This window comes from Falsibacillus albus (assembly GCF_003668575.1).
Classification (GTDB): domain Bacteria; phylum Bacillota; class Bacilli; order Bacillales; family DSM-25281; genus Falsibacillus; species Falsibacillus albus.
This window is the reverse complement of record NZ_RCVZ01000018.1, coordinates 1-57,671: the sequence shown is the minus strand read 5'-3', so window position 1 is coordinate 57,671 and position 57,671 is coordinate 1. Positions and strand designations below refer to the sequence as shown.

Here is a 57,671-nt window from a genome sequence, read left to right as displayed (position 1 = left end):
GACAGCTCATTTACAGCATTGTCCACTATTTTCTCAAAATCCTCAATGATATTCAGCGGCCCATCCATCGTGGCCCATTCCACATGTGCCCAGGAACGAAATGAGATTTTATTTTCTATGTAAGGCTGTACTGTTTTTTTGAAGTATTCATAGATCGCAGGAGGATGATAACTGCCGCTTGAATAATAGAAGTCAAAGTTATTGATGCGATGAACATATGCCATTTGCTTTCTCAAAATCCGCTTACTTAGTTCTTTTTCAATCATCGGATAAACATGATCGTTTTCAATCACGATCACGTAATCTCCAGCCCTGATGCCTTCATAAATAAAATTTACAACCTGTTTAATATAATCATCGATATCCTGATAAGCATACAGGACGTGAACACTCCTATGTTCATTAAACAACTTGGTCATATTATTTTTCATCCATTCCCCTCCTTTTCAATATTATATTTTATTGACTGATAATTCTCAAAAGAAAAAATATATTTTTGATAAACTTGTAGAATATGATTCCATTTGGAATAATTGGAATAAAGTGTTTTCGGTATTAAAATAGGCTCATTTCGTAAAGTTCGTTGCTATTAATCAAAAGTTTCATATGGTTGATTTCCGCTGAAGGAAGCTCGCTTTCCGAGGGGCCTCACACGAAGAGAGGTCGTTCGATGTTGGCACACGGATGTGCCGAACTTAATCGAACATCCGCCCAACCTCTCCTCGCTCTGCGCTGCTCCGCTGCGGAGTCTCACCTGGCCCGCTGTTCCCTCCGGAGTCTCGCACCTTCCGCTCCAATCAACATCATATGATGAATTATTTTAAAGAACAATCTTTGAGAAAACAGACTTAAAAAAGAATCGGAGTGAAGAAAAGTGTCAACAGAAATCATACCATCATGGTGGGAAACGAATAGGCTCATCATAGAAGACATGAAGAAGAACGAAATTCAAACCGTTCAGCAGTTATATGAACAAGGGAGCTATATAAACAAGTGGGACGGAAAGAGTGTAGATCATGAGTATGCACACCGTTGTTTCAGTGAGGGGGACTTGCCGCCTGATGGAATCAAAGAGCAATATAAAATTCAGGTGATGTGTCTGAAGGAAACTGATCGCATTGTCGGATTGCTCACCAGCTACCACGGTTATCCAGAGCCTGATACTTTTTATATCAATTATTTATACATAGACAAAGAGCTCCACAAGCAGGGAATTGGACAGGAAGTTGTCAACCGATTGATAGGTTTATTGAAGGAAATGAATTATTGTGAAGTTCGCGCCAATGTAGCGATAAAAAATTGGCCAGCTATCAGGTTTTGGTCAAAACTGGGGCTTAATACGATTAATGGGGTATTTGGGGATCGGCAACATGGAGATGAAAACTTCGCTGATATTGAACTGATAAGACAGTTGTGATGTTTTGATTTTTTATCAGGGCTGTTTTCATGAAAATTTTCGTTGAAATCTTACTGCCTAATTTAACGCGAAGATAGATGTTTGGCAGAATTCCTATTTTAAAGGAGTGGCCATGTTGATAGAGTCCATTTATGATCAAATGAATGAATGGGGAAAAGATGATGATTTTTTTGTTGAATTGGTCAACAAAATAAAGCCTGAATCGATCGCTGACCTAGGATGCGGGACAGGAAGGCTCACTTTGCACTTAGCCGGCCTTGGGTTTGAAATATTGGGGATTGACCCGGATGAGAAAGCCATCGAAACTGCGATTAAAAAGGATCGAAAGCATATGGTCCAATGGGAAATTGGCACTTCTGAAGATTTAACCGAAACCACCTTTGATTTAGTGATGATGACATCGAATGTAGCGCAGGTGTTTTTAAAAGAAGCATGCTGGAATCAAGTATTATCAGATATTTATCATTCATTAAATGGTGGGGGATATCTACTATTCGATGCACGCAATCCCCTTCAGAAACCGTGGGAGAATTGGACAAAATATAAAACCAAAAAACGGATTATCGACCTGAGTGGAAAGCCAATGATGGTGTGGTATGAGTTCCTGGAGATAAACAGCTCTCTCGTTGCCTATCAAACTGTTTATCAAGCCGATAATTCTATCATTGATAGAGAAGAAAATACATTAGCATTTAGGACAAAGGAACAAATCGAATCCGCATTAAAGATTGCCGGTTTTACAGATATCAACGTATATGGTGATTGGGAGTTCAAACAAGCTGCTGAACATGCAAACTCCTTTATCTTTGCCGCGAAAAAATAGCAGAAGGAGATTAACACGATGAAATTTTATGTCGCATCCAGTTTTAGCAATATTGCCAATGTCAGGTGCGTGAGTCAAATGCTGATAGACAATGGCTGGATCCACACTTATGATTGGACAAAGAATGAACGGGCCGTAACGGTGAATGATTTGAAGCAAATCGGTGAAAAAGAAAAAGAGGCAATCAGCGAATCGGATTTGGTCATTGTCATGCTGCCGGCAGGGAAAGGCAGTCATATTGAGTTAGGCATTGCGCTTGGCTTGAATAAAAGGATCATTCTTCATTCTCCCACAAATGAAGTGAACGATTTCGAGAATACGACTACCTTTTACCATTTAACAGAAGTTGAGAAGTTCTACGGAACAGTTGATGAGCTGGTTGAGTTTGTGGTTGGAACGGAACAAAAGATACTGAATTAAGTTGGAGGTGGTGAAGTGGAACGCTGGCAAAGAAAGATGGTACATACTGACCGCGGGGATTTTGAGGTTTTTATGAAAGGCCAAGGGGAGCCAATATGTATTGCACATCACTACTCAGAATTTAATGAAACAGGCGACTACTTTGCGGAAACCTTTACTGGGACACATCAAGTATACCTCGTGAATTTAAGAGAGGCGGGGAATTCGGCAAAAGCTATAGAACCTTTTCAGTTAAGCATGCTGGAAACGATTTTTGATTTAGAGGCGATCCGGGAAGAGTTCGGATTTCAAAAGTGGGGATTTGCAGGTCATTCAACCGGCGGGATGCTTGGGGTTATTTACGGCATCTACTTCTCTGAAAAACTCACATACACTATCATCGTCGGCGCCGCTGCAAGGGAGTATATGACCTTTTCCCCTGAATGCATCTACAATAAAAAACACCCTCAATTCATGATCATGCAAGAATTCAATGAAACGCTTAAGAGTCCAGAATTGCCACCCCTTGAACGAAAAAGAATGGCTGCCGAAAGAATTAAACTTTCACTGCATAAGCCTGAAAGGTATGACGAATTATTTTCTTTAAATATCAATAAAAGAATCTCTGCCCCGAGAATGAATTTCTTCAGTCGTGAATTGCAAATTTTTGATGTAACCAGGAAACTCAGCTTGATCTCAACGCCAACTTTGATCCTTTGCGGAAGGCATGATGTACAATGTCCAGTTGAATATTCAATAGAGATGAATGAATTAATCCCCGGCTCTACATTGAAAATCTTTGATGACAGCAATCATTATCCATTCTTAGAGGAAAGAGGATTATTTAATAAAGTGATGGATGAGTTTTTACAAGAAAAAATTCATAAAATAGCCCAGCACTAAAAAAGGGGGATTCAATGGACATATATGAGAAGTTTAACGAATTAATTGCAAGTGAACGGAATGAAGAAATATTAAATTTATTAATGGAATTTGAATACTCAAAAAAACTGACTATAGAAGAAAAAGCATGGGTGTTTTGGAATGTCTCAGATATTTTGGCAATGATGCGCAAACCGCATCAACAATACAAGAATCACAGTGAGTTTGTTAAATGGGGGAAAAAAGAGCTTCCCTCTGAAAAGCTTCATTGGTTTGCATCGGATGCTACTCAAGCTTTGACATTATCATTAGGCAATTATTTCGAGGAATGGTATGACTGGTATTTATATGCTTGTAAGCACTCCTCAATAACGGAACAAAATCGAGGAGCAAGATTTGAAAGTCACCGAACCGCAATCGCTGCACTTTTGAAAATGAACCGGTTAGATGCATTGGATTTTCCTCTTAATCAGTTATTTGAGTTAATTCAAGAAGATAAATACTGGGAAAACAATATTTTTGCAAGATTATCCTATAATATATTTCTGTTAGAAAAAGCTAAAAAGTTGCAAGAAGAAAAAATGTTAACTAAGACACTAGAAGTAATCAAGTCTTTAATAGATGACGATATCGATGCAATACTCAATGATGAGACTATTAAAGAAGAACAAGATCCTTGTCTGTTGGGAAGTTGGGAACAGTTAAACTCTTCACGCCTCACCAAACGGTCTATGACCATTGCATTAAATAACCTTGGCTGCACTTTGTCCAGGCTGGGGATGTATGCAGAAAGTGTTAAGGCATTCCACCTCGCTTTACAGCATAATTTTAGATTTAACGAATACGGCCTCTCTCTTTACCTACTCTCTATTTGGAGCTGCTGTAAAAATAGTCAAAAGGTAGTCGAGGAATGGAATAGATATGGGACGAAGTTTTTGAGCAGAAAAAACATAATTCGAATCTCGCCTGAATTGCAAAATGTAGAATGGGGAAGCGGAGCATAAATGAAATATAACGCAAAATGCTGTGGACCAAGTGGAGATGACCGTTTTGTTCCTCTCCAAATGCTCCCTTCCTGTTTAGTGCAAATTACCTTATACACGCTTTACGCGCAAAAAATCGGAGAAAAGCGCAAAAATCCCTAGAATCGCGCATAAAATCAAATTTACGCGCAAAAAACGATCACAAACACGCAAAAATCCTGATTTCCGCGCAATCCCCGCGTGCTCACCCAATTTCTATTTGTTTTCCTCCATATAAGCGGTACCCCACTCTTTCATATAGTCAATGATTGGGGATAGCCGCTTCCCTTGTTCCGACAATGAATATTCCACCTTCATTGGAACAGAATCTTCAATTTGCCTCTCAATAATTCCATCACCCTCCAGATCTCTCAGCTGCAAGGTTAGCATCCGTTGAGATATGCCCGGAATGAGCCTTCTCAGTTCATTAAATCGTACAGGCTTTTCGGATAATATCGATATGATGATCCCTTTCCATTTCCCTCCGATGACGTGCAAGGTCATTTCAACAGGACAGGCATTTCTTACCTCCGCACTGCAGGCGCCAAATCCATTTAATCGATTGCCCATTTCATCACCTCATCCATGTAGTTACAAAAATGTGCGTACTTTCGCCAGGTTGAATTTCATACTATATTATCTTTATCATCCCGAATTAATCGAGGAAGGAGTTATCTTATGAATCTTATTCAGCTATCGAACAGCATTTATAAATGTGAGTTTTCCATCACCGTTCCCTTTCATAATAGCATAATCAAAAACGATGCTGTTTCTGTCCCGGTGAACGTTTGGCTCATCAAGCATGATGAAAATGTCTATATCATCGACACGGGAATAGAAAAGTTAGTAGACGAACAAATGAAAGCTGCTGCCATCCTTGGAACTCCAAAAGCTATCTTTCTTACTCATGGACACAGCGATCATATTCAAGGTGCAGCAAAGTGGCTGGAGCATTTTGATATCTCCGTTTATGCACACGAGAAAGAACTCAAATATATAAATGGAGAAGTACCTTACCCAAACAAAAACATCTTAGAAAAAAATGGCGTCGCCAATAGGGTAAAACCATTGAACCAGCAACTATTTGACCAGCTGCCCATCAGCTATCATCTCACTCCGGGACATTCACCGGGGCATGTCGTCTACCATCATGAAGAAGACAACGTGCTATTATCGGGAGATCTCTTTATTACAGCCAAAGACAAACTCCATCCCCCGATCAGAAAATTCAGCGTGAATATGGATGAAAACATTGACAGCGGTGCGATTGTTGAGAAGCTGAAACCCGCAGTCATCAGCTCCTCGCATGGAACAGACCTGAGGTATCAAGAAGAACTATATAAGAACTATGTGTTCACCTATAGAGATTAGAAGAATGAAAAGGGCGATCCCTTTTCATTTTTTTATTGAGTTAACTGGTTGCTTTTGGAATAATTAGGTATAGGGTGGAAAGTGAAATAGTCTCTGAAAAATTAGATGATGAAGGAAAGGTTTTGGACACCACAAAAATCCAAAGATAGGGTGGGATATAGATGAAAATACTATTAGCGCTGCTAGTCCCGGTTCTGACCATCATTTCATGGCTGGCGATCGGCTCATGGTCCCATGCCAGTGAGAAATTAGAAAAGGAAATCGAAAAAAATAAAAGATAAGGCTATTTGATGATAGATGAGGTGAATCATGAAAGAATTCGCAATAGTTTCAGAAACAGAAAGATTGGTCATAAGACCGTTGAAAAGAGAAGATTATGAGAATTGGCTCGCTGGATTCGAAGGTAGGTCTCCTTCCCTTCATCGGCATGATCAAGGGAAAATCGATATGAGTGAATGCACGAAAGAATGGTTTGGCGGATTGGTCGAAAAGCATCAAGAATTAGCGGTTGATGACATCGCCCATGTGTTTGCCGTTTTCCGGAAGGAGGATACTCAACACGTGGGGATGGTTGATTTTTCGACCTTATCCAGGAATGAGTTTCAATGGGGGCGGCTCGGCTATACGATCCACAATCAATTTTGGAACAAAGGATACGGCAAAGAAGCGGTGAAGGAAGCTTTGTCGATTGCCTTTCGTGAATTGAACTTTCATCGCATCGAAGCCCATATCAACCTGGATAATACCCCTTCCATTAAATTAGCTGAAAGTGTCGGAATGGAATTTGAATGCATCCGCAAAGGCTTTATTTATGAGTTTGGTGAATGGACCGATCATTTGATTTATTATTGCAATGCCAAAGATGAATGATAAAACTTGGATCCCTGATGAAGAAGCGTTCCTGCATGAAATAAATTTAGATGGGTATGCACATGATGTGAAGAAAAAATATGGAGGGAGGTTGATTCCTTGAAAACCATACGACAAGCCCGAAAAGAAGATATCAACCAAATCGCCAAAATCGATAGCGGAGTAATCGGAAATGACAGCAGGCGGGAATATATTTTTAACGCGATACATAAAGGACAGTGCCTCGTCGCCAAAGAAGGGGATGCAATCGCTGGTTTTCTACTCTATGATACTAGATTCTTTGATTGTACGTTTATCTCATTGATCATCGTGGCGGAGGATGCCAGGCGAAAAGGCCATGCCAGTGCGTTGATGGATGAGCTGGTAAGCACCGCCCCAACCGAAAAAGTCTTTTCATCTACCAATCAATCGAATGTAGAAATGCAAAAGGTCTTTGCAGCCAATGGATTCGTTCAAAGTGGAATGGTCGAAAACTTGGATGAAGGAGATCCGGAACTGATCTACTTCCGTACGAAGGGGGAAGGCGTTTGACCTATCAACTGATCGATGCCGTTGTCATGGCCTATATGGTTCTGCATATGGCGATAGCGGTTTTTGCATTGATTATTTCGAATGTAAAAGAATTTTCTATTATCACTGATCGGATTAATAAGTATCTCTTTATGGGAGCCAGTGTAGTATACAGCTTCTTGGCACCCCAGTTGTTCAAAGCTGTATGTCATCCATATGATATCAATTATCATAAGATTTCAATCATTGCGCTTTTGGGTTTTGTATTGATCCAAACATTGGTGTACCGATTGCTTAACCGTGTAGAAATTGCTGATTAAAAGATTTAAAGTGTTAGCGATGTTTTCAAAACAGATCGATTTTGGTGCAAATAAATTGGGTCGATTTTAAGATGCGGGTAAAATCAATATATGAAATGGTTGATTGAAATCCTTTCGGAGACAGGAGAGACATAAACTTCATGGAGATAAAACTAGACGACTTAACAGGCCCTGAAATTGCAGCATTAATCGGAGAACACCTGCATAGCATGACCCTTCATTCACCGCCGGAAAGCATCCATGCACTGGATCTAACCAAATTGCAGCAGCCTAATATCACATTCTGGACTGCTTGGGAAGAAGGGGAGCTGCTTGGCTGTGGGGCAATAAAAGAGTTGGATGCGGAACATGGTGAAATTAAATCGATGAAAACTGCTTCAAATCATGTGAGAAAAGGCGTCGCCAAGCGTCTGCTAAAGCACATCATGGCAGAAGCAAAGCTGCGGGGATACAAACGGCTGAGTCTGGAAACAGGTTCGATGGAGGCTTTTGAGCCCGCGAAAAAACTATATGCCAGCATGGGGTTCGAATACTGCGGGCCGTTTGCGGATTATATGGAGGACCCGTATAGTGTGTTTATGATGAAGGAACTTTGATATAGGAAACTAAAAACCGCTTGTACTGGCAAGCGGTTTTTAGTTTGAAATTTTAAAATGGGTTCGTGGCCCACTGGAGGGACTGTTTGATAAAGATGCGCGGATGAAGTTTCAGCTGGGAAACCATGTGTTCCGCCAAATCCTCCGGCTGCATATATTTCTCTGTATCGACTTGATCCAATTCATCCCCAAAAACGAGTTCGGTAGCGACAAGACTTGGATTCAATGTCATCACGCGGATGTTATGTTGGCGAACTTCCTGCATCAAGGCTTCCGTCATGCCCTGGACAGCAAATTTAGAACCGCAGTATGCAGTGGAATTCGCCGTACCCTTCAGCCCACTGCTGGATGAAATATTGATGATATCCCCACGGTTTTTCTTGATCAACTGCGGCAGGACTGCCCGTGTCACATAGTACGTCCCGAACACATTCACTTCGAATGTCCGCTTCCAATCTTCTGGATCGATTTCCAAAAATGGTCCGTACGTACCGATGCCAGCGTTGTTAATGAGAATATCCGCCCCACCCAAATCATCATCCAACTTCGAAATGGCGGCATTCACTTGTTCCATATCTGAGATGTCCGCTGCAGCAACACTCGCTTTGACCCCATGCGACATCACTTCCTCAGCCACCCTTTCCAAACTGCTCTCCGTCCGGGCGATCAATCCGACATGCACCCCTTCACGCGCAAGCTCCAATGCTACCGCTTTTCCGATGCCGCGGCCAGCGCCGGTGATATAAGCTGTTTTGCCTTTAATCGATTGTGCCAAATGAATCATCCTTTCTATTTGGAAAACCTACCGTAAGTGTAAGGTTTAGGAGAGTCAGGAAGCAAATGATTTGCCAGGGCAATAATGCAATTTCACAGACAACATCCTAAATTTAGTTCAATTGTATGTGAAAAAATGTTCCTTAATAAAAAATAATTCATCCTATGTTGTTGATTAGAGCGGAAGGTGCGAGACTCCGAAGGAATCAGCGGGAATTAATATTTGAATTTTTTTACTATTTCACATAAAATAAAGAAGATTAAAAATTTTTAGATATAAAAAATATTTTTTTGATATTTAAGTGTGGGGTGATGTTTTGCTGTCGATTGATTCCTCTGAAGTACATACTCTATTAACCATGCAATCTTGCATTGAAGCAATGAGAAAAGCACTGGCCGAACTAGCGAGTGGAAAAGCAGTGCAGGAGCTGAGATCCGTAGTTCCGATAGAAGAGGGAAAATTGCTTGGACAGATGCCTGGCTTCTTAAAACATAGCGAGATCCTTGGGACAAAAGTGATTACAATTTTTCAAAACAATCACGAGAAAGGACTTCCCTCCCATCAAGGTGTAGTGCTGCTCTTCGATTCGAAAGATGGGAGCTTGAAGGCAGCTGTGGATGGGAATGCCATTACGGCCATTCGAACCGCTGCTGTGAGTGCAGTCGCCACGGACCTGTTGGCAAGGAAAAACGCACAAACATTATGTGTGCTTGGTTCAGGCGAACAGGCAAGGAGCCATATTGAAGCGATGGTATTAGTTCGGCAGATCAAATTAATTAAAGTATGGAGCAGACGAAGAGAAAAAGCTGAACGTTTAAAAGCTGAGATGGAGAAGGCGTTCAATATTTCCATACAAGTTTGCGATACAGCTGAAGAAGCAGCTGCGGACGCTGAAATCATTTGCACGGTTACAGCTTCCAAAGAACCTGTGCTGCTGGGTGAATGGGTGGCAAAAGGTGTCCATGTGAATGCGGTCGGGGCTTGTAAAGCAAGTGACCGTGAGCTGGATTCCGAACTTGTAAAGCAATCGGAGTTCTTTGTAGATCGCAGGGAATCCGCCGTTCATGAGTCAGGTGATTATTTGATTCCATTAATGGAGGGGGTCATTGATGAATCCCACATCGCGGGTGAAATCGGTGATCTGCTCGTCGGGAAATTGCGCGGGAGATCTTCTGAAGAATTGATCACGGTATTTGAATCGTTGGGGCTGGCGATTGAAGATTTGGCAGCTGCCAATTTCGTTTATGAAGAAGCTGTTAAACGAGATTTGAACAGGGGTGGAGAGAATGATCAACAAAACGGTAGGATTATATGATTTTCAGTTAACGGAGCAAGAAGAAGAGCGTGCGCAGCGGCTTCATGATGACAGCATCATTATCGACCTTTTATTTCAAGGGCCGCTTTCACCTGCAGCCATCCCGGTAGACATATCAGAAAGGGTCCGTGAATGGTGTGAGCCATATCGAGACGAACCCATGACATACAGTCGGATGCCGAGCAAGTTCATATTAAGGATGTCAGCAAGGGGAGAAATTCCACAGTTCAAGGAAGAATGGTTCCAATCGGGGATTACGGCCGCCAATCGGCAGTTGAGCTTGGTGAGTCAGGAAAGCATCATTTCCAGTATGGCTGAAGTCCAGCAGCAATTCGATTCCTTTGAATGGCTCGTGAAAGCAGTGCGTGTCGATGACATTAAGGAAGCAAAGCAAAAGAATTTAAAAGCAGGAATCGTCACTTCGCAGGAAACGAATGGACTCGGGACAAATCTTGAAATGCTTGAATCGCTTTATGATTTTGGTCTGCGCATCCTTCAATTGACGTACAATACCCAAAACTATATTGGTGCTGGATGTGCGGAACAATCGAACGCCGGCCTCACCAACTTTGGGGTTCGATTTGTGGATAAGCTTAACGAACTTGGCATTGTCGTGGATACGGGGCATTGTGGAAAGCAGACCACCTTGGATGCATGCCGCCATTCTAAGGCTCCCGTCATCGCTTCTCATACGGGGGCGGAAGCGATATTCGAGCATATGCGATGTAAAAGCGATGAAGAGATAAAGGCCATCGCAGCCACTGGCGGAGTCATCGGTGTCTTTGCGATGCCATGGTTCATCCATGATGATCCGAATCAGTCGACGATCAATCATGTGATCGATCATATCGACCACATTGTAAATTTGGTGGGTATTAATCACGTTGGGATCGGGACGGATTGGCCGATGAGTGATGTCGAGTGGTCCTTGGTTTATTTCAAGGAGCATGTAGCACCGAAATTAGGGTTTGCGAAAGGGAATGGACCTTCGACCGAAACGATCATCGGGCTTGAAAGATACAGCTATTTTATCAACTTTACGAGAGGTTTGGTGAAGCGGGGATATACCGATGAAGAAATCGGGAAAATCCTTGGTGGAAACTGGCTGCGGGTATTTGCGGAAGTTTGGAAATAGAGGGGAGGAGAGGTTAAATGAGCACATATTTGAATGAAACCATCTTTCATTATTACTGTGCAGGTGTCTATGAGGGGAAAATTCAATTTTTAGAAAATGGTGTCATGCATGCACGGGTCGATTTGAGACGAAGGACGCAGATGCAGGAGGACAAGCTGTCAGATGCATGGAAAGCCAATTTGCCTTTTGAGCAGCTTCATCAGAGCTTGCTTGCCTATGCCAAGGCTGAGTGGACGGGAGATGAGGTACAGCTGGAAAATAAGTGTCTATACCAGAAACATACGACGTTTACAGGATCGATAGAAGGCAAGGAACTTACTTCACAAGTTTGGGCCCATCGCCACGACACCGCCATCGATGTAGTCACGGTGGAGGGGAAGGTGATCGCTTTTGTCTGCCCGAATCGCAATGGCATGGAAATCCTGGTGAAAGCCGGATATGAAAAACTGACCCCGCTCGTTGTCTATGAAGAACCCAACCTATCAAAAGCGAAATATGGCATCAATGATTTAGGGACCTATTTGGTGTCGATGCGAGATGGCGTCAAATTGGCGACGGATGTCTATTTGCCAGAGGGAGTGGCGAAAGATGCCAAATGGCCGACGATCCTGATCCGTACTTGCTACGATAGAAATGGTAAGAAAGAATTCCTGAGAAGGTGGGCCAATAAAGGCTATGCCGTGGTCAATCAGGATGTGCGCGGCCGGGCTGACTCCGAGGGGGAGCTTGTCCCATTCTATTACGAACGGGAAGACGGGAGCGATACGATCGATTGGATCATTGAACAGGAATGGTCGGACAAGAATGTCGGGATGTGGGGGGCATCGTATTTGGGCTATGTCGTCGTAGCTGCTGCGACAAGCGGCCATCCTAATTTGAAGGCGGCCGTCAACGAAGTGAACGTCGGGTCTCCATTTATTGATACGGTCAGAAGGGGCGGAACCGTCTGCTCTTGGCCGCTTTTGAGCTGGACGCTCGGGCAATCGGTCGGGACACGGACAGATTTCAGCATTTTCTCCGGAGAAACGGTCAATGTCGAGGATGTCGTGGATTCAAGACCAATCAAGGAAATTCCGCAGCAGGTGATCGGGAAAAATTCGGGTCCTTGGGATCTTTGGAGTGAGCATCCCGAGTATGATGAATTCTGGAAAAACTGTACATTTAGTGAACGTGGTAATCAAGTAAAAGCACCGATGTTTGTGATTTCGGGCTGGTATGACGGCGACAGTCCAGGTGTCTCCGAAACATGGAGGATGCTGACGGAGCACGATGTACCGAACCGAAAAATATGGCTCGGTCCATGGGAGCACAATCCGAACCGGGCAAGGGACTACCAAGGGGAAAGCTTCAGTAATGATGCTGTCGTATATGATTATGATGTGAATGTCCTGCGCTGGTTTGACCGCTTTTTGAAAGGCGTGGAGAATGGGATCGATCAAGAGCCGCGGGCTGCCTATTATGTAGTCGGTGAAAATGAGTGGAGAACCTCCGATGATTGGACACCGGTTGAAGCAGTGGTCAAGGAATTTTATTTAAGCAGCGGCGGAAGCGCTAATTCGCGAAATGGCGATGGCAGGCTTCAAATGACGCTTGCGGACGATCTTCAAGGGGACGCTTATGTATATGATCCCCAGCACCCTTTTGCTTTCAGCGGAAACAGGGAACCAGAGAATTTGAATCCTTTTGAACTGCGAAATGATATCCTTGTGTATACGAGTGAAGCCTTGAAAGAGAATGTCACGGTGGCAGGGGAGTTGTCTGCCGTCATTTATGCCTCCAGCACCGGGCAGGATACGGATTGGGTTGTGACCTTGAGTGATGTCGACGAACTTGGCCATTCAAGAAAGCTATCAAACTATATTTTCAGGGCGAAATATCGAAACGGCTATGATCAGCCGGAATTACTGACGCCTGGAAAGGTTGAAAAATATGATATCTTCCTGCAAAATATCGCCCATACATTCAAGGAAGGCCATCAAATTAGATTTTCCATTACATCCTCTAGTAAATTTGTGGCGTTTCCAAACACGAATACCGGGGAAAATCCATATGAAGAGCCTGTTCCTACCCCAGTAGTGCAGCAAGTCTACCATAATGAAAAATTCCCAAGCCACATTAAGCTGCCTGTTCTAAAGGGGAGTATGTGAAAGAGGGGCCTGCAGCGAAATCTGATAAGAAAGTAGAGCATCGATTTATGAAGAATATCAATGAACAGAAGGATAATCTATTATCAATCATGAAGAGTATTTCCAACCAATTCGGCGACAAATGCGAAGTGGTCCTCCATGACTTTTCCAAAGGCTATGAAAATAGTGTGACTGCCATTGAAAATGGGCATGTCACCAATCGGAAAGTGGGTTCAAGCATCACGAACCTGGGATTGGAGTATAGTGAACACGATGGGGATGAAATGGGAATCTATAACTATACTTCCACCACAAAGGACGGGAAAATCCTCCGTTCCTCTACAGCGCTCCTTCGGGACGATGAAGGAAAATTAATCGGATCGCTTTGCATCAATTTCGATATCACTGATTTTGTGCTTGCTGAAAATGCAATACGGAGTATGACAAGGAGCCAGGACAACCGGCAGATGAATGAAGTGTTTGTCCAGGATGTGAATGAACTCTTTGAGCATTACATAGAAGAGTGCATCCAGTTGATTGGAAAGCCGATCACCCTCATGACGAAAGATGAAAAAATCAAGGCGATCAAATATTTGGATTCAAAAGGGGTCTTTTCCATCACGAAATCGGGTGACCGCATCTGCGACCTGTTCGGCATCTCAAAATTCACACTATACAAGTATTTAGATGAGATCAGAAAATAAATGAGCCCGGCATTGGCGCCGGGCTTTTTAGTATTGTGTCGGTGCTGCTCAAATTTGATGGAGATAATAATCCTGTGCATGGAGGGCCTGGAATCCGACTGAAGTATACAAGCCAAGGGCATGGTCATTTTTCGCTTCGACTTCAAGGTGGATGGAATGCCCTTTACCGCTCTCTTCTTTGATGACCTTGCTCAGTACTTTGCGCCCGATTCCTTTGCCGCGTTGATCGGCACTTATGACAAATCCGTAGATCCATACTTCGCCGTCTTCTAGGCTGAGACGGATTTTCCCGACTGGCTGTCCGTCGGCCTCAACCATAAACATTGTGTTCTTATCATACTCTTCTACTCTTGTTTCTGATTCTCTTGCATCCTCTTCACTCATTCCGAATCCATCGACGGATAATTGGATCCTGAGGGCTAAATCTTCAGGTGCTGCAGGCCGGAGCGTGATGCTGTCGTCGATCTGCAGGTCGCCTTTCTGCCACTTCATCTGATGCTCCGAAAAAGCATACTCGGCTCCGTTCTTTTTCAAGAAGGATTTCGCCTCCTGAGAACTGGCCGGTGCATTCAAGAGTATCTTTTTGAATGGTCTTTCGTTTATCGTTTCCATGGCTTGGTTGAACAAGCGCTGGAAATGTCCCTTTCTTCTTTCTTGCGGCTTAACCATCCCGCAAACTTCGACAGTCGATCCAAATGGATATAATGCCAAATAGGCAGCCAGCTCATTATTTTCATAATGAAAGAAATCCAAGTGATCCGATTCCCTGTTACGAAGCATTTCCCAATTCAGCTTCAACTGGAAATCTCCAGCAGCTTCGCATTCCTTCTGCAGCAGTTCAATATCCTGTAATTGTATTGTAGATAGCATGTAGTTCTCCTTTTGTCCGATGATTATTTCACACAATAAAAATTCGATGCAGGCTGGGCGTATTCCTTTTTTAAAGGGTGACTTTAGATGGTGCCTGTCACCCTCTGTCACCGAATAGCACAAAAAGACAGGATGATTGCATTTATGAGGTTTATATTGAGAGTTAATAGAGGAGGAAACTAAAAATGGCAGATTTTAAGGTGGAGATTGTCCAGCTGAGAAGTGATCCGTTTCATATTGGGTTTGAGTTAGGGAGATTTTTGAAAGGGAAGTCCACACAAAATCATTGGATGAATTTGACGAAGCAGCAGATCAATCTTGAAAATATGAGAAGTGTGTTTTTAGCTTATTCACCCCATTTGCTTGACGAATTGCATGGGCTGGCAGAGGGAATTGAGCTGACATTTGAAAGTGCCGCATCCTTATTTAGCGGCTATGGTGTTCCGAGGTTCGAAGCAATGGGTTGCTCCGCGTTTATGACTAGGGATGGATATATAAGAAACTATGATTTTTCCCCGGAATATTATGACGGTATTTTTTCGCTTGTCCAAAGTCGTGACCATTATGCATCTGCAGGCTATAACCTGCAAATCCTCGGGAGGCATGATGGAGTGAATGAAAAAGGATTGGCCATAGGTCTGCACTTTGTCAATAATGAGGGTCATCGTGAAGGGGTATCTGCCTGGACTGTCGTTCGGATGGTACTGGATATGTGTGCAAATGTGGATGAAGCTGCCCAGTTGATTAAGGAGCTGCCTCATGCATGCTGCTATAACTTTTCATTGGCTGATGCAAGCGGAAAGAACCTCGTGGTGGAAGCCGGTCCAGCGAAGACTGTGGTCAGGGGGCGAGAAGTCAATTCATCCTGTGTAAATCATTTTAATACAGAAGAGATGAAAAGGATGAATCGCGATGGAATTGAAGGCTCCATCAAAAGGGAAAAATTCTTAAGTCACTATGGTGATGGGAAAACGGTGACTACTGAAGAAATGTTCAATTTATTTCGGGATCCCGAGTCTCCGATGTTTTTTACAGACTATGAACAATTTTTCGGTACCCTGCACACGATAGCTTATTCAAGGAAAGATGCTCGATTAATGACAGCGGCTGCTAGAGGAAAGGTCTTGGATATCAATTTTCAGGACTGGGTGAATGGTGAAAATTTAAACGAAGTGGAATTGGTGGGTGAGATAACTTCAAAAGATGATGGGAGAAATGCATAGCATGACGGAATGATATCAACTCTTGATTGAAGGTCGACAATTGCTCTAAGTACCATAGTTCTAGAAAGTGGAAAATATGAGTATTTCCCCGGCAATTTGACAAAATGAAGAGTCGAATAGCTATTTATTTGGAATTAATTGGTCAAGTCGATGATGTCGAATAACGTTTTTCGACAAATACATTTCCCTTACCCAAAGACGTCTTAACGCACTATAGCAGTCCAATTCAATTAAAAACAATTGCAATCTGAGCTCCACGCAATGACAAAAACAAGCCCCCCTCCACGGTGCCTGTCACCAAAGGAGGGGGGCTTACTTTCATCCTACTTTTAATCCACGTATACACCCAAGTGTTTTTTTGCGCATTTGCGGCAGTGGGTTTTATTGTAGAATTGGCTGTCGTGAAGTTTGTTCTCGCATTTTTTGCATTTGCGGTATTCACGCTTTTTCGCGTTGACGGCTTTCATCATTTCTTCGATGATCTTATCGATTTTTTCTTCGGCGGACAAGACATTGAGGTCTTTCCATGCAAGAAAGTGAAGTGCTTTCTTCATTGGGAGTGGAACGCCCATGTTGTCCCATTTGAACACGGTGTACCCCCATTCCAACCCCTCTTCATTTGCAACGAGGTAGATCTCTGGTTCGTCGCAGAATCCCTCCAGCTTGAAGTGAAGGTAGTGTCTCTTTAAAGAATCCTTCTCCGAATCTATATAACTTCCGCTTATTTGATCATATACCCACAGTGATGCTCGTCTTTTCATTGATTTCGCCATGATCAACTCTCCTTTCAAACCATGTCTACCTCCATTATAACAAACTTGTCCCGATTTCAATCTAACAAGAGCTGGAATATTCTCTGTTGAGTGTGAAAGGCGGCATTTTCAAAGAAATGATCTTCGTCTATCAGTCAGTAAAAAAAAATTTTTATTGTAAAAAATGCATAAATAAAGACAAGGTGAAACCTATTTATGTAAGCGATTTCTTTGCCTTCATGAAAGGGTTTTTGAATTTCATCGCTCCTAAAAGATAAGGTTTGAAAGGAATGAAAAACGGGTTTAAACCATGTTATGAAAGGGTTTTCAATTTGTCAAAATTTTTCGTATATTTCAGAATTCGTGATATACTATAAAAAATTAAAACAATTTCGTGAATTGAATTTTTATTCATAAATTTTCATAAAAAGTAGAGGAGGATACAAGTATGATGAGAAATAACTTTCCTGCTGCTCAAGGATTGTACGATCCAGCCCATGAGCATGAGGCGTGCGGGATCGGCATGATTGCCAATATTGATGGGACAAAGACGCATAACATTGTCCAGAATGCCATCAATATCTTATGCAATCTTGAGCATCGCGGCGGCCAATCCGCGGATACAAGTACAGGTGATGGCGCCGGGATCCTTACGCAGATTCCTCATCGTTTTTTCCTGAAGCAATGTGAGAAGGAGGATATTTATCTTCCGGGAGAAGGCGAATACGGGGTTGGAATGGTATTTCTGCCGGTCGATTATGACAAGCGCATGAAGAGCCGCGAAATCTTTGAAAAGATCATTGAAGAGGAAGGACAGAAGGTTCTTGGCTGGCGTCCAGTACCGATCAATGACTCCTTTGTCGGAAGGGTCGCTTCGAAATCAAAACCGGTCATCCGCCAGGTGTTTATCGGGGCAGCCGATGATATCCATACGCATCTTGATTTTGAGCGTAAGCTTTACGTGATCCGCAAAAGGATGGAAAGGGAGATCTGTGAGATCGAAGGTCATGAAGATGTGTACATTTGCAGTCTTTCCAGCACCACCATTGTATACAAAGGAATGCTCATACCTGAACAGCTCGACTCCTTTTATATCGATTTAAACCATCCTGAGTTTCAATCCGCATTGGCACTTGTCCACTCACGCTTCAGCACGAATACATTTCCTAGCTGGCAGCGGGCGCATCCGAACCGCTATACGATCCATAATGGGGAATTCAATACATTGCGGGGGAATGTCAATTGGATGAGGGCGCGTGAACAGCTTTGCCATTCCGAATTTTTTAATGAAGAGGATCTTGAAAAGGTTTTACCGGTCATCGATGAGACAGGCAGTGATTCCTCGATGTTCGATAATTGCTTTGAATTTCTTCACCTATCCGGAAGGTCGCTTGCGCATACAGCGATGATGATGGTGCCTGAACCTTGGGAAAATGATGAAACCATCCATCCAAGGAAAAAGGATTTTTATGAATATCACAGCTGTTTGATGGAGCCTTGGGACGGACCGGCTGCACTCGTTTTCACGGATGGGAAGCAGATCGGGGCATGTCTGGACAGAAACGGTTTAAGGCCTGCAAGATACTATGTGACGAAGAGCGGAATGATTGTCCTCGGCTCAGAGGTAGGGGCACTCGATATTTTCGCAGATGACATCATTTACAAAGACCGCCTTCAGCCTGGAAAGATGCTTTTGATCGATATTGAAAAAGGAAAGATCATCCCTGATGAGGAAATCAAACTTCAAGTGGCAGCCGAACAGCCGTATCGATATTGGCTGACGGAAAATAAAGTGGAGCTGGATGAGATCCCGGAATCCGGCATCTATCATTACTTGGAGCAGCTCGATCCAGAGCAGGTGCTTCTGCAGCAGAAAGCGTTCGGATACACAACTGAGGAATTGAATAAAATCATCAAGCCTTTGGTCACAGATGGGAAAGACCCTGTTGGCTCCATGGGATACGATTCGCCTCTCGCCATTTTATCGAAAAAGCCTCAGCTTCTATACAACTACTTCAAACAATTATTTGCCCAAGTTACAAACCCGCCGATCGATGCCATTCGTGAACAAATCATCACATCCGTTGGAACGACGATTGGGGCGGAAGGAAATCTGGTCAGCCCGGGTCCGTATAGCTGCAGGCATATCCAGTTGAAAACACCGGTCTTGACGAATGCCCAATTAGACAAACTGCGCCATCAGGAATTGGATGGATTCAAGACGGCCACACTATCGATTTTGTTCAATGTAACCGAGGAAGGGGACCAGCTCGAGAAGACATTGGATGCCCTTTTTGCAAAAGCGGACAAAGCTGTTGAAGATGGTGCCACCCTATTGATCTTATCAGACCGCGGAGTAGTGAGGGAAAGGGCTGCGATCCCGGCATTGCTTGCCGTATCCGGTCTGCACCATCATCTGATCCGAAAAGGGACGCGCACAAAGCTCAGCATCATCCTGGAATCCGGTGAGCCGAGGGAGGTTCACCATGTTGCCGCACTCCTTGGTTATGGGGCGGAAGCGATCAATCCGTATTTGGCATATGAATCAATCCGTGATTTGATTGCCCGAGGGCAGATCAGCGGCCCTTCTTATGAAGAAGCCGTGCAGTCCTACATCAAATCCGTGACAGACGGTGTTGTCAAAGTACTATCCAAAATGGGGATCTCCACTATCCAAAGCTATCGAGGCGCGCAAATCTTCGAAGCGGTCGGGATCCACAAATCGGTCATCGATAAATATTTCACCCGCACTGCCTCAAGGCTTGGCGGAATTGGAATCGACATCATTGAAAAAGAGGCATTGTTAAGACATCAAAATGCCTTCAGTACAAGGCAGGATCAGAATCGCACGTTGGAAACAGGAGATGAGTACCAATACCGCAAAAACGGGGAGGATCATCAATACAACCCGAGTACCATCCATACGCTACAGCATGCTTGCCGAACGAACAATTACAGCTTGTTCAAAAAGTATTCGCAGATGCTGACGGATGAAAAACAAAATCTTCAGTCACTCCGCGGCCTGCTTTCTTTTAAAGAGCGCAGCAGTATTCCGATCGAAGAGGTGGAATCAGTCGAGGAGATTTGCAAACGATTCAAGACTGGTGCAATGTCGTTTGGCTCAATCAGTCAGGAGGCACACGAAGCGCTGGCGATCGCCATGAATCGCATCGGTGGACGAAGCAATACCGGAGAAGGCGGGGAGGATCCGGATCGATTCACTCCTGACGAAAATGGGGATTCCCGTCGAAGCTCAATCAAGCAGGTAGCTTCCGGTCGATTTGGCGTGACGAGCCATTACTTGGTGAATGCCGATGAAATCCAAATCAAGATTGCCCAAGGTGCGAAGCCGGGTGAAGGCGGACACCTTCCTGGCAAAAAGGTATACCCTTGGGTTGCCGAGGTCCGTGGATCTACACCAGGAGTTGAATTGATTTCACCACCCCCACATCATGATATTTATTCAATCGAGGATTTGGCAGAACTCATCCACAACTTGAAAAATGCCAATCCGAAAGCACGCATCAGCGTCAAGCTCGTTTCTGCCGTAGGGGTGGGAACGATCGCTGCCGGAGTGGCAAAAGGAAGAGCTGACCTTGTACTCATCAGCGGATATGACGGCGGAACCGGTGCTGCACCGCGAACAAGCTTGAAGCACACCGGACTGCCTTGGGAGATCGGTCTGGCTGAAACGCATCAGACATTATTGCTGAACCGTCTGCGTGATCGGATTGTCGTCGAAACGGACGGCAAGATGATGACTGGCCGTGATGTGGTCGTGGCAACGTTGCTCGGTGCAGAGGAATATGGTTTCTCAACAGCACCGCTTGTTGTTCTTGGATGTGTCATGATGCGCGTCTGCCATATGAATACATGCCCTGTAGGGATTGCTACACAGGATCCCGAGCTCCGCAAAAAATATATGGGCGACCCTGAGCACGTCGCCAACTTCATGCGCTTTGTCGCACAGGAAACGAGGGAATTGATGGCTGAACTAGGATTCAGCACAATCAATGAAATGATCGGGCGTACGGATGTACTTGAACCGAATCAAGCCATCGACCATTGGAAGGCGAAGGGAATCGACTTGTCAGCCCTGCTCCATCAGCCGGATGTACCGATCAAAGTCGGCCGATATGCAACGCGTGAACAGGATCACGATCTTGAGAAAACACTCGATTATCAAGAATTGATCCCAAGATGCCGCAAAGCGATCGAAAACAAAGAGCCGATTCAATTGACGACGGCCATTCGAAACATCCATCGTGTAACCGGCACGATGCTTGGAAGCGAAATAACGAAACGGTACGGAGCGGAAGGGCTTCCTGAAGATACGATTCAGCTTACTTTCAAAGGTTCGGCCGGGCAAAGCTTCGGCGCATTTATTCCAAAAGGTTTGACGTTGAAGCTTGTAGGAGATGCAAATGACTTTGTTGGAAAGGGCTTATCTGGTGGAAAAATCATCGTCCATCCATTCAGGGACGCTACTTTCATCCCAGAACAGAACACCATTGTCGGGAACGTGTCGTTCTACGGTGCTTCATCCGGTGAAGCGTATGTATACGGGGTAGCCGGTGAACGTTTCTGTGTCCGGAACAGCGGTGCGAATGTCGTCGTTGAAGGCGTCGGCGATCATGGTTGTGAATATATGACCGGCGGAAAGGTGATTGTACTTGGCCAGACAGGACGGAATTTCGCAGCAGGGATGTCCGGCGGAACCGCCTATGTGCTCGATGAGGATGAAACCTTCGAATTGAAGTGCAATAAGGAACTTGTTGAATTGCAGCCGCTCTTCGATCCTGATGAAATCAAGGAAGTCTACAGCATGATTGAAAAATACGTGAAATATACAGACAGTGCGAACGGCAGAAGGATCATCAATGATTGGGCTGCGTTTGAATCTAAATTTGTCCGTGTCATCCCAAAATCATATTTAAAAATGACAAAGAGGATCAGCGAGCTCGAAAAAGACGGACTAAGCAAATTCGATGCGGAAATGACAGCGTTCCAAGAAAGCACAAAAGTTTTGGAAACATCAAAATAAATCAGGAGCTGTTTTCTATATCTGTTTAAGTGTCAATCAACAATAGGATTAATCGTGGCTTGCGAGCTAGCGCACTAAATTTTAAATTATGGCAGGTGAAGCGGCAAGACTTCAGCGGAAAAACGAGCCAGCCGACCCCCACAGCGAAGCGAGGAGGCTCGGTGGTTCATCCGCGCAAAGCGAGCCGGTTCCTCTGCCATACAACCTATCATGATTCATTTGAGTTTTTGAAATGAAATATTAATGTATCCAATACAAATATAACCGCTGACAGACAACGAGGAGGGTGATTGAATGGGAAAACCGACTGGATTCATGGAATATGAACGAAAATCCCAGAGTGAGCGGGATCCTGCAGTCCGTGTCAAGGATTGGCAGGATTATACGGTCAAGATGCCGGAGGAAGAAATTCAGAAGCAGGGAGCTCGCTGTATGGACTGCGGCGTACCGACATGCCACACAGGGATGGAAATCGAAGGAGTGACGACAGGCTGTCCTGTCTACCACCTCATCCCTGAATGGAATGACCTTGTCTATCAAGGTCAGTGGAAGGAAGCACTGGCGAGGGAGCATGAAATGAACAACTTCCCAGAGTTCACTGGATTTGCATGTCCTGCCCCATGTGAAGGCGCATGTGTGCTTGGGATCAATGAGCCGCCTGTGGCCATCAGGACTGTTGAACGCGCCATCATCGAAAAGGGCTTTGAGGAAGGCTGGGTTAAGCCGATGCCCCCATTGAAGCGGACAGGTAAAAAAGTGGCGGTCGTAGGCTCAGGTCCTGCAGGCTTGGCAGCTGCCGCACAGCTGAATAAAGCCGGTCATCTCGTCACGGTTTTTGAACGCAGCGATCGTGTCGGCGGTCTATTGACGTACGGAATCCCTGAAATGAAGCTTCCTTATTCCGTTGTGAAGCGCAGGGTCGACATTTTGGAGCAGGAGGGTATTGATTTTGTCACCAATACGGAAGTAGGGAAGGACTACCCCGTTGCTGACCTTCGCAAGGAATATGATGCGGTCATCCTTTGCGGAGGTGCGGCCGTTCACCGCGACCTGAATGTTGAGGGAAGTGAATTGAAGGGCGTCCATAAAGCGATGGATTTTCTTCATTCGAATACAAAAAGCCTATTGGATTCCAACTTGGAGGACGGAAGCTACATTTCCGCAAAAGGAAAGGATGTCATCGTCATCGGGGGCGGTGACACCGGAACGGATTGCCTGGCCACTTCCTTGCGGCACAATTGCAAGAGCCTCACGCAATTTGATATTTATGACCAAAAAGGTGCGATTCGTGATGAGCTGGGCAATCCATGGCCTCAATATCCAAAAATCCATCGCGTCGAGTATGGCCAAAAGGAAGCTACCGATGTTTTCGGCAACGACCCGCGTGCATTTGCGGTCATGACGAAAAAAATCGTCGGTGATGAAAACGGGCAAGTGAAAGAGGTCCACACTGTAAATGTGAAGCTCCGCATTGATGAGGAAGGAAATCGGATTCGAGATGAAATTCCTGGTACAGAAAAGGTTTGGCCGGCAGACCTTGTCTTGGTTGCAATAGGCTTCAGCGGACCTGAACAGGGATTGATCTCCCAGCTCAACGTAGAAACCGAATCGAATTCAACTGTGAAAGCTGAGTATGACCAATACAATACCAATGTTGAAGGCATTTTTGCAGCTGGAGATATGAGAAGGGGGCAAAGCCTCATCGTCTGGGCCATCAATGAAGGCAGGGGAGCTGCCCGCGAATGCGACCGTTATTTGATGGGAACGACTGAATTGCCTTAATTATGGGCAGCATGGAGACTATATCGATAGCTTGTGTAGAGGCAGAGGAAAAATCGGAGACGATTCCTTTGCCTTTTTTGTCTTCAAGAATGTTTTAGCTGCAATAATAAAGAATGACTGTTTCGCAAATATTGTTGTTTTTAATAGCAACATACTTTACGAGAAGAGCAAAAAAAATAAAATAGACCCGGACCCAGGTGTTGAAAACATGAATACAACACGGTCCGCGCCTTCTCTATATGACGTTTATCATATATGTCACATGACGGGTATGTCTGCATAATTTATAGGCATTTTTCTATAATAAGTGTACGACAGATCAAGGGATTGATATATGTGACTAAAACAAAACAAACGATGTTAAGGAAGCAAGTTGCTCCTTATGAAAAAGCAGATACACAAAACAGTATTGTACAATTATTAAACACCATTTTGCCATTTATATTATTGTGGATCCTCGCCTATGAAAGCCTCTCGGTATCCTACTTCTTGACGTTGGGTATTTCAGTGGTTGCAGCGGGATTTTTAACAAGGATTTTTATCATATTTCATGACTGCACACATGGGTCATTTTTTAAAAGTAAAAAAGCGAACAAAATTCTCGGTACGATCACAGGTGTTCTCACAATGCACCCGTTCAGTCAATGGAAGCACGAGCACTCTGTCCATCACGCGACAAGCAGCAACCTGGATAAGCGTGGAACAGGAGACATTTGGGTGATGACCATTGAGGAATATAAAGCGGCCTCCATCTGGCAGAAGATTTCATACCGGCTTTACCGAAATCCAATCGTGATGTTTGGTTTGGGTCCGATTTATGTTTTCCTTCTGAAGAACCGTTTTAATCGCAAGGACGCAAGAAAAAAAGAGCGCATGAACACGTATTTAACCAATGCATTGATCGCAGCAGCGGTGTCCTTGCTTTGCTGGACGCTTGGATGGCAATCCTTCCTGCTTGTTCAATTTCCGATTTTCTTCATCTCCGGCTCAATGGGAATTTGGCTGTTTTACGTGCAGCATACTTTTGAGGATTCCTATTTCGAGGGTAATGACGACTGGGAATATGTGAAGGCGGCCGTTGAGGGCAGCTCTTACTATAAGCTGCCGAAGCCCATTCAATGGTTGACAGGAAACATCGGTTATCACCATGTTCACCATTTAAGTCCAAGGGTGCCCAATTATAAACTGGAAGCGTGCCATGAAAATACCGAGCCTTTGCAAAACGTTCCGACCATCACTTTGGCAACGAGCCTGAAATCCCTCAAGTTCCGCTTATGGGATGAGAAGGAGAAAAAGTTCGTCACGTTTAAAGAAGCAAAGCCTGTCAAACAGCCCAGCATCAAACGTGTAACCGCAACGACTAAATCATGAATGAATGGAAGGCTCCATAGATTCTCTTTTAGGGAGAGTTATGGAGCCTTCTTTAGTGGTAGAATAAACGTAAGGATTCAATTACGAAAATGAGGTTGCCTTTATGATCAAAAAGTATTTTACATTCCAAAGGGGAAATGGAATTGCCCCCTATATATGGACCATTCTTTGTATATTGCCTTTTTATTTCATCTTTCAATTATCGTCCACCATTGAAATTGTGGTCGGAATTTTTCTGACGTTCCTCTTTTTTATCCTGTACCGGATCGCTCTATTTGCGACGGGCTGGCCGGTTTATGTATGGGGAATCATTCTGATGGGGATATCGATTACGTCTACAAGCCTATTCAGCTATGTATATTTTGCCTTTTTTCTAGCTTATTTTATTGGAAACATCAACAATCGAATTCCGTTCTTAACGTTGTATTTCGTTCATTTAATCAGCACGTCGGTGTCAATCAATTTCAATATCGTGAAGCATGAGGAATTATTTGTCGCTCAGCTTCCATTTGTCATCATTGTATGGATCAGCGTCATTCTTCTACCTTTCAGCATCCATAATCGAAAGGAACGGGGACAGCTGGAAGAAAAACTGGAAGACGCAAATAAAAAAATATCTGAACTGGTTAAATTAGAGGAAAGGCAGCGAATCGCGAGAGACCTGCATGATACATTGGGACAAAAGCTTTCGTTAATCGGCCTGAAAACCGACCTTGCAAGGAAATTGGTCTACAAAAACCCCGAGCAGGCAAGGGAAGAGCTGAAGGATGTGCAGCAAACATCGAGGACGGCCTTGAACGAAGTCAGAAAGATGGTATCTTCGATGCGCGGCATCCGCATCCACGATGAAATTGTCCGGATCACGCAAATATTGGAGGCGGCGCAAATCCGGTTTGAAGGAGTTAAGGACTTCACCTTGACCAACGTCTCGCTCTTGACGGAAAATATCGTCAGCATGTGTCTGAAAGAAGCGGTCACCAATATCGTGAAGCATAGCGGAGCGGATGTCTGCTCGATCTCGATCGTCCAGACGTGGAAAGAGCTTGTCATTGTCATCAAGGACAACGGCACCTTCAAGTCCCAAGAAAAAGGAAAGCCAAAAGGACATGGTCTCGTCGGAATGAAGGAGCGGCTCGAGTTTGTCAACGGAACAATGGATATTTCAACGGACAGCGGCACGACCCTCACCATCAGGGTGCCGAATGATGTCAAACAAGTCGACAAGGAGGTATGAGTATGATTAGCATCGTCATAGCAGAAGATCAGCAAATGCTGCTCGGGGCTTTTGGTTCGTTATTGGACTTGGAAGATGATATGGAAGTCGTCGGCAAGGCATCGAACGGAGAAGAAGCGATTGAACTTGTCCGAAAACACACCCCTGACATTTGCATCATGGACATTGAAATGCCGGGAAAAAGCGGCCTGGAAGCAGCAGAGGAGCTAAAGGGGTCTGGTTGCAAAGTCATCGTGCTGACCACATTTGCCCGGACCGGATATTTCCAGCGGGCATTGAAGGCGGGGGTAAGAGGTTACCTTCTCAAGGACAGTCCCAGCGAAGAACTTGCCAGCTCCATCCGCATGGTGATGGCAGGCAAAAAAATCTACGCACCTGAATTGATCGAGGGCGTATACGGAAACGAAAACCCACTGACAGAACGGGAAAAAGAAGTGCTTGAACTCGTGGCAGATGGCAAAAACACAAAAGAAATAGCCGATGAACTCAGCATTAAAACGGGTACCGTGCGCAACTACATTTCCACCATCCTCGATAAATTAGAGGTGCAAAACCGGATCGAAGCGATTACCCATTTTAGGGAAAAGGGATGGTTTAAGTAAAAAGCTTTTTGCTTGTACCCGTTTTATTAAAGTGAGCTGATGGTGCAAAACCCCTGAGGGAACAACCGTATAATGAACGGTGGGACTGTGCCTTGGGCAGAAAAGCGACCGTTAAGGCGGACGTGCGATGGAAACGGGATCGAATCAGGCAGAAAAGCGACCATTTGGGTGGAAGCAAAAGAAAAACTGGAACAATACGTCATCCTTTCGGAGGAGGCTTACCGCCCCCAGAAAGCGGTCAGCTTGCAAAGGAAATCATACGTACACATTTGGCAGCAGCGACAGGAATCCTTCGCTGTTTTTTTGTTGATTTTTGATAAGTAGATAAAAATCGACTCTTAGAGTCAATCTCATCAAGAATCGGCTGGTAGTGATCTGTCAAAATTTACACACACTTTTATCCACAAAAAAGATCTTAATTTAGCAAATATTCACACACTTATCCACATTACCCACATAGAAGTTGTGCACAAGTATTTGTGCCTTGCAAAAGAACTTCATAAATAGAAAAGGCTGCCCACTTAAATGGACAGCCTTTTCGATCGGAATCAGCCCTTGCTTATATCCCATCGCGAGTCGAATAAACAACGCGGTAATGGATTTAAACAATCTATGGGCTGAAATATAAACTTGAGGAGATTCATAAACCACTTGGACGCGGCGATATCGAATGAATCGATCGGATCTCCATTTCGTTTCCCGACCATGTTACTTTTATCGATTGTTCTCTTTTTGCTTTACGCGCTGATTTGCAGCGTTAGCACGAGCTTGTGCTTCTAAGTCAGCCTGGTCAGCCAATTCGCGGGAATATTCAACATCCTGAGCACTCGAAGTTTTCGAGTTCTTCGGAACTTGTGGAAGCTTACCTTTGTTTTTATCTCGCGTTTTCTGATTATGAGCACGACCCACTACACAAAACCCCTCTCAATGATAAAAGTACGGAAGCTTTATTGCCTCCGTACTTATAGAATGTCCAATATCATCAAAAATCTAGCAGGTAATTATTTGATTCTTTTGCTGTTATAGCCAGCGACGCGGTCAGCAGCTTTGAACTCGCGATTGTACGTCACTTCTTGAGCGCTAGTCAATGTGTTTTTCATTTTTTCCTGTTTCCGTTTATCCATGAATGCCACACCCTTTCTCCAGAAGATTTAGTTCTATTTTTTCCAATCCTTGGAGGCGGTATACAAATTATTGATAAATATCACGTAGTGCAGCATCCAATGTCGAATATTCAAAGGAATACCCGGCTTTCATCAGCTTCTCCGGCAGCACCTTTTGACCATCGAGGACGAGGATGCTCATTTCTCCGAGAACCGCCTTCAGTGCAAACGCCGGAGCGGGAAGCCAGTGAGGTCGATGCAGCACCTTGCCGAGTATCTTTCCGAACGTATTCATGGTCACCGGTTCAGGTGCGGTAAAATTGATCGGACCAGAGAGTGTGGGATGCTCTAATAAAAAGGTGATTCCTTTAACTACATCGTCAATATGAATCCAGGACATCCATTGTTCCCCAGAGCCGACTCGCCCTCCGGCAAATAATTGATATGGCATTGCGATTTTCGGAAGTGCCCCCTGATCCTTTGCGAGGATGATGCCAAACCTCGAAAATATGACCCTGACGTCAAATTCTTCAGCTTGCTTCGCTTTTCTTTCCCATTCATAGACGGTTTCCGCTAAAAAGTCATCACCAGTTTCTTTTGACCGTTCTGTGTAGACATGACTTTTGGATGGGGGATAGATGCCAATGGCGCTTGCATTGATCAAGACAGTTGGTTTTTGCGGCATTTCCGCTACAATATTCAAAACTTCATCCGTCCCCTGCATCCTGCTCTCCAATATTCGTCTCTTTCTTTCATCCGTCCATCGACCGCTGTTGATCGACTCCCCGGCCAAATTGATGAATGCGTCCAACTTGCCAAGCTCAGATGCTGGTTCCGCCCCAGAGTCCAGCCATTTGATATATTGAATACGCGTCGTATTCGTATGCTTTTCGGGATTCCGCGTCAAAATTAAAACTTCATGATTCTGTTTCACGAGCTCTTTTGTCAGTGCCCGGCCGATAAACCCCGTTCCTCCGGTAATCGCAATTCTCATCATCAAACCCTCCCGTCTTTATTTTCTATTTTACCTGTTTCCTTTATAAAAAAACGTATTCAATGTGTTACATTTCAGACTGTTGACAATCGCTCGCTTTCTTTGTTGCTCGTCCTCTTCGGATGCTCATTATCCGGGTGCTTTTGAACTTAAAAGCGCCTTAAAGGCAACATTCGCTAGAGCGAATGTGCCTAGATAACTCCGCTCCTCATCGGACACTAGCCTCGAATGACAAGCGTTTTCATTCAGTCTGAATCCTGCTTACATAGATGTGTTTATAAGATAAAACGTATTCAATGTGTTACATTTATAGAAGAGGTGATGGAGCGATGCCAGTCATTACAAAAATTTCAAAGCAAGTGAAAAATGACGAAAGATATAATATTTTCTTGGATGAGAAATATGCTTTCAGCGTTGATGAGGAAGTGTTGGCCCGTCTTCAGCTGCAAAAAGGGAAGGAGCTGGAAGATGAGGATTTAGCTGAAATCCAGTTTCAGGATGATATCCGCAAAGGGTTCAATCTAGCCTTGCATTACCTTTCCCATCGGATGAGGTCGGAAAAAGAAATTGAAACGTTTTTAAAAGGAAAGGAAATCGAAGAAACGATCATTCCGGAAATCCTTTTTAAATTGAAGGAGTACAAATACATCAATGATCTCGAATTTGCCATCGCCTATGTACGGACACAAATGGCGACGACGAAAAAAGGACCGGTCATCATTCGCAAGGAATTGCATGAAAAAGGAATCCAAGATCACTTCATAGAAGAGAGCTTAAAGGAGTTTTTATTTGACCATCAGTTGGAGAACGGGGTGGCATTAGGCGAGAAGGTCGCACGCCAAAACAAGAAATTGTCGGAGGTCCAAGTCAAGCAGAAAATTGAGCAGACTTTGATCCGGAAAGGTTTTGGATGGGATATCATTCAGGAAGTTCTTGACGCGGTTTCCTATGAAAAGGAAGAGGATGAAGAGTGGGATGCTGTCGTCCATCAAGGTGAAAAAGCTCACCGCAAATATGCCAAGTTCGACGATTTTGAATACCGCCAAAAAATGAAGCAAGCCTTATACAGGAAGGGCTTCAGCATGGATTTGATCGAGCGGTTTATAGATTATATAAACGAAGAAGAAAGCGAATGAGCAGAACGCTCATTCGCTTATGTTCAATAAAGGATGGTTTGGTTCGGAGAGCCTAAAATGGACTTAAAGACTCGGTAAGAGCCCTAAAATCAGTCCTAAGCGCCCAAATTGTGTTCCATACATTCAAAATGTTTCCGAAGTTGGTGGTAAAGGCCTGTCCGCAAATCCTGCAGCGTAAATCAGCCACGTCAATCGAAATTATTTTTTCGATTCAATGATGATTTCCGTCTTCTCGCGGCTTTCACTGACGATGATTTCTGCGATTTCCTGTGGTGAACGCAGGCGGCTTTTGTCCTTGATATGATCGGTGTCATCCCAAAATGGGGTATTCATGCCACCCATATAGGCACCGACGATGCGGATGCCGGTTTCTTCGTATTCTTTCTGCAGGCTTTCCGTGAAGCCCCTTAATGCAAATTTACTTGAGACATATAATGCCTCGTTTTTCTTTCCGCGAAGTCCGGCTGTGGAAATGATATTGATGATCGTGCCATGATCTTTTTCTTTGAAGATTGGAAGAACTGCCCTGCTTGTATAGATCGGGGCAAAGCTGTTGATTTCGAACATCTTGTCCATTTCATCCGTTGTTGATTCCAGAAATTCCCCAAAATAGCCTATACCTGCGTTGTTGATCAAAATATCAAGTGAACCTATAGTAGTAAATACGTTATGTACTTCAGCTTCGGAAGTAAGGTCGGCGATGTGGATATTCGCTTCTGCACCTTTTTCCCTTATATCGTTTGCAGTCTTCTCGAGGCTGCTTTGCGTGCGGCCGATGAGATGAAGCTCATTTCCACTTTGTGCATATTGAAGGGCCAGTTCTTTTCCTAATCCAGTACCGGCACCGGTGATTGCAATTTTTGTCATGATGTCCCTCCTAGAAAGATTATAGCTTTATTGTAGCCTAATTTTTCTCTATACTAAATAATGAAATTGAGGTGATACTGATGGAACAGGAAAAAAGATACAGTCAAATGACTCAGCATGAGCTTAACCAGGAGATTGCTCAATTGCGTGAAAAAGCCAGGAAAGCCGAGCAGCTTGGCATGGTCAATGAATTTGCCGTCCTCGAGCGCAAGTCGACAATGGCACAGGCTTATCTGCTCAATCCGGAAGATTTTGAACCAGGCAAGATTTATGCCATTATAGGCGATCCGGGCAGTCATTTTAAAATAGATTATTTAAACGGTGTTTTTGCATGGGGATACCGTCTGAATGGCGACGGAAAAGAAGAAGCGTTGCCGATTTCTCTTTTGCAAAATAATAAAAAGTAGGCTGGTATCATGAGGCGATTTCGCCTCATGACCAGCCCGGCTTTACTATGAGCGCTTTCGTGTTTCGTGTTCAAGGATGATGTGCTTTTGGGTAAGCTTCGTTTCGCCATTCACCTGGGCGTACGAGTGCTTCGGGTTATACCAGCCTTTCGCAAATGGGCTGGAGTATTTGTTGTCGCTGAAGTTATTTTTCATATTTGCCATTACAAAGCCCCCTTCAAAATTTCCAATGCTCAATAGGTTTCAAATGAATCCTGTTCTCGCTGATTGGAAGCCCTCATTCGTTCTTGAGGATGAGTATTGATGGTCCCGTTGGCTCTTTTAGAAGAATATTCGGCTTTTGCCCGTGGTTCGCCTTCGAACTTATTGTCATTTCCATATGGAAATCCATTCTTTTTGTTTCGCATAAAATAGCCTCCTGCAAGCATGTCTTGAACACTCATGAAAAAGCAAAGATCTGAATGCAATGCTTTCCCACGTAACTTTAGTATGAATGATTTAATGAAGGACTATGTTATTTCAAAGGGATATTTTAATGGGAATAGAGGTGTAAATTATGAATGAATACATTGATAAATTAACCGATTTATTGTTGATCAAAAATGATCAAATCAGCCATGGGCGTGCACGGAGCTTGGTCGAACTCCTATGGGAAGATTTCGAAACGACATATGCCAAAGCCGGCCATGAGTACAAGGGCCGGGAAATGACTGCAAAAGTGGTCATCCATTGGATCGAGCAGTATGGAGAAAGGCTCCATGAATTTGCAGCGAGGAATCCGAGATATAAGCATCTGTTGGAAGATTCAGATGATGTGAAGCATTGATAAGGATGCTTTTGCTGCGCAAATCCACACACTATATTTTTTAAAACTCCAGTAAAAAAATCCCCTGCCGCAAAGCAAGGGATTTTTCTTTTATCCAGGATTCACATCCAATTTCTTTCGAAGTTTTTCCTCACTGAAAATCCATCCCGTATAGGAACCGATGATCTCGAGCTCTGTATCGAGCTGTACGACCGCGACAAATGGGTAATGACCATTGCTTCGATAGCGGAGGTCGATGAATCTTACTTCATAAAAATCGTCGAATTCGTCCACTTCCCATCGGAAAACTGGTGAGAAATGCAGGAAAGCAGACAGATTTTTGTCTCTTTTGGCAGAACGGATGACGTCTGTTTCCGGAACAGGAACCCGTTTGAATTTATCCAAAATCGTCACCGATCTTTGATAGGCACGTGCGACATAAAAATAGTCTTTCGTTTTGACGGCAATGCGCCATTGGTGGAATCTGACCGTCGGGGACACGATGATGCTTTCCGCATCCGGAACCAGCTTCTTGACGGAATGCTTGACGGCAAAATGCACCTGGAACCGTATTAGATAGTAAATGATCAAGATCATATAGATCGCCAAAAATGTATATCCGGGATCGCCTCCGAGAGCCCACATAATCAAGCCGACGATGTGGATTCCGAAAATGAACGGATCAAACGTGTTAATGACCCCCAATGCGACCCATTTCGACGAAAATGGACGCAATGCCTGTGTCCCATAGGCATTAAAAATGTCGACAAATACATGGAGGAAAACCGCGATAAATGTCCAAATCCATAAATGAAGCAAGTTTGCCTCCGGAACCAATGGGTATATAACGGCCACTATAGCCAGCGGCCAGAGGCAGACGGCCGGAATGGAATGCGTGATCCCCCGGTGATTGCGTATATAGACGGCGTTATTCCTTAATTTAAGAACCGTATCGATATCGGGAACCTGTGAACCAATCAGCGCTGCAATCAGGACGCTGTGTGCAGTGGCTGTATTTTCAGCAACAATGGGATCGAGCGTGGCCAATCCGCCGATCGCGAATCCCATGACAACGTGTGTACCAGTATCCAAGAAAGAATTCCTCCTTTAGCAAAAAGGACATATTTTACCGGTGTAGGAAAGCTTGTATTCATTTCAAAACATGATAAGGTATAAAGGAGTTCTGTACAATGGGAAAATCCATTCAAATGTGTATACGATATGAAGTCAAAGCGTATCTCCTTCCACAATATCACGAAACGATCAAGGAGGTCGCCGCCAATTTATCTCACTTCGATGCAGGGCATATCCTTTTGCATCGTTCCAACCACGATCCGTGCTCTGTCCTGGAGATGTTTCAAGTCCCATCAGAAGCGCATTTTTTTGCTTTGAAAAAACTGAGGACCTCGCGTGAACATGCGATATTCGGATCGTTGGACTCCATGATCGATGGAGGAGTGGAAAAAATGGAATGCTTTGGCATGATTACAGACCTATAATATTGTTATTCCCTAATTTGCATTGAGTTTAACATCTTGGAGGCAGTATAGTGACAAAAATATTTTTGAAGAATCTAGAAAACGTGAACATATCCCAATTCCAGCGGGATTTAATCGATTGGTTTCAACGTGAGCAGAGAATCCTTCCTTGGCGGGAAAATAAAGACCCTTATCGTGTATGGGTTTCAGAAATCATGCTCCAGCAAACGAGGGTCGATACGGTTATCCCGTATTTCAATAACTTCATGGCGAAATTCCCGACACTGAACGCGTTGGCAGAAGCCGAGGAAGAACAGGTGCTGAAAGCATGGGAAGGACTTGGCTATTATTCAAGGGTCCGGAATTTACATAAAGCTGTAAAGGAAGTGAAAGAAACGTACGCCGGCATTGTGCCAGATAATGCAAAAGAAATCTCTAAGTTGAAAGGCGTGGGCCCCTATACTACGGGAGCGGTTCTGAGCATTGCTTACGGTGTCCCGGAACCGGCAGTCGATGGAAATGTGATGCGCGTCCTTTCCAGGATCCTTTCCATTTGGGAGGATATCGCCAAACCTGCCACGCGAAAAATCTTTGAAGAAGCGGTCCGTGAACTGATTGCGAAAGACAATCCATCCGATTTCAATCAGGCGTTGATGGAGCTTGGCGCGATCATTTGTACACCGACATCCCCTTCGTGTCTGCTTTGTCCGGTCCGGGAACATTGTCAGGCCTTTCATGAAGGGGTGCAAGCTGAACTTCCAGTCAAAACGAAAAATAAGAAAAATAAAAAAGTTCAATTGGCTTCTGCTGTGCTTCGGACGGTTGACGGAAAGTACTTGATCAGAAAACGGCCTAGCGAAGGCCTGCTTGCAAACCTTTGGGAATTTCCGTATTTCGAAATTGATTCAAACTACACTTCTGCAAAAAGACAGTTGAATGATTATTTGCAGAAAGAATACAGTGAGGATGCCAAGCTTGAAAACGGGGCGTTCGCAAAACTTGACCACGTATTCTCCCATTTAACCTGGAATATTGAAGTATATGCGGGAGAAGTGGGCGGTGACATTCCACAATCCGAAACATTGAAGCTTGTCACCGAGGAAGAAATGCAGAAATACACCTTCCCCGTTTCAAACCAAAAAATGTGGAAGCACTATAAAGAAAAAGAGTGATTTTTAATAAAGGGTGACAGGCACCATCCATTTTCTGGATGGTGCCTGTCACCCTTTTAGTCATCCTTTTAAAATTAATCTCCGCTTCGTTCTGTCCCGTGTGTGTAGTCTGCTTCGTTCCTTTTCAACCCGCCTCTACTTTCAATTTCTTCGATGATTTGCTTGTGGATGGATTGGCCTTCAGCGTTCAGGTATGGAACCATTTGCTGGAGGGAATGGTGAAAGTATTCGAGCTCTGATTCCTTCCAGTCTTTTTTGGATAGCATAGATAGTTCGGTCATGTCCCTGCCAACGTACATGTATTTACCCACTCCTTTTTAAACGTCATTGTTCATTATTCTTGATTGCAGCATTGTTTGTTATTCGCAAAATCGCTAAAATATATGATGAGAAAGGATGAATAAATATGACAAATAAAGTTGCATTGGTCACTGGGAGCAGCCGCGGGGTCGGAAAAGCGATCGCCCTGGAGCTTGCCAAGCAAGGCTATGATATCGTTGTAAACTATGCCCGCAGCAAAAAAGCGGCGATGGAAACAGCAGAGGAAATAGAAAAGCTAGGACAAAAAGCATTGATCATCCGTGCGAATGTCGGGGATGTTGAAAAAATCCGTACGATGTTTGCCACGATTAAAGACGAATTTGGACGCCTAGATGTGTTCATCAGTAATGCGGCATCCGGTGTACTGCGCCCGGTAATGGAATTGGAAGAGTCCCACTGGGATTGGACCATGAACATTAACAGCAAAGCGCTTTTATTCTGTGCGCAGGAAGCAGCAAAGTTGATGGACAAAGGCGGCAAAATCGTCAGCATCAGTTCGCTTGGATCCATCCGCTATCTTGAAAATTATACGACAGTCGGTGTATCAAAAGCTGCGGTAGAAGCTCTGACACGCTACTTGTCCGTGGAGCTTGCGCCAAAAGGCATCGTTGTCAATGCCGTTTCCGGCGGTGCAATCGATACAGATGCACTGACGCATTTCCCTAACCGTGAACAGCTGCTTCAGGATGCAAGGGAAAAAACGCCTGCAGGACGAATGGTCGAAATAGAGGACCTCGTAAAAACAGTGAAATTCCTCGTGTCCGACGATGCCTTCATGATCCGTGGCCAAACGATTATCGTCGATGGTGGGCGTTCACTCCTCGTATAAAGAGGTGGCGCTTAGAAACAAATAGAAATTTTTTCCATAAAATTCGTTGGATAGCCTCCCGCATTAATGGATAAATTAATGAGCGTGGAGGTGATTACAATGGCAAAACAACCAAACAAAACTCAAGCTGGTACAAGCGTTCAACACGTGAAACAACAAAACGCTCAAGCTGGTCAACAAGCTGGTGCAGCTCAACAATACGGTACTGAGTTCGCATCTGAAACGAACGCTCAACAAGTTAAACAACAAAACCAACAATCTGAAGCTAAGAAAAACCAAGCTTCAGGAAACCAGGCTCAACAATAACCATTGTAGTGGCCAATACAGGGAGCTGACTCGAATAGAGTCGGCTCTTTTCCATGAGCAGTGCTTGGAGGTGCCTGTCACAAAAGTGCCACCCCTAATGCCCATCCTACTAAAGGACCAATTCATCCCGTTCGACAAAACTACTTCTCAACTGACAGAACTAGTCAAAGGGATTTCCTTCTGAACCAAGAAATTATGAAAGAGCAAATCATAAAGGTGGGTGCCGGCATGTCTCAATTCAACAAATTGGTTTCGGATCAATTGGAAACGATGGAACGTCTCTTGTATTTGCAGGCTGAAATTGAACGTTGTCAGGAATTGGAGATGGAACTGATTCAGCTGCAGGAGGAAGCAAGACTGGAAAATATAAAGGAAGAGATCGCCCAGATGAAAAAAGAACTTCATAAAATCCAAAAAACCTTTGAAGCTCAGACGGATGAAGTGATCAGGTCATATCAAGAAATGAAAATGTTTGCGTAAAGTATGAATGGGGAAAAACCAAGCGACGGCGGCTCTTGTGAAAAACAAGGGCTCTTTTGTTTTAAAAATTGTGATTAAACGTTATAATAATAGGAAAAAGAGATTCGGTCCCTTTTGAAAATAGGCTTTTTCACATACGTGGCTGCGGTGAAGATGAAAGAGCAATATATATTTAAGAGCCTCCGAAGAAGGGGTTATTTTATTTTTTTTAAAAACGAATACATACATAAAATGAGGAATTCGGATGGAAAGTAGGGGAAATAGTAATGGCGGTTCCGGTTGAAGGTGAAGGAATTCAAATCCACAGTTATAAACATGATGGAAAGTTACATAGAGTTTGGGATGAAACAATGGTGTTGAAAGGTACGAAAAATCTAGTCATCGGTGGGAATGATCGAACGATCGTGACGGAATCCGATGGACGGACATGGGTGACGCGCGAGCCTGCGATCTGCTACTTCCACGGTGAGCACTGGTTCAATATCATCGGGATGATTCGTGAAGATGGGATATACTATTACTGTAATCTCAGCTCACCGTTTGTTTATGATAAAGAAGCATTGAAATATATCGACTACGATTTAGATATTAAAGTATTCCCGGATATGACTTTCAATCTTCTCGATGAAGATGAATATGAACAGCATCGAAAGCAAATGGGCTATCCAAATGTCATCGATGAAATCCTAAAGCGGAATGTAGACAAACTTGTGCGCTGGATCAGACAGAGAAAAGGGCCGTTTGCGCCGGATTTTATTGATATATGGTATGAAAGATACTTAACATATCGTCGTTGATAAAGTGGTGATAAAAGGATAACGGTACCTGTTGAGAACACATCAACAGGTTTTTTCATTGTTGAAAAAGCCGTTCAGAGGAAGGAGGAAATAATATGGACAGCATCAAAAGGTACATGCGGTTCGTAAAGCCATATCGACTGCAAATTATTGGGACATTGTTCATCGGCATCATAAAATTCGTCATCCCACTGCTGATCCCGATTTTGATTAAATATGTGATTGATGATATTGTCGGAAGCCACTCGATGCCGAAGGATGAGAAAACGACCAAACTATTCATGGTGATGGGCGCGATGGTCGTCATCTTCCTGGTACTCAGGCCGCCCGTCGAATATTATAGACAATATTTTGCCCAGTGGACCGGAAATAAGATTTTATATGATATACGTGACAGATTATTTACCCATATCCAGAAACTAAGCTTCAAATATTATGCCAATACAAGAGCGGGGGAAGTCATCTCAAGGGTCATCAATGACGTCGAACAGACGAAGAATTTTGTCATTACCGGCCTGATGAATCTATGGCTGGATGCGGCGACGATCATCATTGCTGTGGGCATCATGATGACGATGAATGTGACGCTGACGATCGTCTCCTTGATTGTATTCCCGTTTTACGCTTTATCGGTACGATATTTCTTCGGAAATTTAAGGAAGCTCACACGTGCACGGTCACAGGCGCTTGCAGAAGTGCAGGGCTATTTGCATGAACGGGTCCAAGGGATGGCGGTGATCAAAAGCTTTGCCATTGAAGACTATGAACAAACCCAGTTCGATCAGCAGAACCAGAATTTCCTGCAAAAGGCTTTGAATCACACGAATTGGAATGCGAAGGCATTTGCCGTCGTCAATACGATTACCGACGTCGCGCCGCTTCTTGTGATCGGCTATTCGGGCTACCAGGTCATCCAGGGGGACCTGACACTGGGAACGATGGTCGCATTCATTGCGTATATCGACCGGTTGTATAACCCTCTTCGCAGGATTGTCAATTCTTCAACTACGCTTACTCAATCGATTGCATCGATGGACCGTGTATTTGAACTGCTTGATGAAAAATATGATATTGACGATGAACCAGATGCGATTGAATGCAAGGATGTCAAAGGAAACATTCATTTCGATCAGATCAGCTTTTCCTATGATGACGATGAAGGGAACGTACTGGAGGATATCGATCTAAATATCATGCCGGGTGAAACGATTGCATTAGTCGGGATGAGCGGCGGGGGAAAATCGTCTCTAGTCAGCCTGATTCCGCGCTTCTACGATGTAACGGCCGGGAGAATCGTGCTGGATGGCACCGATATACGGAAATTCCAGGTTAGGAGCCTGCGCGATAAGATCGGGATGGTGCTCCAGGACAATATTTTATTCAGCGAATCGGTCAAAACAAATATCAAATTAGGGAAGCCCGATGCAACAGATGAAGAAGTGGAAACGGCTGCAAGGGCCGCAAATGCACATGATTTCATCATGAGCCTCCCAAAAGGATACGACACAAAAGTCGGCGAAAGAGGGGTCAAGCTTTCAGGCGGCCAAAAGCAGCGGGTTGCCATTGCCAGGGTCTTTTTGAAGAATCCGCCTTTGCTCGTCCTTGATGAAGCAACCTCTGCCCTCGATCTTGAAAGCGAACATTTGATTCAAGAAGCGCTTGAAAAGCTTGCCAAGGATCGCACAACCTTTATCGTGGCCCACCGCCTTTCAACGATCACCCATGCCGACCGGATCGTCCTGATCGAGCATGGAAGAATTTCAGAAATCGGCTCCCACGCCGAATTAATGCGGGCAGAAGGGAATTATTATCGCCTATTCCAAGTACAGCAGCTGGATAGCTGAAAAAATGATATCAACAATTAAAGGGTTGGTTTCAAGGATAAAGCCGCGGCTTCGTCCTTTGAAACCACCCCTTTTTTTTCTATGGCATTTTAGGACTTGGCCAGACTTCTGACCAAACAATAGGATAAAGTTGTATTAGCATTATGGATTATCATGGTAAAATATAGAAAATCCCAGGGGTGGTGGAAAATATGGAGGTGATCTATTATCTTCTATATTGGCATTTTCTCTTAATGGTTGTTTTAATCTTAATTTTAAGTGCATTAGTGAGTGTTTTATTTCCGCGCATCCATTTTTTATTTCTCATATTGGCAAGTGGCTTGGCAGCATATTTTTATACAGTCGTTGTTGAAGTTAAAGACCTGACCCTTTTCACAATCATCGTTAATAGCACTTTTTCTTTCATCGGAATCGGGTATGTTAAATGTCTTATATATCTTAAAAAGAAGGGTGAAGAATATCAAGATTCCAATATCTGATTGTTTCAGATCGAGGACGAAAATGAACAATGATGAGGGAACCTTCAAGAATGGATTTTCTTTTTTTTGTTGATTTTAGCTTGTTAAAAGCTGACTCGTACTCGGTAAGTCAGCAAACTTCGGTAGACCTCGGAAGAGCCTTTTAAATACGCTCTTTTCGTAAAGTATTCATCAAAGGTTGTGTAAGGTTGATTTCCGCTGCAGGATTCTCGCTTTCCGAGGGGACTCACACAAAGTGAGGTCGTTCGATGTTGGCACACGAGGTGCCGAAATCGAACATCCGCCCAACCTCTCCTCGCTTCGCTGCGAGGTCTCACTTGCCCGCTGATCACTCTGGAGTCTCGCACCTTCCTCTCCAATCAACCTCATATGATGAGATATTTGAAAGAAAAACTGTTAAAAACAACAATCTTTGAGAAGAGAGCCTAATAAAAAACAGCCGCTTTCCACATGTTACTATTATCCTATAGCAAAAATTTATCATGAAGACAGGAACCATATTGGAAGAAGTTTGAAAAAAGTATATAGGAATATCAAATTTAGTTATTTAATAAAGTAAAGAGGTAGAATGATATTATTTTAGAAAAATATCATTATGCAATCCATTTGTAAAAAACGACCCTGCAATAACGGCGAACACTGCATAATAATTGTCATGTATTTGAAATTTAGGAGCTTTAACACTTTGAAGCAATAACGATATATAGATATAATTTTCGAAAAATTTAGTATTGTCAAAACAATTTATGTGTGTATAATAAAGCACATACGACATAATGGAAAATTTAAGATTTTCTGATAATTAGGCAGCAGGGGGGATATGAGTGACCACTAAGGAAACGGTACTAACGGTGGAGAATTTAAAAACATCCTTCTTTACAGATGACGGGGAAATCCCGGCTGTAGACGGAGTTGACTTTCATGTGAAAGAAGGAGAAATCCTTGGCATCGTTGGTGAATCAGGATGCGGGAAAAGTGTAACGTCCCTGTCGATCATGGGGCTGGTACCGAAACCGCCTGGGAAAATAGTCGATGGGAAAATCCTATTTCAAAATGAGGATTTAACAAAAGCATCGGAACGAAGAATGAGGCAGATCCGTGGAAATGACATCGCGATGATCTTCCAGGAGCCGATGACTTCCCTCAATCCTGTTTTCACGATTGGGAATCAATTAATGGAAGCAATCAGAATACATAACAAGTGGTCGAAAGCAAAAGCGCGTGAACGTGCAGTTGAGATGATGAAGCTGGTCGGTCTGCCGCGTTCGGAAGAATTGATGGACGAGTATCCTCATCAGCTATCCGGTGGAATGAGGCAGCGCGTCATGATTGCGATGGCAATGGTATGTGATCCAAAGCTGCTTATCGCGGATGAACCGACAACGGCTCTCGATGTGACCATCCAGGCACAGATATTAAAACTGATGCGAGATCTGAACAAGGACCTGAACACCGCGATCATCATGATCACACATGACCTTGGCGTCGTTGCAGAGGTCTGCGACCGGATCATCGTCATGTATTCCGGAAAGGTCGTCGAAGAAGGGGATGTCCAAACGATTTTCAAAAATCCTCAGCATCCATACACAAAAGGACTGATCCAATCAGTTCCGGATATGAGGAAAAAGCAGCAGCGCCTATATTCGATACCTGGCAATGTGCCAAAGCCCGGCGCCGTCAAGGAAGGCTGTCGATTTGCGGCAAGGTGTGAGTTTGCATTTGACCGCTGCTGGAGCGAAAATCCAGAGCTTTACAAAACGGACGACTATCATCAAACGCGTTGTTTCTTGCACGATAGCAAAGTAGGTGTTGGCGTATGACCGAATTAGTAAAAGAGCCTTTATTGGAAATTCAAGATTTAAAAAAGCATTTCCCATTGACGGGCGGTGTATTCGGCAAGACTGTCGGACATGTCAAAGCAGTGGACGGCGTATCCTTTTCCGTGAACAAAGGGGAAACGCTCGGAATCGTCGGGGAAAGCGGCTGTGGTAAATCGACCACAGGGAGGATGCTTCTCAGGTTGATCGAACCGACAGAGGGTGCGATTAAATTTGAAGGCAAAGATATTACGAAACTATCAAAAAAAGATATGCGCTCCCTCCGCAGGGACATGCAGATGGTGTTTCAGGATCCGTTTGCTTCCTTGAACCCCCGCCACACTGTGGAGAAGATTTTGGAGGAGCCGCTCATTGTCCATGGTATCGGCAATGCGGCTGAAAGAAAGAAAAAAGTTAGGGAGCTTTTGGAAGTGGTCGGCTTGAGCAGCTACTATGCCAAAAGGTATCCCCACCAGTTTTCTGGGGGGCAGAGGCAGCGGATCGGAATTGCCAGGGCTTTGATGACAAAACCAAAACTGATCATTGCCGATGAGCCGGTATCCGCTTTGGATGTCTCGATTCAATCCCAGGTGCTGAATCTGCTGGAGGATCTCCAATCAGAGTTTGATTTGACCTATATCTTTATCGCCCATGATCTTGGCGTCGTGAGACATATAAGCGACCGAGTCGGGGTGATGTATTTAGGAAGGATGGCGGAGCTTACAGAAAGCGATAAATTATATGAAAAACCGCTGCATCCATATACACAGGCGCTGCTTTCCGCGGTTCCAATCCCGGATCCGGAATACAAGCGCGACACGATCATCCTGCAAGGGGATATCCCGAGTCCGTCCAACCCGCCTAAGGGCTGCGCGTTCCATACAAGATGTCCGCATGCCATGGACATTTGCAAATCGGCAACGCCTCAATTCAAAGAAGCTGAACCAGGTCATTATGTTGCTTGTCATTTGTACTCGAATGATTAAGCAGCGTGACAATAAAAAAAGATTTATGGAGGGGTCAATGTGAAGAAAAAGAGTTTTTTACTAGCTTTTGTCTTTCTGATGATTTTGTCCTCAGCCCTTGTCGGCTGTTCTTCGAAGTCATCAAACGGTAATTCTTCTAAAGGATCTGATGGAGAATCCGCTCAAAAGACATTAATTTTCGGCCGCGGTGGTGACTCAGTCGGTCTCGATCCAGCAGCTGTAACAGATGGGGAATCATTCAAAGTTACAAAAAATATTTTCGAAACACTTGTTGAGTTCGGAAAACAGGATACACAAATCCATGAAGGCTTAGCAACGAAATGGGATGTTTCCGATGACGGTCTGACATATACGTTCGACCTTCGCAAAGGAGTAAAATTCCAGGACGGAACAGATTTCAATGCCGATGCGGTCGTATTCAACTTTGAAAGATGGATGAACGGTGATGCGGATAAATTCCCATACTTTGCTTCCATGTTCGGTGGATACAAAGGCGATGACGGTTTAGTCATCAAGGAAGTAAAAGCGCTGAATGACAATCAAGTACAATTCACGCTTAAACGTCCACAAGCTCCATTCTTGAAGAACTTGGCAATGAGTCCATTCGCAATCGCGAGCCCGGATGCCGTGAAAAAATTCGGCGACAAATTCACTGAAAACCCTGTAGGTACAGGACCATTCAAATTCGTCGAGTGGAAGCACAACGATAAAGTTGTCATCGAGAAAAACAAAGACTACTGGAAAAAAGGTTATCCGAAGCTTGATCAAATCGTATTCAAATCCATTCCAGAAAACTCAGCGCGTCTGAATGCGCTAATGAATGGGGAAATTGATTTGGCTGATGGCATCAATCCAAGTGATGCAGACCAAATCAAGTCCAACCCAGATCTTCAATTGTACGAACGTCCATCTATGAACGTTGGATACTTAGGGTTCACGGTTACTAGAAAGCCATTTGACAATCCGAAAGTGCGCCAAGCCCTGAACTATGCGATTGATCGTCAAGCGTTGATCGATGCATTCTACGGCGGTAAAGGAGTTCCAGCGAAAAACCCGATGCCTCCGGTTATCAGCGGCTATGACGATGATATCCAGCCATATGAGTTCAATTTGGATAAAGCGAAGGAATTGTTAAAAGAAGCTGGCTATCCGAATGGATTCGAAATGGAGCTATGGGCTATGCCTGTTCCACGTCCATATATGCCGGATGGAAAGAAAATTGCCGAAGCAATCCAAGCTAACTTTGCAAAAATCGGTGTTAAAGCAAAAATCGTTTCTTATGAGTGGGCAACATACCTTGAAAAAGCAAGCAAAGGGGAAGCGGATGCATACCTTCTTGGCTGGACTGGCGATAACGGGGATGCCGATAACTTCCTATATGCATTGCTTGATAAAGACAGCATCGGAAGCAACAACTACTCTTACTATAGCAACGATAAGCTTCATGACATCCTGATCAAAGCACAATCAGAAGTTGATGAATCAAAACGAAACGAATTGTACAAACAAGCACAAGAAATCATCCATGAAGATGCTCCATGGGCACCTCTTGTTCACTCTACACCTCTTCTTGCAGGTAAAGCGAACTTGAAGGACTTCTATCCACATCCAACAGGATCTGACTGGCTAGACGGAGTATACTTCGGAAAATAAGAATGAAGGATAAAGGGGAGGTGGCTGTCTCCCCTTTATTGTGAAATAAACGGTCCGATTTTAACAGATTGATAGAAATGGGCAAGGTTTTATGAATTGTCCATTGGGGCTCGTTCCCCGTTGTACATATATGGTAGAAGAGGTGAGACAGCATGCTTCAATATACAATCAGAAGGATATTACAATTGATTCCCGTTCTACTTGGAATGACGTTTGTCGTTTTTTTGATCATTCGTGCGATTCCCGGTAATCCCGCACAGGTCATCCTCGGCCAGCAGGCCACGAAGGAAGCTGTTGCTGCATTGACGAAAGAGCTGGGCTTGAATCATCCTTGGTATGTTCAGTACATCGATTATATTAAACATCTACTCCAGGGGAATTTGGGCACGTCGATCCGAACAAGGACGGCTGTCAGTGAAGAAATTTGGCCATACTTAGCCGCAACCCTCGAGCTTTCCCTCGTCGCGATGGTCATCGCGGTTGTTGTTGGGGTCAATGCTGGAATCATCAGTGCATGGTTCCAAAATTCATGGTTCGACTACGCAGCGATGATTCTAGCATTGTTGGGCGTTTCGATCCCTATTTTCTGGCTTGGCCTCATGGAACAGTGGGTATTCTCCATCAATCTTCATTGGCTGCCGACGACCGGCCGTGAAAATATACGCGATCCAATCGAAGCGATCACAAATTTGTATTTATTGGATACGTTGATTCAAGGAAGATTCGATCAATTCATCGAAGTGCTGAAGCATTTAATCCTTCCGGGCATCGCGCTTGGTACGATCCCGATGGCCATCATTGCCAGGATGACGCGTTCCAGTATGCTTGAGGTGATGCGTTCTGACTTTATCCGCACCGCGCGTGCGAAAGGAATGAAGATGTTCTGGGTCGTCTACAAGCATTCGCTGAAAAATGCAGTGATCCCGGTATTGACCGTCATCGGCTTGCAGATGGGGCTATTATTGGGGGGCGCAATCTTGACAGAAACGATCTTCGGATGGCCAGGCATAGGCAGGTATATTTATGATGCTATTTCATATCGTGATTATCCGGTCATTCAATCCGGCATCTTGTTGATAGCATTTATATTTGTCTTCATTAATTTGGTCGTAGATCTCCTCTATGCAGCAGTGGATCCAAGGATCAAATACAACTAAGTCATAAAAGGTTATGAAGTAAGGAGGAATCGATATGGCAGAACTAGCTCCCAATCAAGAAAAGCTTCAGTCCGTAAAAGCCGAAGAAGTGTCTTCTCCTTGGAAGGAAGCGTGGAGAGGGTTCAAGAAGAATAAATCTGCGCTGATCGGCGCTGGCATCGTTATATTCTTCATTTTCATCGCATTTTTTGCGCCATTATTGGCGCCGCAAGGAAACAATGAGCAAATGTTGTCTGACAGGCTTCAATCACCGTCGGCAGAGCATTGGTTCGGAACGGATGATTTCGGCCGTGATATATTTTCAAGGGTATTGTATGGGGCAAGAATTTCATTAACGGTAGGATTCTTTGCAGTCGTTGGCTCCGTCGTTGTCGGAAGCCTCCTTGGAATCATCGCGGGCTATTATGGAAAATGGACGGACATCATCATCTCCCGCTTTTTTGACATCATGCTGGCATTCCCGAGCATCTTGCTGGCGATTGCTGTCGTGGCTGTTTTGGGGCCATCACTTAGAAATGCCCTGATTGCGATCGCAATCATCAATGTCCCGAACTTCGGGCGTTTGATCCGTTCAAAAGTGTTGAGCGTCAAGCAGGAAGAATACATCATGTCGGCCAAAGCAATCGGAATGAGCGATGTCAGGATCCTGTTCCAGCACATCCTGCCGAACAGTATGGCTCCGATCATTGTTCAAGGGACGCTTGCGATCGCGACTGCCATCATTGAAGCGGCTGCGCTTGGTTTCCTTGGGCTTGGGGCACAGCCGCCTGCTGCAGAATGGGGGAAAATGCTTGCAGATTCCAGGCAGTACCTGATTCAAGCACCATGGACGATGATTTTTCCGGGACTTGCCATCATGGTAACTGTATTAGGATTCAACCTCATGGGAGATGGTTTGCGTGATGCACTTGACCCAAGGATGAAGAACTAAACAAAGCAGGGTTTTAAACAACTTTGATAAAATTAGGATGCAGCTTCTTAATATGTAGACAAAAGGGAACGAGGGAAAAATCCTCTTTCCCTTTTTTATTTTTAGTAGTTGATAGAAACGAATAGCTGCGACAGCGATGGGAGAAGCGGTCCGCAGAAAGCGTTCGCCTGAAGTGGGAATCAACCACTGATAGAAATAATCAATGGAAAAGACAGCTTCCCGGATGGGCAGCTGTCTTTTCTTTTTATTAATCGTCATCATCTTCAACCAATACTTCGTTTTCTTCTACGTGGTACGATTGGAAGCTGGCAATGAGTTTTTCTAAATGTTCAAGGTGCTCATTATATTCCAAGATGGAAGAGAGGAGGTGCATAAAATGAAAGGATTGAATTTCCTCCTGCAAATCGTATTCCCTCATCCTCTTAATGAATACTTTCAACAATTCATTCCGCTGGGCACACACATTATGGACGCTGTCAAACTCGATATCCGCCTTTACTTTGCCGACGAATTTCAATAAAAGCTGTTCATGGTAGCTCATCAGTCCATCGAGTTGGCCTTGGATCAACTGCAGGATTTCCTCCGGCAGCTGATGGATGTCATTCTCGAAGCGGTGGAGCCTTTTCAAAATTTCAAATGCTCTCCTTAGCGTTGAAATCATTTGGCGATAAATCACTAGCTTTCTATTTTTCGCAATATGATTCATTTTAAAATAACTGCGTTCTTCCTTGAAATGAAGATAGATTTGATCGATTTTGATCAGCCGCTCTTTGATCTTTTCCATGTCCTTTTTCAACAAGTGATTCTCTGTTGCGTGACGGGTGCTGAGGCGGATCCATTTCAGCATATCCTCCGTCACATTCGAAACGCGGGAAAATAATTTAGTCTCATACTTTGGCGGCAGAAAAATCAAGTTTACGATAAAGGATGAAAACACCCCTAGCATAATAGTAGAAAAACGTATGATGGCAAACTGAATGAAATTTTCTCCGGGTGCTTCCATGATGGAAATCATCGTAACAAGCGACAAACCGATCGTGTTCTCTATTTTTAACTTTAATATAATCGTTATGGCAATGATGGCGGCCAGTCCCACAAATATGACGTGATTTCCAAATAGAAGGACGATGGCGACTGCCAGTATAGCGCCGATCAAATTGGCCTGTACCTGTTCGATGATCGACAAATACGAACGATAAATGGTCGGCTGGACGGCAAAAATCGCTGCAATCCCAGCAAATACAGGGGACGGAAGATGCAGGATCTCTGCTACAAACAATGCTAAAACAATCGCGATTCCCGTTTTGAAAATGCGGGCACCAAGCTTCATAGTGATAGGATATCCTTTCCTAATTAAAAATTCGCCCCTTAAGAGGGGGTGTTACTATATATATACATGATGCATGTATATTAAACAACATTGTACTATACAGGGTCTTTTGGGGAATAGCAAGATGCTTTCGGTTAATTTTTTCACCTGAAAGGCTTTCCATATATGCATTGTAAAAAAATGGACAAAATTATGATTTGAGTAAAGAAAAACTTGCGCTCTGTCAGCGTATGTTCGGTTATCTACAGAAATGCCCTATTTTATTTTTGGCTCTGTTAAAAATATCGCTGTTGATTTCCGCGCAAGTCTTCGCTTTCCGCGGGCGGGCCGGGAGCCTCCTCGGCTATCGCCTCCGGGGTCTCCCTGACTCCGCTTTTCCGCCGGAGTCTTCGACTTGCACTCCAATCAACAGCTGGAGAAAGCGTATATCAACAATAAGCTTTAACAAAGCCTTATTGTTAAAAATCGACGCTTATTAAAAAACCTCATCAGGTACGGACCCTGATGAGGTGCATTAAAATAGTTTTACATCTGAGAGAATGCAATATTTACAGCTTCAATGGTTTCCTTGATATCTTCCTCCGTATGAGCGGTCGTGATGAACCAAGCTTCATATTTCGAAGGGGCGAGATTGATGCCTTGATTGAGCATGAGCTTGAAGAACTTCGCGAACATTTCGCCGTCGGTTGCTTCTGCTTGCTCATAGTTCACGACTGTTTCGGTTGTGAAGTAAATTGTCAATGCGCCTTTCAAGCGGTTGATTGTAATCGGTACATTGTGCGTTTTGGCAGCTTCCAAGATTCCTTCTTCAAGCAGCTTGCCTAAACGGTCAAGGTGTTCGTAGACACCTTCTTGCTTCAGAACTTCCAAGCATGCGATTCCGGAAAGGATGGAAGCCGGGTTTCCTGCCATGGTTCCAGCTTGATAGGCAGGACCTAGCGGGGCGACCTTTTCCATAATATCCGCACGTCCGCCGTATGCCCCGATCGGCAATCCGCCGCCGATGATTTTTCCCATCGCAGTTAGATCCGGCTTCACATTGAGAAGATCCTGTGCACCGCCGTACATGAAACGGAATGCCGTGATGACTTCATCATAAATGACGAGCGCACCGGCATTGTGGGTCAGTTCATTCACCTGCTCCAAGAAGCCTGGCTTCGGCTCGACGATCCCAAAGTTGCCGACAATCGGTTCGACTAAAACGGCAGCAATTTCGTCACCCCATTTTTCCAATGCTTCCTTGAACGGTTCGATGTCATTGAATGGAACGGTGATGACCTCTTGGGCAATGCTTTTAGGCACACCTGCTGAATCAGGTGTGCCAAGTGTAGAAGGACCAGATCCTGCAGCTACAAGGACAAGGTCGGAATGTCCGTGATAGCAGCCGGCAAACTTGATGACTTTATCACGGCCAGTATAAGCACGTGCAACACGGATCGTCGTCATGACGGCTTCGGTACCGGAATTGACGAAGCGAACCTTGTCCAAGGCGGGCATCGCTTCCTTCAGCATTTTGGCAAACTTGACTTCCTGCTCTGTCGGCGTCCCGTATAGAACGCCTGTTTCAGCAGCCTTTTTGATCGCTTCGGTAATATGGGGATGCGCGTGGCCAGTAATGATCGGGCCGTATGCCGCCAAGTAGTCGATGTATTTATTGTCATCGACATCCCAGAAATAAGCGCCTTCCCCTCGCTTCATGGCGACCGGTGCACCGCCGCCGACAGCTTTATAGGATCTGGAAGGGCTGTTGACGCCTCCGACAATATGTTCCAATGCTTCATTATGTAAACGTTCCGAGTTAGAAAAATTCATGGGTAAAACCCTCCTATTCTATGAAAGTACAACCTTCATTTTATTACGCTGGCCACCAATCTGCAAATCTAGAAAATGGTTAAGCATTCTAGAGGTCGTGGGCAATAGGATGTGATACACTATGGAATGGCAACGAGAAGAAAGGAGATCACATAAATGACTTATGCGATTGAAGTGGAACATTTGCGGAAAGAATTCAAGGCCTATTCGAGCCGTTCAGGGCTGAAGGGCGCATTCCGCGATTTATTGAATAGAAATTACCGGATCGTCCCGGCGGTCAATGATATAAGCTTTTCTGTCAAAAAGGGAGAGATGGTCGGCTATATCGGTGAAAACGGAGCAGGCAAGTCGACGACCATCAAAATGCTCACGGGGATATTGACTCCGACCGCTGGTTCAGTGACCGTCAACGGGATGAACCCACATAAGGAAAGGGAAAAGTTTGTCAATACGATCGGCGTCGTATTCGGTCAGCGTTCCCAGCTTTGGTGGGACATCGCCGTCCAGGAATCGTTCCGTTTATTGAAAAAGGTGTATAAAGTGTCGGATGAACAGTATGAGGAGCATATGCAGCATGTGATCGATACATTGGAAATCGGACCGCTGTTGGACAAGCCGGTCCGAAAGCTGTCACTCGGCCAAAGGATGCGCTGTGAATTGGGGGCGGCCTTGATTCATAATCCGCCATTGCTGTTCCTCGATGAACCGACAATCGGATTGGATGTCCTGGTTAAACTGAAGATCCGTCAATTTTTGAAAGAGATAAATGAGAAGTTTAACACGACCATCCTATTGACGACGCATGATCTGTCCGATATCGAAGCGTTATGCGACAGGGTCGTGATGCTTGATGAAGGAAGCATCATCTACGACGGTGCCCTCAGTCACTTAAAGCAAAGCTGGGGAGATAAAAAGGAAATTGAATTTCAATTCCTTGAGACCGTGGATGCGGAAGAATTGACGCATTTAACGAAGGAACTCGAGGTGAATTGGCTCATCGATCGGAAGATGCAAAAATTCGTTGCGACAGTGGAAGCGGATGATCAAAAGATTTCTTCGCTGATTGCCGTGGTGGTCAGTCATTATAAAATCAAGGATATCAAGATTCAAGAAACATCGACGGAAGAAATCATCCGCAATATTTATGAAAAAGGCTTTGTATAGGGGGGATTGAATCATGAGTAAATATATTGAAATGATTCGGATCCGCTTTTTGATGATGCTTGCATACCGGACGAATTACTATAGCGGCATCTTGATTTATAGCATCAATATCGGCGCCTATTATTTTCTCTGGCAAGCGATTTACGGAGGAAAAGAAAATATCCAAGGACTATCGATTATCCAAATGACCACCTATGTGGCAGTTGCCTGGATGGCGAGGGCATTTTACTTCAATAACATCGACCGTGAAATCGCAGCTGAGATCAAAGAGGGGAAGGTCGCCGTGGAATTGATCCGCCCCTACAGCTATCTTGGCATGAAAACGATGCAAGGTCTGGGGGAAGGGATCTTCCGAATACTGTTCTTTTCCATTCCCGGCATGGTGATCGTTTCCTTTATCTTTCCGATTCAATTTAATGCAGAATGGACGACATGGTTGAGCTTTGCCGTTTCGATCGTGCTAAGCTTCATGATCAACACGCAGATCAACCTGCTTACAGGGATGACGACTTTTTTCTTATTTAATAATGACGGCCTCATCCGGGCGAAGCGGGTGGTCATCGATTTGTTTTCCGGCCTGCTGCTTCCGATCAGTTTTTTCCCGATGTGGGCTCAGGGAGTCATGAAATATTTGCCCTTCCAAGGCATCAGCTATGTCCCGAGCATGATTTTCACCGGGGGTTTCAAAGGACATGAAGCGCTTGAAGCGATTTTGCTTCAAGGTGTATGGGCTGTAATCCTTTTCATCCCGATTCAAGTGCTTTGGGTGCTGGCAAAAAAACAAATGATCATTCAAGGAGGGTGACGATATGTTTTATGTATCGATGTTTTTTCAATATGTCGCCCAATATATGAAAACAAGACTGCAATATCGGATGGACTTGCTTGTGGAGATCTTTTCAGACCTTTTATTTCAAGCAGTCAATTTAATTTTTATCCTCGTTGTATTTGGGCATACGAGGCTGTTGAGTGGTTGGACCCAAAATGAAATCATTTTTATTTATGGATTTTTCCTTGTGCCGTTCGCGTTATTTTCATCGTTCTTCAATATATGGGATTTCAATGATCGCTACATTGTAAAAGGAGAGCTTGATCGTATATTGACAAGGCCGATTCACAGCTTGTTTCAAATCATCCTCGAGCGGATGGAGCTGGAGTCCCTGTTCGGTGTCATCACCGGATTGGCCGTCATGTTCTATGCAGGGGATGAATTAGGGCTGGAATTGACTTGGTACGATCCATTTGTGTTTATCATCATGGTCCTCGGCGGTGCGCTCGTATATGCAGGCATCTTCATCGCGCTAGCGAGCATCGGCTTCTGGTCCGATGCAAAAACGTCGATCATGCCGATGATGTATAATATCGGAAACTATGGAAGATACCCGGTCAACATTTATAATTCCGTCATTCGGTTCGTGCTGACCTGGATCCTCCCGTTTGCCTTTGTCGGCGTCTATCCGTCGGCGTTTTTCCTTGGGAAGAAGGAATGGTACGGCTATGCGTTCTTGACACCGGTCATCGGTTTGATCTTTTTCCTGATTGCGATCATTTTATGGAACAAAGGAATAAAACGGTACCGCGGTGCCGGAAATTAATCGAGAGCCTGGACAAAAATGTCCGGGCTTTTTTCATAGATTGACGAATTCGAGCGTACAATGTGTTGACGAGCCTTTGGGGGTGCAGGCCATTGATTTATACGCTGATGGGAGCGGTTGTCCTTTGTATGATTTTGAGCATGCGGACATTATTCATTCCTTCAAAGATGAAATATAAGCATGTTTCATTTGAAAACTTGATCTTGATCAGTTCGATTTATTGCACGTTGATGATCGGTTTCGGCCTCCTCTACACGATGCTGGAAATGAAGGGGATGCATGTATTGTCTGAAGGTGTAAATGCGGGTGTGGGAGGATTTTGGCAGCATTTGTGCACGAGTTTTTATTTCAGTGCGATGACGCTGTTTTCTGTTGGGTACGGAGATGTCGTTCCCATTGCAGCCGGTCGGTTGCTGGCTGGTATCGAGGCACTGATCGGCTACACGATCCCAGCGGCATTTGTCATGCGCACGGTGATGGATTTTGAAAAAACACATAAGTAGAGTTTTGAAATTTGTTTTCTCCGGCTGTTTTGGTTACGCTACTAGTGAAGATAATAGTTAGCTGGAGGGATTTGCATGAGTATTGAAGTAGGAAATGCTGCACCTGAATTTACATTGATGGCCAATAGTGGCGAAACCGTTCAACTATCTGATTTTAAAGGGAAGAAAAATGTGGTGCTTTATTTTTATCCAAAAGATATGACACCTGGCTGCACGACGGAAGCGTGTGATTTCCGCGATCAGCATGAGAACTTTTCGGATTTGGATACGGTCATCCTGGGAGTGAGCCCCGATCCGATCGAGAAGCACCAAAAATTCGTAGACAAGCATGGACTGCCATTCTTACTGCTAGTGGACGAAGATCATAAAGTAGCGGAAGCGTATGGTGTATGGAAATTGAAGAAAAACTTTGGCAAGGAATACATGGGGATCGAGCGCTCCACATTCATCATCGGAAAAGATGGTCAAATCGCCAAGGAATGGCGCAAGGTCAAAGTAAAAGAGCACGTTGCTGAAGCGCTGCAATTCATCAAAGATAATATGTAAGAGCGGAATTTAAAGAAAGTAAACTGAAAATAGGGAGAACGTCTATGCCTATTTTGAAAAACTCGAGGCAATTGTCCATGCATTCTTATGAAAAGAACATACCTTATACTAGGGCATACCTCCTCAGATAGTCTTACTTTAAGGGTCGATAGCATCGGCCCTCTTTTTTTATGGTGCCTGTCACTCCGGTGCCTGTCACCAAAAGTGCATAGCCTGAAAATGGACCGAGTGGTAAAATGAATGAAGGGAAGTCTTTTGTGGGATGGGAGTGAATACATGAAAATCCTGTTTACGTTTGACCCACTGAAAGAATATTTGGAAGAGGTTGAACAGCTTAAGGGCCAGCCAATGGAATCGATGATTGAAACGAATATTAATCGTGTATCTGATAGACAGTGGAATGAAGTAGAAGCGCTGGTTACATTCGGGGAAGACCTGAAAGAAATCCATATCCAAAAGGCAAAGCACCTTAAATGGATCATGGTCGTTTCAGCCGGTTTGGAGCTGATGCCGCTGGAGGCGATTCAAAAAAGGGACATCCTTGTGACGAATGCCCGCGGGATCCATAAAATTCCGATGGCTGAGTTCACGGTCGGTTTGATGCTTGAACATGCAAAGCAATTCCGGGTATTGCTTGGCCATCAGGAAAATCATAGCTGGCATGCCGGTCATTCCATGAACGAGCTTCACGGAAAAAATGTCATGATTGTCGGGGCAGGAGCGATAGGGACTGAAATTGCTAAGGTGCTGAGTGTCTTCGGGATGAATGTCCACGGTGTGAACTCAAGTGGTACCGTGAAAAAACCTTTTCACAGTATGCACACACTGAATACATTTAAGGATGCTTTGCCCGAGGTGGATTTTGTCATCAACCTTTTGCCGAGCACGAACTGGACACGGTTTATTTTTACGAAAGACCATTTTACAAGGATGAAACCTTCTGCAGTTTTCATTAATATTGGCAGGGGAGACGCAGTGAAAGAGGACGTATTGTTGGATGTACTGAAGAATAAAATCATTGCATTTGCATTCCTCGATGTATTCATGATGGAGCCTCTTCCGTCAAACCATCCATTCTGGTTCCTGGACAATCTAGTCATCACTCCACATGTATCCAGTCATTCAGAAAACTATTTGCGCAGGGCATTTGAAATATTCAGGCATAATCTACATACATATATAAATAATAAGAACACTTTCACGAATATAATTGATCCAAAGAGGGGGTACTAACAGATGAAAATTTATACGAAAACAGGAGACAAAGGGACGACCTCTTTGGTGTACGGACAAAGAGTTTCAAAATCAGATATGCGGGTCGAAGCTTATGGGACTTGCGATGAAGCGAACTCGATGATCGGACTGGCACTCAGCCATATTAAAAATGAATTCTTGCCGGACCAGCAGGAATTTATGAAAACCTTCCACCGCATCCAGACTGTCCTATTTCATGTAGGTGCGGAATTGGCGACTCCTTCTGGAAAAGAAGTCAAATGGAAGGTGGCCCAAGAAGAGGTGGATCATTTAGAGGCCGCGATTGATAAATGGGAAGAAGAACTTCCACAGCTCACGAATTTCATTTTGCCTGGAGGCCACCCATCTGGTGCATCATTCCACGCAGCCAGGACCATTGTCAGGAGAGCGGAAAGAAAAGCGGTTGCAATTGGCGAGGATGTAAATCCATTGGTGATGTCCTACTTGAACCGCCTGTCCGATCTGCTATTCGTGGCTGCAAGATATGTCAATCAGCAGCTCGGTGAAACAGAAGAGACTCTTCATCAAAACAAGCATGATTAATTGACAGAAACATACCATTCTTAGTAAACTATTTATAAAGATTTTAAAGTAATAATTAATTCTTTTTAGGAAAGAGGTGCATGACGGTGTCTCACGATCAGCTGAAAGAAGCTCTGGATACTTTAAAAGAAACAGGGGTGCGAATCACACCTCAACGTCATGCGATACTTGAATATTTAATCAGCTCCATGTCACACCCGACAGCCGATGATATCTACAAAGCGCTGGAAGGGAAGTTCCCCAATATGAGTGTGGCTACCGTTTATAATAATTTGCGGGTATTTCGTGAGGTGGGTTTAGTCAAAGAACTTACCTATGGAGATTCATCCAGCCGCTTCGATTTTGTGACAACCGATCACTATCATGTCATATGTGAATCGTGTGGCAAAATTGTGGATTTCCACTATCCAGGCCTCGATGAAGTGGAGCATCTGGCTTCGCATGTCACAGGCTTCAAGGTGGGGGCGCACAGAATGGAAATCTACGGAACGTGCCCCGATTGCAGCAAAAAAGAAGCACATTAAAAAAGATGGCGCATTATCATGCCGCCATCTTTTTTATTTTTTTCTATTATATGACTCATCAAATTCTTTTCCTTCAAGAGAAGCATCGAGCGTCAATGGCTCACGGCAGTGCATGCACATATCCACCCGCCCCAAAATCTTGGTCGGTTTTCCGCAGTTCGGGCAGACGACTTGTACGGCTTTTGTCGAGAGCATACCGATCCAAAAATAGACCACAGTGCTCGCGATGATCGCCAATAGGCCCAGTATCATAAATATTGTCATCACAATCGGATGTGTCCGGAAGAAAATGCCTATGTACATAATGATGAAGCCGATAAAAATCAAACTTAATGCAAACGTTCGGATCTTATTTATCTTATTTGAATACCTCGCCATAAAAAAGTCCCCTCCTAGAAAATTACTATATCATACTTTTATTGCTAATGAAGAAGAATGTTTGACAAGGAAGTGTCGAAAATTGTCTTTTCTTATTGAAGGATATTTATTATTATTGTCGAAGTAGTATCCTAAAATGTCAGTGATATTGGAGGAATAGATTATGGAGGATATCCTTCGTCCCATTTACCAAGAAAGAGCAAGCCAACAAAATACATTAGGCATATTGATGATAGAGAAAAGGCAGAATGCAAGTCCGATTACCGATACGTTCGACGTGGTCCTGCTCGTCATCGTCAAGGAAGCGGAGCAGTCTGTCTTTATTAAGCATTACACTTACCAAGAACAAAAAGCTGCATTGCATATTGTCAGCGAAGAGCAATTAAGAGAATGGATGCTTCTTGGAACCAATCGAAAAATCGTCGATTGGCTGTTCAACGGCAAGATCCTATTTGATCGGAACGAGTATGTCGATCACCTTAAAACAGAATTGAGGGATTTCCCGTTTTACGGACGGAAAATCAAAATGGGAATCGAGTTTGCTAAGTTAATAAGAAGATATACAGACGGTAAAGCGTTCTTTGATAACCATCATTACCTGGATGCATATAATCATATTGTCCATTCCCTTCATCATTTGGCGCGTTTATCCGTGATCGAAAATGGCTTCCATCCTGAAATAACCGTCTGGAATCAAGTGAAGCAGATCGAACCTGAAATCTTTAAATTATATGAAGAGCTTGTCACAAGCGACGAATCGATTGAAAAGCGTCTGGAGCTTCTTTTCTTGGCGAGCGAATTCCTGATTCATTCAAGAACACGTTCCGGTATCGGCCATCTCGTTGAAGTCTTGGAGAAAAAAGAATCATGGAGCTTCAATGATTTGATCAATCATGATGAGTTGAAGCATTATTCCGTAGATCTTGCAATCTTATTAGAGTATTTAGTAGAGAAAAACATGATTGAAGTAACCAATGTGGAGACGAAGGGACAAGGGATATTCCACCGTTACTATTCGGCTTCGAAAAAATTATCTTAAAATATCATTTTTCTGTTGACTTTCATTTCTAGGGCTGATATATTTATAAGCGTCGCTGCTGAACAACAACTTTGGCAGCGGCGAACGAAAGAAAAAAAGATAAAAAAAGTGTTGACACGAAAGTCATCGCTTGATATGATAATAAAGTCGCCATTGAGCGAAATTGATCTTTGAAAACTGAACGAAACAAACGTCAACGTTAATTCTATTTTTTAAAATCGAGCTAATCAAGCTTGAAAAAAGACGACTTTCAAAGTCGGCATTTTTTCGGAGAGTTT

The 57,671-nt window shown here is 44.1% G+C and carries 62 protein-coding genes (1 of these 62 running past the window's edge); 46 read left to right on the top strand and 16 right to left on the bottom strand.

All coding sequences use genetic code 11. The features are described 5' to 3' along the window. Positions 1–431, bottom strand: partial view of an MEDS domain-containing protein gene (locus D9X91_RS19355; RefSeq protein WP_121682299.1) — the 5' portion only. The gene continues 136 nt to the left of window position 1, outside the view; only the first 431 of its 567 coding nucleotides appear in the window; it begins with the start codon at positions 429–431; the stop codon falls past the left edge of the window. A gap of 443 nt (positions 432–874) precedes the next feature. Here D9X91_RS19355 and D9X91_RS19350 point away from each other — a divergent pair, with 443 nt between their 5' ends. From D9X91_RS19350 to D9X91_RS19330, 5 genes are all read left to right on the top strand, one after another. Next, complete coding sequence (locus tag D9X91_RS19350; RefSeq protein WP_121682298.1) at positions 875–1,417, top strand: GNAT family N-acetyltransferase; 543 nt, start codon at positions 875–877, stop codon at positions 1,415–1,417. 115 nt (positions 1,418–1,532) lie between these two features. Continuing rightward, on the top strand, positions 1,533–2,240 hold the full coding sequence (locus tag D9X91_RS19345; protein WP_158598374.1) for a class I SAM-dependent methyltransferase: 708 nt from the start codon (positions 1,533–1,535) through the stop codon (positions 2,238–2,240). 18 nt (positions 2,241–2,258) lie between these two features. Then, a complete protein-coding gene (locus tag D9X91_RS19340; RefSeq protein WP_121682296.1) occupies positions 2,259–2,660 on the top strand; it encodes a group-specific protein in 402 nt (133 codons plus the stop codon). 15 nt (positions 2,661–2,675) lie between these two features. Beyond that, the gene (locus D9X91_RS19335; protein ID WP_233569860.1) at positions 2,676–3,542 is read left to right on the top strand and encodes an alpha/beta fold hydrolase; all 867 of its coding nucleotides are present in this window, start codon (positions 2,676–2,678) and stop codon (positions 3,540–3,542) included. Positions 3,543–3,556: 14 nt separating this feature from the next. After that, entirely contained in the window at positions 3,557–4,525 is a 969-nt protein-coding gene (locus tag D9X91_RS19330; protein ID WP_121682295.1) for a hypothetical protein, read from the top strand. A gap of 234 nt (positions 4,526–4,759) precedes the next feature. Here D9X91_RS19330 and D9X91_RS19325 read toward each other — a convergent pair whose 3' ends face one another. Then, positions 4,760–5,113, bottom strand: coding sequence for a winged helix-turn-helix transcriptional regulator (locus D9X91_RS19325; protein ID WP_121682294.1), 354 nt, complete (start codon positions 5,111–5,113; stop codon positions 4,760–4,762). 108 nt (positions 5,114–5,221) lie between these two features. On the opposite strand from D9X91_RS19325, the gene D9X91_RS19320 reads away from it, so the two are divergent. From D9X91_RS19320 to D9X91_RS19300, 5 genes are all read left to right on the top strand, one after another. Continuing rightward, on the top strand, positions 5,222–5,914 hold the full coding sequence (locus D9X91_RS19320; RefSeq protein ID WP_121682293.1) for an MBL fold metallo-hydrolase: 693 nt from the start codon (positions 5,222–5,224) through the stop codon (positions 5,912–5,914). 309 nt (positions 5,915–6,223) lie between these two features. Continuing rightward, positions 6,224–6,784, top strand: a complete 561-nt coding sequence (locus D9X91_RS19315; protein WP_121682292.1) for a GNAT family N-acetyltransferase — start codon at positions 6,224–6,226, stop codon at positions 6,782–6,784. Positions 6,785–6,883: 99 nt separating this feature from the next. After that, entirely contained in the window at positions 6,884–7,315 is a 432-nt protein-coding gene (locus tag D9X91_RS19310) for a GNAT family N-acetyltransferase (protein WP_121682291.1), read from the top strand. Beyond that, positions 7,312–7,614, top strand: a complete 303-nt coding sequence (locus D9X91_RS19305; RefSeq protein ID WP_121682290.1) for a hypothetical protein — start codon at positions 7,312–7,314, stop codon at positions 7,612–7,614. The genes D9X91_RS19310 and D9X91_RS19305 overlap by 4 nt, the downstream gene beginning before the upstream one ends. Positions 7,615–7,754: 140 nt before the next feature. Continuing rightward, positions 7,755–8,210: a GNAT family N-acetyltransferase gene (locus D9X91_RS19300; protein ID WP_121682289.1), complete on the top strand. Its 456-nt coding sequence runs from the start codon at positions 7,755–7,757 to the stop codon at positions 8,208–8,210. Positions 8,211–8,262: 52 nt separating this feature from the next. Here the strand turns inward: D9X91_RS19300 and D9X91_RS19295 are convergent, their stop codons facing one another. Next, entirely contained in the window at positions 8,263–8,985 is a 723-nt protein-coding gene (locus D9X91_RS19295) for a 3-ketoacyl-ACP reductase (protein ID WP_121682288.1), read from the bottom strand. Positions 8,986–9,301: 316 nt separating this feature from the next. Here D9X91_RS19295 and D9X91_RS19290 point away from each other — a divergent pair, with 316 nt between their 5' ends. The 4 genes from D9X91_RS19290 to D9X91_RS19275 are packed head-to-tail and all read left to right on the top strand — an operon-like array spanning position 9,302 to position 14,265. Next, entirely contained in the window at positions 9,302–10,300 is a 999-nt protein-coding gene (locus tag D9X91_RS19290) for an ornithine cyclodeaminase family protein (RefSeq protein ID WP_121682287.1), read from the top strand. After that, positions 10,272–11,435: a dipeptidase gene (locus D9X91_RS19285; RefSeq protein WP_121682286.1), complete on the top strand. Its 1,164-nt coding sequence runs from the start codon at positions 10,272–10,274 to the stop codon at positions 11,433–11,435. Before D9X91_RS19290 ends, D9X91_RS19285 begins: the two co-directional genes overlap by 29 nt. 17 nt (positions 11,436–11,452) lie before the next feature. Beyond that, entirely contained in the window at positions 11,453–13,582 is a 2,130-nt protein-coding gene (locus tag D9X91_RS19280; protein WP_121682285.1) for a CocE/NonD family hydrolase, read from the top strand. Next, positions 13,579–14,265: a helix-turn-helix transcriptional regulator gene (locus tag D9X91_RS19275; RefSeq protein ID WP_233569859.1), complete on the top strand. Its 687-nt coding sequence runs from the start codon at positions 13,579–13,581 to the stop codon at positions 14,263–14,265. The genes D9X91_RS19280 and D9X91_RS19275 overlap by 4 nt, the downstream gene beginning before the upstream one ends. Before the next feature lie 48 nt (positions 14,266–14,313). On the opposite strand, the gene D9X91_RS19270 is transcribed toward D9X91_RS19275, so the two are convergent. Beyond that, positions 14,314–15,135, bottom strand: a complete 822-nt coding sequence (locus tag D9X91_RS19270; protein WP_121682284.1) for a GNAT family N-acetyltransferase — start codon at positions 15,133–15,135, stop codon at positions 14,314–14,316. 185 nt (positions 15,136–15,320) lie between these two features. On the opposite strand from D9X91_RS19270, the gene D9X91_RS19265 reads away from it, so the two are divergent. Further along, on the top strand, positions 15,321–16,358 hold the full coding sequence (locus D9X91_RS19265) for a C45 family autoproteolytic acyltransferase/hydolase (RefSeq protein WP_121682283.1): 1,038 nt from the start codon (positions 15,321–15,323) through the stop codon (positions 16,356–16,358). Between the two features lie 329 nt (positions 16,359–16,687). On the opposite strand, the gene D9X91_RS19260 is transcribed toward D9X91_RS19265, so the two are convergent. Continuing rightward, positions 16,688–17,131, bottom strand: a complete 444-nt coding sequence (locus D9X91_RS19260; RefSeq protein ID WP_121682282.1) for a hypothetical protein — start codon at positions 17,129–17,131, stop codon at positions 16,688–16,690. Between the two features lie 427 nt (positions 17,132–17,558). Here D9X91_RS19260 and gltB point away from each other — a divergent pair, with 427 nt between their 5' ends. From gltB to D9X91_RS19225, 6 genes are all read left to right on the top strand, one after another. After that, positions 17,559–22,154 (top strand): glutamate synthase large subunit, encoded by a 4,596-nt coding sequence (gene gltB / locus D9X91_RS19255; RefSeq protein ID WP_121682281.1) that lies wholly within the window; start codon positions 17,559–17,561, stop codon positions 22,152–22,154. A gap of 294 nt (positions 22,155–22,448) precedes the next feature. Then, positions 22,449–23,936 (top strand): glutamate synthase subunit beta, encoded by a 1,488-nt coding sequence (locus D9X91_RS19250; protein ID WP_121682280.1) that lies wholly within the window; start codon positions 22,449–22,451, stop codon positions 23,934–23,936. 357 nt (positions 23,937–24,293) lie between these two features. After that, entirely contained in the window at positions 24,294–25,307 is a 1,014-nt protein-coding gene (locus D9X91_RS19240; RefSeq protein WP_199738145.1) for a fatty acid desaturase, read from the top strand. 103 nt (positions 25,308–25,410) lie between these two features. After that, positions 25,411–26,541, top strand: a complete 1,131-nt coding sequence (locus D9X91_RS19235) for a sensor histidine kinase (RefSeq protein ID WP_121682277.1) — start codon at positions 25,411–25,413, stop codon at positions 26,539–26,541. A gap of 2 nt (positions 26,542–26,543) precedes the next feature. Next, complete coding sequence (locus tag D9X91_RS19230; RefSeq protein ID WP_121682276.1) at positions 26,544–27,143, top strand: response regulator transcription factor; 600 nt, start codon at positions 26,544–26,546, stop codon at positions 27,141–27,143. Positions 27,144–27,215: 72 nt separating this feature from the next. After that, positions 27,216–27,467 carry a hypothetical protein gene (locus D9X91_RS19225; RefSeq protein ID WP_121682275.1) on the top strand — a complete coding sequence of 84 codons (252 nt, stop codon included), beginning with the start codon at positions 27,216–27,218 and terminating at the stop codon, positions 27,465–27,467. 390 nt (positions 27,468–27,857) lie between these two features. Here the strand turns inward: D9X91_RS19225 and D9X91_RS19220 are convergent, their stop codons facing one another. The 3 genes from D9X91_RS19220 to D9X91_RS19210 form a co-directional block, all read right to left on the bottom strand. Further along, entirely contained in the window at positions 27,858–28,052 is a 195-nt protein-coding gene (locus D9X91_RS19220) for a YfhD family protein (RefSeq protein ID WP_121682274.1), read from the bottom strand. 92 nt (positions 28,053–28,144) lie between these two features. Then, entirely contained in the window at positions 28,145–28,267 is a 123-nt protein-coding gene (locus D9X91_RS19215; RefSeq protein WP_121682319.1) for a YfhE family protein, read from the bottom strand. A 67-nt stretch (positions 28,268–28,334) separates the two neighbouring features. Continuing rightward, positions 28,335–29,240, bottom strand: a complete 906-nt coding sequence (locus tag D9X91_RS19210) for a TIGR01777 family oxidoreductase (protein ID WP_121682273.1) — start codon at positions 29,238–29,240, stop codon at positions 28,335–28,337. 329 nt (positions 29,241–29,569) lie between these two features. Between D9X91_RS19210 and recX the strand changes: the two genes are divergently transcribed. Further along, entirely contained in the window at positions 29,570–30,376 is an 807-nt protein-coding gene (recX, locus tag D9X91_RS19205; RefSeq protein ID WP_121682272.1) for a recombination regulator RecX, read from the top strand. A gap of 198 nt (positions 30,377–30,574) precedes the next feature. Here recX and D9X91_RS19200 read toward each other — a convergent pair whose 3' ends face one another. After that, the gene (locus tag D9X91_RS19200) at positions 30,575–31,243 is read right to left on the bottom strand and encodes an SDR family NAD(P)-dependent oxidoreductase (protein ID WP_121682271.1); all 669 of its coding nucleotides are present in this window, start codon (positions 31,241–31,243) and stop codon (positions 30,575–30,577) included. Between the two features lie 80 nt (positions 31,244–31,323). On the opposite strand from D9X91_RS19200, the gene D9X91_RS19195 reads away from it, so the two are divergent. Further along, the gene (locus tag D9X91_RS19195) at positions 31,324–31,650 is read left to right on the top strand and encodes a YfhH family protein (protein WP_121682270.1); all 327 of its coding nucleotides are present in this window, start codon (positions 31,324–31,326) and stop codon (positions 31,648–31,650) included. 45 nt (positions 31,651–31,695) lie between these two features. Here D9X91_RS19195 and D9X91_RS19190 read toward each other — a convergent pair whose 3' ends face one another. Both D9X91_RS19190 and D9X91_RS19185 read right to left on the bottom strand, forming a co-directional pair. Beyond that, positions 31,696–31,854, bottom strand: coding sequence for a YpzG family protein (locus tag D9X91_RS19190; protein WP_121682269.1), 159 nt, complete (start codon positions 31,852–31,854; stop codon positions 31,696–31,698). Between the two features lie 29 nt (positions 31,855–31,883). Beyond that, positions 31,884–32,057 carry a small, acid-soluble spore protein K gene (locus D9X91_RS19185; protein ID WP_121682268.1) on the bottom strand — a complete coding sequence of 58 codons (174 nt, stop codon included), beginning with the start codon at positions 32,055–32,057 and terminating at the stop codon, positions 31,884–31,886. A gap of 149 nt (positions 32,058–32,206) precedes the next feature. Between D9X91_RS19185 and D9X91_RS19180 the strand changes: the two genes are divergently transcribed. Then, entirely contained in the window at positions 32,207–32,476 is a 270-nt protein-coding gene (locus D9X91_RS19180; protein ID WP_121682267.1) for a YfhJ family protein, read from the top strand. A 90-nt stretch (positions 32,477–32,566) separates the two neighbouring features. Here D9X91_RS19180 and D9X91_RS19175 read toward each other — a convergent pair whose 3' ends face one another. Continuing rightward, positions 32,567–33,547 (bottom strand): metal-dependent hydrolase, encoded by a 981-nt coding sequence (locus tag D9X91_RS19175; protein WP_121682266.1) that lies wholly within the window; start codon positions 33,545–33,547, stop codon positions 32,567–32,569. Positions 33,548–33,645: 98 nt separating this feature from the next. Here D9X91_RS19175 and D9X91_RS19170 point away from each other — a divergent pair, with 98 nt between their 5' ends. Continuing rightward, positions 33,646–33,954: a hypothetical protein gene (locus D9X91_RS19170; protein WP_121682265.1), complete on the top strand. Its 309-nt coding sequence runs from the start codon at positions 33,646–33,648 to the stop codon at positions 33,952–33,954. Between the two features lie 50 nt (positions 33,955–34,004). Next, positions 34,005–35,105 carry an A/G-specific adenine glycosylase gene (gene mutY / locus D9X91_RS19165; RefSeq protein WP_121682264.1) on the top strand — a complete coding sequence of 367 codons (1,101 nt, stop codon included), beginning with the start codon at positions 34,005–34,007 and terminating at the stop codon, positions 35,103–35,105. 74 nt (positions 35,106–35,179) lie between these two features. On the opposite strand, the gene D9X91_RS19160 is transcribed toward mutY, so the two are convergent. Then, on the bottom strand, positions 35,180–35,404 hold the full coding sequence (locus D9X91_RS19160) for a hypothetical protein (RefSeq protein ID WP_121682263.1): 225 nt from the start codon (positions 35,402–35,404) through the stop codon (positions 35,180–35,182). A 107-nt stretch (positions 35,405–35,511) separates the two neighbouring features. Between D9X91_RS19160 and fabL the strand changes: the two genes are divergently transcribed. The 11 genes from fabL (at position 35,512) to nikC (ending at position 46,705) form a co-directional block, all read left to right on the top strand. Further along, positions 35,512–36,255 (top strand): enoyl-[acyl-carrier-protein] reductase FabL, encoded by a 744-nt coding sequence (gene fabL, locus D9X91_RS19155; protein ID WP_121682262.1) that lies wholly within the window; start codon positions 35,512–35,514, stop codon positions 36,253–36,255. A gap of 99 nt (positions 36,256–36,354) precedes the next feature. Next, positions 36,355–36,561: a gamma-type small acid-soluble spore protein gene (locus D9X91_RS19150; RefSeq protein WP_121682261.1), complete on the top strand. Its 207-nt coding sequence runs from the start codon at positions 36,355–36,357 to the stop codon at positions 36,559–36,561. 228 nt (positions 36,562–36,789) lie between these two features. Then, positions 36,790–37,041 (top strand): YgaB family protein, encoded by a 252-nt coding sequence (locus tag D9X91_RS19145; RefSeq protein ID WP_121682260.1) that lies wholly within the window; start codon positions 36,790–36,792, stop codon positions 37,039–37,041. A gap of 266 nt (positions 37,042–37,307) precedes the next feature. Beyond that, positions 37,308–37,838, top strand: coding sequence for a nucleoside tri-diphosphate phosphatase (gene ntdP, locus D9X91_RS19140; RefSeq protein ID WP_121682259.1), 531 nt, complete (start codon positions 37,308–37,310; stop codon positions 37,836–37,838). A 95-nt stretch (positions 37,839–37,933) separates the two neighbouring features. Next, positions 37,934–39,682, top strand: a complete 1,749-nt coding sequence (locus D9X91_RS19135; protein WP_121682258.1) for an ABC transporter ATP-binding protein — start codon at positions 37,934–37,936, stop codon at positions 39,680–39,682. A 191-nt stretch (positions 39,683–39,873) separates the two neighbouring features. Further along, entirely contained in the window at positions 39,874–40,161 is a 288-nt protein-coding gene (locus tag D9X91_RS19130; protein WP_121682257.1) for a hypothetical protein, read from the top strand. 824 nt (positions 40,162–40,985) lie between these two features. Continuing rightward, positions 40,986–41,981: an ABC transporter ATP-binding protein gene (locus tag D9X91_RS19125; protein ID WP_121682256.1), complete on the top strand. Its 996-nt coding sequence runs from the start codon at positions 40,986–40,988 to the stop codon at positions 41,979–41,981. Further along, positions 41,978–42,964 carry an ABC transporter ATP-binding protein gene (locus tag D9X91_RS19120; protein ID WP_121682255.1) on the top strand — a complete coding sequence of 329 codons (987 nt, stop codon included), beginning with the start codon at positions 41,978–41,980 and terminating at the stop codon, positions 42,962–42,964. Before D9X91_RS19125 ends, D9X91_RS19120 begins: the two co-directional genes overlap by 4 nt. Before the next feature lie 39 nt (positions 42,965–43,003). Next, positions 43,004–44,617: an ABC transporter substrate-binding protein gene (locus tag D9X91_RS19115; RefSeq protein WP_233569858.1), complete on the top strand. Its 1,614-nt coding sequence runs from the start codon at positions 43,004–43,006 to the stop codon at positions 44,615–44,617. A gap of 152 nt (positions 44,618–44,769) precedes the next feature. Further along, the gene (locus D9X91_RS19110) at positions 44,770–45,774 is read left to right on the top strand and encodes an ABC transporter permease (RefSeq protein ID WP_121682254.1); all 1,005 of its coding nucleotides are present in this window, start codon (positions 44,770–44,772) and stop codon (positions 45,772–45,774) included. Positions 45,775–45,808: 34 nt separating this feature from the next. Then, entirely contained in the window at positions 45,809–46,705 is an 897-nt protein-coding gene (gene nikC, locus D9X91_RS19105; RefSeq protein ID WP_121682253.1) for a nickel transporter permease, read from the top strand. Between the two features lie 247 nt (positions 46,706–46,952). Here the strand turns inward: nikC and D9X91_RS19100 are convergent, their stop codons facing one another. After that, on the bottom strand, positions 46,953–48,035 hold the full coding sequence (locus tag D9X91_RS19100; protein ID WP_121682252.1) for an FUSC family protein: 1,083 nt from the start codon (positions 48,033–48,035) through the stop codon (positions 46,953–46,955). A gap of 525 nt (positions 48,036–48,560) precedes the next feature. Further along, entirely contained in the window at positions 48,561–49,847 is a 1,287-nt protein-coding gene (locus D9X91_RS19095) for a glutamate-1-semialdehyde 2,1-aminomutase (protein WP_121682251.1), read from the bottom strand. 156 nt (positions 49,848–50,003) lie between these two features. On the opposite strand from D9X91_RS19095, the gene D9X91_RS19090 reads away from it, so the two are divergent. From D9X91_RS19090 to perR, 8 genes are all read left to right on the top strand, one after another. Next, on the top strand, positions 50,004–51,011 hold the full coding sequence (locus tag D9X91_RS19090) for an ABC transporter ATP-binding protein (protein ID WP_121682250.1): 1,008 nt from the start codon (positions 50,004–50,006) through the stop codon (positions 51,009–51,011). A gap of 13 nt (positions 51,012–51,024) precedes the next feature. Next, positions 51,025–51,816 (top strand): ABC transporter permease, encoded by a 792-nt coding sequence (locus D9X91_RS19085; RefSeq protein ID WP_121682249.1) that lies wholly within the window; start codon positions 51,025–51,027, stop codon positions 51,814–51,816. Positions 51,817–51,820: 4 nt separating this feature from the next. Next, positions 51,821–52,606 (top strand): ABC transporter permease, encoded by a 786-nt coding sequence (locus D9X91_RS19080; RefSeq protein WP_121682248.1) that lies wholly within the window; start codon positions 51,821–51,823, stop codon positions 52,604–52,606. 92 nt (positions 52,607–52,698) lie between these two features. Next, positions 52,699–53,109, top strand: a complete 411-nt coding sequence (locus tag D9X91_RS19075) for a potassium channel family protein (RefSeq protein WP_233569857.1) — start codon at positions 52,699–52,701, stop codon at positions 53,107–53,109. Between the two features lie 75 nt (positions 53,110–53,184). After that, positions 53,185–53,655, top strand: a complete 471-nt coding sequence (gene bcp, locus D9X91_RS19070; protein ID WP_121682247.1) for a thioredoxin-dependent thiol peroxidase — start codon at positions 53,185–53,187, stop codon at positions 53,653–53,655. A gap of 276 nt (positions 53,656–53,931) precedes the next feature. Further along, positions 53,932–54,888, top strand: coding sequence for a D-2-hydroxyacid dehydrogenase (locus D9X91_RS19065; RefSeq protein ID WP_121682246.1), 957 nt, complete (start codon positions 53,932–53,934; stop codon positions 54,886–54,888). A 3-nt stretch (positions 54,889–54,891) separates the two neighbouring features. Further along, on the top strand, positions 54,892–55,452 hold the full coding sequence (locus D9X91_RS19060; protein ID WP_121682245.1) for a cob(I)yrinic acid a,c-diamide adenosyltransferase: 561 nt from the start codon (positions 54,892–54,894) through the stop codon (positions 55,450–55,452). A gap of 80 nt (positions 55,453–55,532) precedes the next feature. Continuing rightward, positions 55,533–55,976, top strand: a complete 444-nt coding sequence (gene perR, locus D9X91_RS19055; RefSeq protein ID WP_121682244.1) for a peroxide-responsive transcriptional repressor PerR — start codon at positions 55,533–55,535, stop codon at positions 55,974–55,976. A 33-nt stretch (positions 55,977–56,009) separates the two neighbouring features. On the opposite strand, the gene D9X91_RS19050 is transcribed toward perR, so the two are convergent. Further along, the gene (locus D9X91_RS19050; protein WP_121682243.1) at positions 56,010–56,354 is read right to left on the bottom strand and encodes a YgzB family protein; all 345 of its coding nucleotides are present in this window, start codon (positions 56,352–56,354) and stop codon (positions 56,010–56,012) included. Between the two features lie 163 nt (positions 56,355–56,517). Here D9X91_RS19050 and D9X91_RS19045 point away from each other — a divergent pair, with 163 nt between their 5' ends. Further along, entirely contained in the window at positions 56,518–57,393 is an 876-nt protein-coding gene (locus tag D9X91_RS19045; protein ID WP_121682242.1) for a nucleotidyltransferase-like protein, read from the top strand. The last annotated feature ends 278 nt before the right edge of the window (positions 57,394–57,671 follow it).

Bases quoted from the DNA above. Each gene is read 5' to 3' on its own strand.
- D9X91_RS19340 (WP_121682296.1), top strand. From the start codon at position 2,259: ATGAAATTTTATGTCGCATCCAGTTTTAGCAATATTGCCAATGTCAGG.
- D9X91_RS19330 (WP_121682295.1), top strand. From the start codon at position 3,557: ATGGACATATATGAGAAGTTTAACGAATTAATTGCAAGTGAACGGAAT.
- D9X91_RS19325 (WP_121682294.1), bottom strand. From the start codon at position 5,113: ATGGGCAATCGATTAAATGGATTTGGCGCCTGCAGTGCGGAGGTAAGA.
- D9X91_RS19320 (WP_121682293.1), top strand. From the start codon at position 5,222: ATGAATCTTATTCAGCTATCGAACAGCATTTATAAATGTGAGTTTTCC.
- D9X91_RS19315 (WP_121682292.1), top strand. From the start codon at position 6,224: ATGAAAGAATTCGCAATAGTTTCAGAAACAGAAAGATTGGTCATAAGA.
- D9X91_RS19300 (WP_121682289.1), top strand. From the start codon at position 7,755: ATGGAGATAAAACTAGACGACTTAACAGGCCCTGAAATTGCAGCATTA.
- D9X91_RS19285 (WP_121682286.1), top strand. From the start codon at position 10,272: ATGATCAACAAAACGGTAGGATTATATGATTTTCAGTTAACGGAGCAA.
- D9X91_RS19280 (WP_121682285.1), top strand. From the start codon at position 11,453: ATGAGCACATATTTGAATGAAACCATCTTTCATTATTACTGTGCAGGT.
- D9X91_RS19270 (WP_121682284.1), bottom strand. From the start codon at position 15,135: ATGCTATCTACAATACAATTACAGGATATTGAACTGCTGCAGAAGGAA.
- D9X91_RS19265 (WP_121682283.1), top strand. From the start codon at position 15,321: ATGGCAGATTTTAAGGTGGAGATTGTCCAGCTGAGAAGTGATCCGTTT.
- D9X91_RS19260 (WP_121682282.1), bottom strand. From the start codon at position 17,131: ATGGCGAAATCAATGAAAAGACGAGCATCACTGTGGGTATATGATCAA.
- gltB (WP_121682281.1), top strand. From the start codon at position 17,559: ATGATGAGAAATAACTTTCCTGCTGCTCAAGGATTGTACGATCCAGCC.
- D9X91_RS19250 (WP_121682280.1), top strand. From the start codon at position 22,449: ATGGGAAAACCGACTGGATTCATGGAATATGAACGAAAATCCCAGAGT.
- D9X91_RS19240 (WP_199738145.1), top strand. From the start codon at position 24,294: ATGTTAAGGAAGCAAGTTGCTCCTTATGAAAAAGCAGATACACAAAAC.
- D9X91_RS19235 (WP_121682277.1), top strand. From the start codon at position 25,411: ATGATCAAAAAGTATTTTACATTCCAAAGGGGAAATGGAATTGCCCCC.
- D9X91_RS19230 (WP_121682276.1), top strand. From the start codon at position 26,544: ATGATTAGCATCGTCATAGCAGAAGATCAGCAAATGCTGCTCGGGGCT.
- D9X91_RS19225 (WP_121682275.1), top strand. From the start codon at position 27,216: ATGAACGGTGGGACTGTGCCTTGGGCAGAAAAGCGACCGTTAAGGCGG.
- D9X91_RS19215 (WP_121682319.1), bottom strand. From the start codon at position 28,267: ATGGATAAACGGAAACAGGAAAAAATGAAAAACACATTGACTAGCGCT.
- D9X91_RS19210 (WP_121682273.1), bottom strand. From the start codon at position 29,240: ATGAGAATTGCGATTACCGGAGGAACGGGGTTTATCGGCCGGGCACTG.
- recX (WP_121682272.1), top strand. From the start codon at position 29,570: ATGCCAGTCATTACAAAAATTTCAAAGCAAGTGAAAAATGACGAAAGA.
- D9X91_RS19200 (WP_121682271.1), bottom strand. From the start codon at position 31,243: ATGACAAAAATTGCAATCACCGGTGCCGGTACTGGATTAGGAAAAGAA.
- D9X91_RS19195 (WP_121682270.1), top strand. From the start codon at position 31,324: ATGGAACAGGAAAAAAGATACAGTCAAATGACTCAGCATGAGCTTAAC.
- D9X91_RS19190 (WP_121682269.1), bottom strand. From the start codon at position 31,854: ATGGCAAATATGAAAAATAACTTCAGCGACAACAAATACTCCAGCCCA.
- D9X91_RS19185 (WP_121682268.1), bottom strand. From the start codon at position 32,057: ATGCGAAACAAAAAGAATGGATTTCCATATGGAAATGACAATAAGTTC.
- D9X91_RS19180 (WP_121682267.1), top strand. From the start codon at position 32,207: ATGAATGAATACATTGATAAATTAACCGATTTATTGTTGATCAAAAAT.
- D9X91_RS19170 (WP_121682265.1), top strand. From the start codon at position 33,646: ATGGGAAAATCCATTCAAATGTGTATACGATATGAAGTCAAAGCGTAT.
- D9X91_RS19160 (WP_121682263.1), bottom strand. From the start codon at position 35,404: ATGTACGTTGGCAGGGACATGACCGAACTATCTATGCTATCCAAAAAA.
- fabL (WP_121682262.1), top strand. From the start codon at position 35,512: ATGACAAATAAAGTTGCATTGGTCACTGGGAGCAGCCGCGGGGTCGGA.
- D9X91_RS19150 (WP_121682261.1), top strand. From the start codon at position 36,355: ATGGCAAAACAACCAAACAAAACTCAAGCTGGTACAAGCGTTCAACAC.
- D9X91_RS19145 (WP_121682260.1), top strand. From the start codon at position 36,790: ATGTCTCAATTCAACAAATTGGTTTCGGATCAATTGGAAACGATGGAA.
- ntdP (WP_121682259.1), top strand. From the start codon at position 37,308: ATGGCGGTTCCGGTTGAAGGTGAAGGAATTCAAATCCACAGTTATAAA.
- D9X91_RS19135 (WP_121682258.1), top strand. From the start codon at position 37,934: ATGGACAGCATCAAAAGGTACATGCGGTTCGTAAAGCCATATCGACTG.
- D9X91_RS19130 (WP_121682257.1), top strand. From the start codon at position 39,874: ATGGAGGTGATCTATTATCTTCTATATTGGCATTTTCTCTTAATGGTT.
- D9X91_RS19120 (WP_121682255.1), top strand. From the start codon at position 41,978: ATGACCGAATTAGTAAAAGAGCCTTTATTGGAAATTCAAGATTTAAAA.
- D9X91_RS19110 (WP_121682254.1), top strand. From the start codon at position 44,770: ATGCTTCAATATACAATCAGAAGGATATTACAATTGATTCCCGTTCTA.
- nikC (WP_121682253.1), top strand. From the start codon at position 45,809: ATGGCAGAACTAGCTCCCAATCAAGAAAAGCTTCAGTCCGTAAAAGCC.
- D9X91_RS19100 (WP_121682252.1), bottom strand. From the start codon at position 48,035: ATGAAGCTTGGTGCCCGCATTTTCAAAACGGGAATCGCGATTGTTTTA.
- D9X91_RS19095 (WP_121682251.1), bottom strand. From the start codon at position 49,847: ATGAATTTTTCTAACTCGGAACGTTTACATAATGAAGCATTGGAACAT.
- D9X91_RS19090 (WP_121682250.1), top strand. From the start codon at position 50,004: ATGACTTATGCGATTGAAGTGGAACATTTGCGGAAAGAATTCAAGGCC.
- D9X91_RS19085 (WP_121682249.1), top strand. From the start codon at position 51,025: ATGAGTAAATATATTGAAATGATTCGGATCCGCTTTTTGATGATGCTT.
- D9X91_RS19080 (WP_121682248.1), top strand. From the start codon at position 51,821: ATGTTTTATGTATCGATGTTTTTTCAATATGTCGCCCAATATATGAAA.
- bcp (WP_121682247.1), top strand. From the start codon at position 53,185: ATGAGTATTGAAGTAGGAAATGCTGCACCTGAATTTACATTGATGGCC.
- D9X91_RS19065 (WP_121682246.1), top strand. From the start codon at position 53,932: ATGAAAATCCTGTTTACGTTTGACCCACTGAAAGAATATTTGGAAGAG.
- D9X91_RS19060 (WP_121682245.1), top strand. From the start codon at position 54,892: ATGAAAATTTATACGAAAACAGGAGACAAAGGGACGACCTCTTTGGTG.
- perR (WP_121682244.1), top strand. From the start codon at position 55,533: ATGACGGTGTCTCACGATCAGCTGAAAGAAGCTCTGGATACTTTAAAA.
- D9X91_RS19050 (WP_121682243.1), bottom strand. From the start codon at position 56,354: ATGGCGAGGTATTCAAATAAGATAAATAAGATCCGAACGTTTGCATTA.
- D9X91_RS19045 (WP_121682242.1), top strand. From the start codon at position 56,518: ATGGAGGATATCCTTCGTCCCATTTACCAAGAAAGAGCAAGCCAACAA.